The organism is Flavobacterium sp. GCM10023249 (genome assembly GCF_042653365.1).
Taxonomy (GTDB): domain Bacteria; phylum Bacteroidota; class Bacteroidia; order Flavobacteriales; family Flavobacteriaceae; genus Flavobacterium.
Genome location: NZ_JBHSHZ010000011.1, coordinates 1 through 57,671, shown reverse-complemented (window position 1 = coordinate 57,671; position 57,671 = coordinate 1). Strand labels below are relative to the sequence as shown.

Sequence of the window (57,671 nt, the reverse complement as noted above, 5' to 3'; positions counted from 1 at the left end):
AATTGCATTGGGCGCCGAAAAATGGGTAGACATTCACCGTTTTGGGAACAATCAGGATTGTATTACCAATTTAAAAGAAAGAGGATATCAAATCATAGCCACTACACCGCACGAAAACGACTGTTTGCTGGAAGACTTTGACATTTCAAAACCTTCGGCTTTGTTTTTCGGAACCGAACGTCATGGTTTGTCCGATGAGGTGCTGTCGCAAGCGGATGGTTTTATGAAAATCCCAATGGTGGGCTTCACCGAAAGTTTGAACATATCGGTTTCAGCGGCCATAATACTCCAGAATGTCTCAACCCGATTGCGTCATTCCGATATACCATGGCAACTCACCGAAGCCGAATTGCTGGAAAAACGCATCGATTGGACCCGAAAATCCATCAAAGATATTGATTTTATTACCCAGAAGTATTTGGAGTCGTTACACAGCCAAAAGTAGTTGTCTATTAGTTTTTAAAATATTCAACGCCATTTTCTCCTACAAAACCAATGGTTCCATCAGGATTCTTTACTTTAAATACGGTAAAATTCCACGCCCTAGAAATTGGTATTGAATGGTATTCTAGGATATCGGCATATTTGGCTGGGATGTATTTGTAGTAATTGTTAAAGTAAAAGATGCCTTTTTTGCCCGATTGTACAAATACAAAGTTGGATACCTTTCTATCGTAGTACAAATCATCAATAGCAAAGGTGTTGATTTTCTCAAAGCGATTGTTTAATACTGTTATTTCATTGTTTTTGATTGCTTTAAAATAGATTTTTTCAAGCAAGAATGTTTCAATGTTGTCGTATTCGACAGCTAGTACTAACGCTTCTTTTTCGATATCAAAAACGCCTACTTTGTTGTTTGAATATACCAAATAGAAATTCGAATTTCTTACACTTTCTATTTTGTCATACTGTTTGAATAGTCGTTTTTCGTCATGGGAGTTCAAACCTCTTATATCGATATCAGAAATTGTTTTCGTTAATACAACGTCATCTTCTTCGTTCGTTTGGCTTTTTGCCATTACCATTTGATCCTCGATATAGCCTTCTTTCCGATCGGCATCTTGATAATACCATTTGAACTTCAAATGGGTTTTGATTAGAGTATCGTATCGGCTATCTCGATGTAAGGTAATGTATTGAATTGGTACGATAGTCTTATTAAAGTAATTGACTACGCCGAATTTGTTGTCTTTTTTGACAATTACCCGCCCCTCAATATCCGGAAATAACTCGTCGTATTCGGGTAAGGATTTCTCTTTTTCACTAAAGCAAAACCCCATTTTGTTGTTTTTGTACAATTCAATCATCTTACTGTTATAAGGATTGATTTTGACGAAATCATAGGCTTTGGTTGGTGCTAGTACTAATTGATTCTTTTGATCAACCACAAAGAATTCATTGTTTTTTTTGGCAACAAATCTTCCCAAGTTGAATTCAAAAATAGAATAGTTCATATCGACTAACTCATCAAAATAAGGAGCAACAATTGTTTTTCCGAGGGTATCGCAAAATCCCCACTTGTTCCCATCACGGTAAGGAATTATTGGGCGGGTTTTTACTTGTGCCAATAGCAATGATGTAAATAATAAGGCAAATACGGCTATGATTTTTTTGAACATATGGGTTGTTACTATGTAAAAAAGGTTGATTTTAACTCGGATTAATTTCTTCTTTATGCCATGCATTAGAAGGGAATCGCAATGCTTTGAGATATTGTGTATTTCTTTCCGTTTTTTATAAATGTGTTACCTTCCGAAAGTATCATAATTCTCTTCAGCATATTTCTCAAAACGCTGTAATAATTTGATGTTTTGTTTTTCAATTACCGTTAATTCGTTGGCTACATCATCAGAGACCGGTACGTACCAGTCTACCGGATCAAAGAATTGACGGTAGGTTTTCTTTTTGAACGTATAACCATGACGTGCAAAAATGGTATTGCGTAAGATTTCCAGTTCTAGCTTTTTAAGGTTCTTCACATCGCTTTCTTTTAAAAGGGTAGTGGAGGAGTTTAATTTGGTTACAATATCCGACGCCGTTCTGTAGAGTTCATCTTCATAGGTTTCTTTTTCGCCATCTTCCGTTTCATATTCAACCGTGTCTATTTTCATCGAATATTGGTCCATGAATTGTGTGTAGTCTTCATCATTAGGTAACATCAGATTCGGATTGTAGGCAAATTTTTGTTTGGTCAGTTTGTAGACTCTTTTTTTAACAACTGCTTTTGGGTTATTGGGAATCCATTCTCCTGCAAGGGTATCATTTTTAATGATAAAGGTAAATACACCGTCACGTTTGCTATCTCCCGGTTCTTTTAGTTCGAAACGGAATTCATTCAGATCGGCTACTTTTACTTCTCCGGATAAAAGGCGTTTGTTTCCGGCTACTACATTTTGCCCGAGCACTTGATTGCCCACAATGTTTTTGATGACAATGTTGATTTTATTCGAGTGAACGAATTCGCCCACCGTGTCGTATTCTTCAGCAATGAAATCGCCCACCCAGTTGCCATACAGTTCTTTGAATTGTTCGGCATCTTTGACAACGGTTTCTTTTTGTGCCAATGGTTTTTCAGCTTCTTTTTTACAAGAAACCAAGACAGCAAAAAGTGCGGAAACAACAAGTAGTTTTTTCATATTTTAAATCTTTTAAAGAGATAGAATTCTATAATTAGTAGGTTCGGTATCCATCCCAACCACGCAATGATTTGGTAGACATCCATGGGTGAAGGTTGGAACAAATATACCAAAATAACTTTCCATAAACGTAGGGTAATTGCCGAACAGGTTAAAGCAAAGCTGCGGTACATGAATTTTTGATGTGCTGCGATATTTCTTTGTTGGATGGAAGTGAATGCTTTCAGCGTGAAATAAAACCACAAAACGGCTAACAACACAAACGATATTTTGGAAATGCGTCCGCCATTGGCAAAACAACCAATAAATAAACCTGAAGGTGCCGCAAACAATAGAATGGTTCCCACGTATAGTTTGCCCATCCAACGGTGAATGCGAGGTTTTGTATTGAGTAGGTTGTTGTTGAATTGTGTAAATCCTGCCAACAGGCAAAATACCGAGGTCAATACATGTGCATAGAATATCGGAAGATATAAGGGAACGCCTAAAACTTCGGTTTGTTTGATATTCAGGAAAGCCACTTGAGCACTTAGGGGTATGTATTTGAGTGTAATTTCCAGCATTAACCAGAAAAAGTAACCAAACAGTACCAGCCAGAGTAGGCTTTTATAATGACGGATTAGTTGCAAGAAACCGACTTATTTTTTCTTGAGTACTTTGTATTCTTCGTAGCATCCGCTTACGGCATCCAAAACCTGAAGGTCATTGGCGCTTTTCATGAACGCTTCAGAATAGTTACAACGTGCTAAGATTTCTTGTAATTCCTTTTCGTTGATTCCTAACATCGCGTAAATGGTTTGACGGTCATACGTTGTTTGTAGTATTGTGCGTAGATTGTCGTCTTTCTTTAATTCACGTAGTTTTTTCAATTCCTTCGGTTTTTTACCAAAGAAATTATACAAGGCATCGGCAGGATTGAATAAGGAGCCCATTACACGGGAGAAGGCATTGGGAGAGTTTTCACCACCTTCATATCTTTTGGTTAAACCGGCAATAGAATACCAGTAATTTTCTCGTTCCGGGATTAGTTTGGCATCCACTTCCAGATAACCGGTCAATGTATAAGGAGCTATGACAATCTCCTGTAGAGCATAGGCTTTTTCGATTAGTGTAATTCGCGAAGTACGGTTTTTTATCCAGTCGTTGGTAACTCTAACTTCTATAGACTGGAAGCCTAAGCAGGAAATTAATATTATGTCGTTAACATCGGCATTGATTTCGAAATTACCATCATTATCCGAAATGGCTCCTCTTACTTTATTGGTGTTAACAATGTTCGCATTACTTATGGGAACTAAGGTGTTGTCGTTTATAATGGTTCCTTTAACGGTTGTTTCTTGAGAGAATACCGGGGAGAAAAGTAGGGTCAAAAAGAAAACTACAAAATATTTCATACTGATTTTTAGAAGTTCTAAAAGTACTAGATATTTTGTAGTTTCACTATGATTTAAAAGAAAATTAACAACTTTATTTCATAAAAGGCACTGGCCTTTTATTCAATAAGAAATCGTTTAGCTTCTTCTTGGTCTTCTTTCTCTTGGAGCGCTTGGAGAATCAGAACGTCTTTGGATAGAACCCGGACGTCTTTCGTTTCTTGGAGCTCTGTCTGAAGAATCACTTCTTCTTTCTGAAGTTCTTCCTTCGCCACGTCTTTCTGTTCTTGGAGCTCTGTCAGACGAACGCGATTCGCTTCTTCCGCCAAAACCACCTTCTCTTCTTGGAGAAGAACTTCTTTCGCCTCTGAATCCGCCTTCTCTTCTTCCACCAGAATTTCTTCCGTTGTGGTCACGACGTGAAGAATTTCCTCCACCGTCATTTTTAGAAATTTCAACGTTGATTCTTCTTCCGTTAAGGTCGAATCCATTCAATACTTCCATTACTTTGGCAGTGTGCTCACCATCCGTATTAAAGAAAGAGAATCCTTCTTTAACATCAACTTTGAATACGTCATCACGACCTAATTCCAATGTTTCTTTTAAGAAGTCTTTCAATTGCATCCAATCGAAATCATCTCTTGCACCGATATTGATGAAGTAACGTACTGGATCACCAGCTCTGATTTCTCTTGGTTCTGAACTTCTTTCGCCTCTTTCTCCACCTTGACTTGATAAGTCACGTTTTGATTTGTAGTACGATAAGAAACGGTTGAATTCAACAGAAACCATTCTTTTTACCAATTCTTCTTTAGTTAAGTCTTGGAAAACTTCATAGATAGCTGGTAAATAGTTGTCGATTTCGTGATCAATTTCCGTATCGTGGATTTTGTTCGCTAAGTGCAATAACTGGATTTCACAGATTTCGATTCCGCTAGGGATTGATTTTTCTTCAAACTTTTGTTTAATGATTTTTTCAATCGCGTGAATCTTACGGATTTCACTCTTCGTTACGATAACAATAGATGTACCTAATTTACCTGCACGACCTGTACGGCCAGAACGGTGGTTGTAAGTTTCGATTTCATCTGGTAACTGATAGTTTACTACGTGAGTTACATTGTCTACGTCGATTCCACGAGCAGCAACATCGGTAGCAACCAACATTTGAATTTGACGACCACGGAATGCTTTCATTACCCCGTCACGTTGTGCCTGAGATAAATCACCATGTAAAGCCGCAGCGTTGTATCCGTCTTCGATTAATTTTTCAGCAATAGATTGTGTATCACGTTTTGTACGACAGAATACTACCGAGAAAATATCTGGATTAGCATCTGCTAAACGTTTTAATGCTTCATAACGGTCACGAGCGTTTACCATGTAGAATTCGTGAGATACTGTTGAAGAACCTGAGTTCTTAGTACCTACAGTGATTTCTTGAGGATTGTGCATGAATTGTTTTGCAATTCTTGCTACTTCCTGAGGCATAGTAGCCGAGAATAACCATGTGTTTTTTTCATCCGGAGTGTCTGATAATATCGAACAGATATCGTCATAGAATCCCATGTTTAACATTTCATCTGCTTCATCAAGCACACAAAAGTTAATGTTTTTAATGTTCACAAGCCCACGATTGATCATGTCTTGCATACGTCCTGGAGTAGCCACAATAATCTGTGCACCTCTTTTTACTTCACGCGCCTGCTCGGTAATGCTTGCACCACCATAAACCGCAACGGTGTGTAAGCCCTTAATGTATTTTGAATATTGTTTAATCTCGTTAGTGATCTGTAAACAAAGTTCACGTGTTGGCGATAAAATTAAGCCTTGAGTGCTTTTGTCATCAGCGTCGATTTTCTGGATTAACGGAAAGCCGAAAGCGGCTGTTTTACCTGTTCCAGTTTGTGCCAATGCAACAATGTCTGTGTTTTGCTCCAATAGTATTGGAATCGCTTTTTCCTGTACTTCTGACGGATTCTCAAATCCTAGATCTTTAACCGCCAGCAGTAGCGATTCATTCAATCCTAATTGTTCAAATTTATTCATTATCTATTTTTAAATTGGGTGCAAAAGTAGTGTTTATAAACGATATAAACTAGCAGAATCTTTTTATTTGTGATTTTATTAATCTTTGATAATCAATAATTTATAAAAATGGATGTTGAAAAAGATTGAAGAATTACAGATTTAAGCGTGGGTTTGTTGAGAATTTATCAAAAAAATTAAAGAGATTCTAAGTAAGAAATCAATGATTTTACCGCTTTACCACGGTGACTTATAGCCGATTTTTCTTCCAAAGTGAGTTCGGCGAAAGTTTTGGAGTATCCATCAGCAGTGAAAATAGGATCATAACCGAATCCATTGTTGCCTTTCTTTTCGGTCATTATGGTTCCATTAATAATTCCGGTGAATTGATGTTGTTCACCATTTATATTTAGTGCGATGACCGTTTTAAAGTTGGCTTTGCGGTTGGTTTCATTTTCCAGTAGGCTTAATACCTTATTCATATTATCCTCATCACTTCTTTGTGGTCCGGCATAACGAGCAGAGTAAACTCCGGGTTCACCGTTTAAAGCATCAATTTCCAATCCGCTATCATCGGCAAAGCAGGGATATCCAAAATGCTCGGTTACATAATTGGCTTTAAGTAGGGCATTGCCTTCTATAGTAGTAGCCGTTTCAGGTATATCTACAAAACATCCGATATCTTCAAGACTTACTACTTTAATATGTGAAGGAACTAATTGTTGAATTTCCTTGATCTTGTTTTTATTGTTGGAAGCGAATACGAGTTGCATTGAGTGTTATTTTTTTCAAAAGTAAGAAAAATCTAAAGTTTAACAAGAAATGCGGAAAAACCGTACACAACATTCAGATATCTGATATACTTTTGACATATAAGTTTTAATTGAACAAGCAAACTAACTAGAATCTAATCTTAAAAAGAATGAATTAAAAAAACCTAGAGAACAGAATACTACAAAAAACTATTAGATTGGGGACAAAAGTCAAATGTTTTTTAAAAGTTAATACCACATCTGTTTCACTATTTTTCAAAATTTTAACTCCATTTAGAATTTGTTCTTTAATTTTAGAAGATTAATTCGTTAGAAAAGCCACTCTTTAGAGTGGCTTTTCTTTTTTAGTCTTTTGCTTGCTGTAGTCTTTGATTGAAATGTTATTAATAATTACATCTTTCACAATTGCCTCTCCATCTTTTACAGCGACCAATGCATACACATTGTTTTGTATTGCTGATACGGCTTGGTTGTATTGTTTTTCTGCTTCGGGTGCTTTGTATTCGTTCATGTAAAAGCGATCGAAAGGAAAGTTTAAAAGTACTTGATATTGGTCTACAGTTTTATACATTCTAACGTCATTCAGTTTAATGTAATCACCACTTTTTGGTTTTTGGTTACTAATTTTACTGATTTTTGCGAACCCTTTTTCAGTGGTAAGCGTGGCATAAATAGCATTGGCTGTTGGAATTTCTTTTTTGATGAAAAGATCATCTTCTTCAAATGATAGGTTGATGTATTTACCTCTAAAGGGATCATAGGGATCAATAGGTTGTGTTTTGAATTTGTACAATTTTCCGGTTTCCAGTACGTCATTGTTGTGCGTTACCATTTGAACTGGAACAGCAAGTTGCGCAAAAACCATAACAAAAAATGCTATAAGGACTAGGGTTTTAGTTTTCATTTTGTTTGCGTTTTTTTAGTAGATAGTAATTCATCAGGAAGAAACCAAGACCGATACCGATAAATAATACGCCTCGAACAACGAAACTCATATTGGTATCGAAAAACCTGCAAATGGTTAATATGGAAATAATCAGTAACCCGAAGTTGAGTTTGTATAAACTGTTGCTTTCTGCTCCATTTCTAATTTCTGTAACACCAATAGCAAGAACAAATATATTAACGACCGTAATTATAAAAGCGTTTTCATTTCCTGCGAGACTATACAAAATCGTAATGAGAACAAATCCAAGGCTTACAGGATTGATTTTTAAAAGTTTGGTTTTCTTTAGGTGCATATACAATAGTACAATTGCAGTTATGAAAAGTGTGATCCATACCAATGAATCCAATTGATTTACCTTCTCATTTTCTCTTCCTATTTCGTTCCATGGAAATTTGAAACTAAGAATAAAGAGTAGAAATAGTGTGCCGGCTTTTCCAATGAGCCAATACGCATTTCGGTTTTGATTGTTGTTCAAAAAGAAATTTTGTTTTCCGATGAGGTAAAATATAGCCAATAACGATGCAAAACCGATAAGCATTAATGTGTTGGGTTCTTTAGAAATACTAGGTAGACAAAAAAGAAGGGAACCTGCGAAAAACCAATGGTGGAATCGGGTAAAGTTCGATGATGGATGGTTTTTAATTAAATTATAATAATGAGGAACGAGTGTTAGTAGTAATAACCAATGTATCCATCCATTTGATTTTGGATAATCGTAATGTGCTTCCGAGCAATACCAGACAATGCCTAGGATAGCGAGAAGTGATGTGAATGAAGAGCGCATGATGTATACTAATGGAAGAGAAAGTACGATCCATGTTAGTAGAAATCCTTCCATGTCTTCGGGGAGATTGTAAATTTGGGCAATTAATGAGATGGTTGCGGCGATGGCGAATACCAGAAATGTAGCGCTGCTTTCTTTCCATGTGATTGAGTTCGGTAGTTTGTTCAATGTATACCAACAAGCCACTTGGCCAAGTACCAAAGGGATAAATGCCACTACGGTTTTTGTAGTAATGGAAAAGTCATCCCAGTTATGTGCTACAATTAATATAATACCTAAGCCGCCCAAGATCGCTCCCAGTATTCCAAAAATGGTAAAGAGGCGGTTTGGATTTGTTGATGCCTTTCTTTTGTAATAGTCGGTGATTTTTGCTGCAACTTCATCGGTGATAATTCCGTTTGACAGCAATTCCGGCAGTTCTTTCAAGATGTTATTTGACATTGGAATAGTTTAAGATGTAACTAATGTAGGTTTTTTTCTTTAGATTGTTCGATAATTTGAGTATTCGGTTGTTGGATTCCTTTTTACCGAAAGAAATTTCATAAGGACAGGAGCAAGAATTCTTATTACAGTAAAGCGTTTTCTTTGGGTTGAAGGAATACATTCAAAATTCAAAGGAAGAAACCTTCTGAATGTATCGCTAATTCTTCAATAGGTTGTTTATTTCCTCTTCAACAAATTGAATGCAGGATAAGAAGCAATAACAATCCCAATTAGAACAAGTAAGCTTTTATAATCGGCAATGGCAAACCCTGTTAATAAAGCAAGCACGACACCAACTAGAAGCCAACTACTGAAAGGGAATCCTTTTTGGCGATAAGGTCTGTGTAAATCCGGTTCCGATTTTCGTAATTTAATTACCGAAGCATAGGCTAATCCGTCTACAATTAAAACGGTGAAAGTACCTAATGCAAACAATTCAGAGAAAGACCCGGAAAAAATATAAACGATTTCGAGTAGGCAAATGATACCCATAGCAATGTATGGAGATCCTTTTTTGTTGATAATAGCACCTTGAGGAATAAAATGGCCACTTCGGCTTAAACCAAATAAAATTCGCGAAGGCACCATGATAAAAGCATTGAGGATGCTGGTTAGTGATAAAATGGCAATCAAGGTAAAAATTACACCTCCGGTTTTGCCAAAAATTAGGGTAGCTGCATCGGAAGCGGCAAGAGAAGAGCCTGATAAAACAGCGGTTGGTACCACACTTAATAAAGCCGTATTGAAAAGAATATAAATGATAATGACAATAATGACACCGATGAAGAGCGATTTAGGTAATTCTTTACCCGGGTTTTTAAATTCTTCGGCAAAATAACAAGCAGCGTTCCATCCGCCATACGTTCCGATAATCAATTGGAGCGATTTAAAAATAGCAATGATTATTCCACCTTGAGCCAAAGGAGTTGTATTGGTTGTTTCATTAAAAAGCAAACTCTTTCCGAAGGCAAAATAAAAACAAGCGATAATCAGAAAAGCGAAAACACAAACTTTCAGCAAACTTGTGATTTTTTGAAAGATATCTCCGTTTTTCACACCACCAATATGATATGCAGTAAAAGCAACCACGATGCTAATGGCAATTAGAATTTCGTATCCTTTTAAAGTTGGAAACAAGAGCGCTAAATATTCGGCGATGGCAATACTAATATAAGCAGGAGCGAGCGAATTGACCAGAAAGTCAAACCAACCTGTAAGAAAACCTAGGTAGGGGCCAAATGCTCTTTCGGCGTAGTTATAAGGGCCACCGGCTTTCGGAATCATTGTTCCTAATTCGGAATAAGCACCAATAGCCATTATTAAATACAATCCGCCCAATAGCCAACACAGAAGAATGAGCCAATGATTTTGTAGCAAACCGACAATGATGCCAGGGTTGTATAAGATTCCCGAACCAATGACACCACCAATTGTAACGGCAATGCCAAAACCTACTCCTAAAATACTTTTAAGATTGTTTTTTTCTGAAGAATTTTTTTCGATCATAGCCAAGAATAGCAGAATTATAAATGAAGGAAAGTGCTTTTGTGAAACTACTTTCGTTTTGTGAAGCTAAATATATGGTTTTAAAATTTATAAGCTTTGATTTTTAAGAAATAAAGAGACGGCTGTTCGTAAAAAAGAGTGCATTATTTTGCTAAATAATTATGTTTAAAAGACAGAAATAATTACTTTTGGGGCGTTTTTAAAACACAATTTTATCATGGTGAAAGATTTATTTGAAAGAATTCAAAACAATAAAGGTCCGTTAGGGAAATGGGCTTCACAAGCAGAGGGTTACTATGTTTTCCCTAAGTTGGAAGGAGAATTAGGACCAAGAATGCAATTCCACGGAAAAGAAATATTAAACTGGTCAATTAACGATTACTTAGGATTAGCAAATCATCCAGAAGTACGTCAAGCAGATATTGAAGCGGCTCAGCAATACGGAGCGGCTTATCCGATGGGAGCGCGTATGATGTCAGGTCATACAACGTACCACGAGCAGTTGGAAAATGAATTGGCTGAATTCGTAATGAAGGAAGCAGCATATTTGTTAAACTTCGGTTACCAAGGGATGGTGTCTATTATTGATGCTTTAGTGACTAAGAATGACGTGATTGTGTATGATGTGGATGCGCATGCTTGTATTATTGACGGTGTTCGTTTACATATGGGTAAACGTTTTACGTATAAGCACAACGATATTGAAAGCATGGAGAAAAACTTACAACGTGCGACTAAATTAGCAGAAGAAACTGGAGGAGGAATTTTATTCATTACTGAGGGTGTTTTCGGAATGCGCGGTCAACAAGGTAAGTTGAAAGAAATTGTTGAAATGAAAAGTAGATACAATTTCCGTTTATTGGTTGATGATGCACATGGATTTGGTACATTAGGTAAAACAGGAGCTGGAGCAGGTGAGGAGCAAGGTTGTCAAGACGGAATTGATGTGTATTTCTCTACGTTTGCAAAATCGATGGCTAATATTGGAGCTTTCGTAGCAGCAGATAAAGATATTATTGATTATTTGAAATACAATTTACGTTCGCAAATGTTTGCTAAAGCGTTACCAATGATTCAAACAATTGGTTCATTGAAACGTTTGGAGTTATTGCGTAAATCATCAGAGTTAAAAGACAAACTTTGGTTGAACGTAAATACATTACAAAACGGATTAAAAGAAAGAGGATTCAATATTGGAGATACTAATACGTGTGTTACTCCAGTATATTTAGAAGGATCTATTCCAGAAGCAATGGTAATGGTGAACGATTTACGTGAAAACTATAATATTTTCTTGTCTATCGTTGTATATCCGGTAATCCCTAAAGGAATTATCTTATTAAGAATGATTCCTACAGCGACGCATACATTAGAAGATATTGCTGAGACATTGTCTGCCTTTGAAGCGATCCGTGAGAAATTGACAAACGGAACGTATAAAGCGATTGCTGATAAAACGACAGTTGACGTTTCTTAATTTAAGAAAATGAAACCTATAAAAAAAACCATCCAGATTAGGATGGTTTTTTATTTTATAAATCTTTTTTGTAGGTTCTTCTTCTTCTGAAAATAACGGGATCAAAGTGTTTCCAGATATTATGGATGGCAACGTTGTCTTCCAATTCCGGAGTACGCACACATTGTTCGATACCCAAGGCTTTGAAGGTGTTGTAGTATTCGTTAAAAATAACCGCTGTGACACCTTTGCTTTGGTATTCTGGATCGACACCAATAAGATAGAATAATACTTCTTTGCTTTGTTTTTTAGCTTTTAGCAAATGATAAAAACCGAAAGGGAATAGTTTACCTTTTGCTTTTTGTAGTGCTTCGCCGAAGCTTGGCATTACGATGCTGAAAGCAATAATTTTATTGTCTTTATCCACTACAAATTTGATGTATTCCGGATTGATAAAACCAATGTATTTCTTTTTGAAATATTCTTTCTGTACATCATTAATAGCAACAAAAGACGATAAGTTGGCATACGATCGATTGAAGAGGTCAAACATTTCATCCACATACGGCATGATGTCTTTTGTTTTAGTAAAGTTGACAGGTCGAAGTTCGTAGCGTTTTTTTATCAGTTCCTGTGCTTTCAAGAAGAATTCCGGTTTTACATTCGAAAAAGGGAATTTGTTTTCCAGATATTCCTTCTCTTTTACGTAGCCCAATTGTTCTAAATGGGTTTTGTAATAAGGGAAGTTGTACCAAGTAATCATGGAGCCTATTTCGTCGAAACCTTCGGTTAAAACACCTACTTTGTCTAGGTTGGAAAAACCCATTGGACCTTCTACATGCTCTAGGTTGTTTTGTCGTCCGAATTCGTACACTTTTTCAAGTAATGCTTTGGTGACTTCGATATCGTCTATGACATCCCACCATCCGAAACGCACTTTCTTTTTTCCTTGATTGTTTACTTCATCCCAATTGATAATGGCAGCGATTCGGCCTACAATTGCATTGTTTTTATAAGCCAAGTAGAAATGAGCTTCGGCATTACTAAAAGCCGGGTTTTTGGTTTTGTCAAAAGTTTCGATTTCTTCCTGAATCAAAGGAGGTACCCAATACGGACTGTCTTTGTATAGTGAAAAAGGGAATTTGACAAATTGTTTGATTGCATCTTTAGAATTGGCTTCAATTATTTTGATCATGGCTTAGGGTTCAATTTCGTCTTCTAAACGTTTTGTTTTTTGTTCTTCTTGTTCCTGTGTAGATTTTTCAGGTAAATCTTCGTCTTTATTTTTACGTTTCTTTTTCGCTGCTTTTTCTTCGGCTTTTTTCAAGTCTTCTTCGGATAAGACTCCGTTTTTAGACTTTTCTTCTTTCTTTTCTTTTACTTCTTTACCATCTTTGATTTCGATGTCTTTATGTTTTTTATCGAAACGCCATGAGAAACCGATACCGCCATAAACCAATCCAGGAGTGGTCTTGATGTTTTTACTGATAGAAGCATCGACTTGTAAATTGTCCATCAATAAGTGAGTGGCACCTAAAGTGAAAATTCCGTCAGAGTAATAATCGCCTTTTATTCCTTTGTTTTCTAGAAATGCCGACCATTTTTCATTTACACCATAGGTAACGGTAAGGATATAACCAAAGTTTTTAGCATCTGAAGTGATTTTGTCGGCAATTAAATTGGTTACAAAAACCCATTTTCCTTTGAAGTGGTTTTGGGTAATCAACATAATTTTTGGACTAACAGTTGCTTCGTTTGGGATACTGTAGTCATTGTCCATAGTATAATTAATTCCTGCGTAACCTGAGATTGCAGGAATAAGGCTTTTCCATTTGAATTTTTTATTGGCTTTCCAGCTATAAATATTAGGTTTTTCTTCACCTTTTTTATACGGATCGTAAAACAAGTATTTTGCACCTAATGTAGTATTTCGTAAGCCACTTCTGTTATCGTTCAGTATGACGCTTTTGTATTTATCCATTTGGTATTGTACGTCCAAAGTTAATTCGAACTGTTCTCTCCAGATACCGTAACGAGCAGTGAGATCTAAACCAAAACCATTGGCTTTATAATCAAGAACATCGTGGTTTTCATTGATGTAATACAACCCTGATTCCAATTGGAATACTTTTTTACCAACCGCAAAAGCTCCGGCAGATTTTCCGGGACGGTTGGAATTGATCTGGTCTGTGAATTGCGAGTAGGTTGAGGTTGAAGCGGATAGTAAACTTCCTAATACAATCAATCTGAGTAATTTCATTTTTATAGTATTTGAGAAAATCAAATGTAACATATTTTATCTTTATTTTAAGAATGTGATTGCCAATAATCCGTATTTTTGAAAAAAAAATGAATCATGCAAGAAGCATCTCCAATGGGCTTGTTAAAAGTCATTATTTATATCATCGGATTTTATTACTTAGTTAAAATTTTGACCCGCATTTTCATGCCTATGATCATGAAAAACATGATGGAAAAGGCGCAAGAAAATTTTAATCGTCATTACCAGCAAGGTAATTTTAATCAGCAAACCAATCAGGATTTTACTACTCCAAAGAAAGAAGGCAATCCCGTATCCAAAAAACAAGTAGGCGAATATATTGACTACGAGGAAATTGATTAATTTCTGAAACATTTGGTTTTCGATTATTCTTCATAACCGCCAAAAATCAAAAATATTGTACGGGGTATTTTAAATCTAAAATTTAACGTATCTTCACGCCTTGATTTGAATAACCTGAATATTTATGGACAAACTGAAGCGTTTTTATCCACACGCATTGGCCTTATTAGGCTTCGTATTGATTGCAATTATCTATTTTTATCCTGTTTTACAAGGAAGAAAAATTCTACAATCTGATATCGTTCAATACAAGGCAACTGCAAAAGAATTAATTGATTACAGACAAGAAACAGGGAAAGAAACCTATTGGATAAACAGTTCGTTTGGAGGTATGCCTACCTATCAGTTAGGTGCTCAATATCCGCATAATTACATCAAAAAAGTAGACAGTGTATTGCGTTTTCTTCCACGTCCAGCTGATTACTTATTTTTATACTTTTTAGGCTTTTATATACTGCTTTTAGTCTTAAAGATGAAACCATTAAAAGCTTTTTTTGGAGCTTTAGCTTTTGGTTTTTCGACCTATATGATAATCATTTTAGGTGTAGGACATAATGCCAAAGCGCATGCCATAGCTTATATGCCTATGGTTATAGCCGGAGCTATATTAGTTTACCAAAGACGATGGATAGTAGGTGGTTTGCTCACCATGGTTGCTGCCGCTTTGGAACTTAATGCGAATCACTTTCAAATGACGTATTATTTGTTGATATTCTTGTTGGTTTTGACCGCATTTTATACTTACAAAGCAATCAAAGAAAAAGAATTAAAAACGTTAATGTACAGTTTTGGAGTATTTGTAGTTGCAGGTTTAGTGGCTATTGGTACCAATGCTACTGGTATTTTGGCTACACAAGAGTATGCCAAAGAAAGTAATCGTGGTAAAAACGATTTGACGTTCAATCCTGATGGATCTAAAAATACTAATGAAAACGCCATTAGCTACGATTATATTACCGCTTACAGTTATGGTATTGCGGAAAGTTTCAATTTATTGTCACCGAGAATTTTTGGTGGTTCCAATAGTGAAAATGTAGGAACTAATTCGGAAATGTATGAATTTGTAATTTCCAATAATGTTCCAGAAGATCAGGCTAAAGAAATTGTAAAAGGTTTGCCAATGTATTGGGCAGATCAGCCCGGCGTTTCTGCTCCAGCTTATATTGGTGCAATCGTTTTCTTTTTAGCTGTTATCGCTTTATTTATTGATGATAGAAAATTAAAGTATGCTTTCTTAGGAGGCGCAATCGTTTCTTTGCTATTGTCTTGGGGTAAAAACTTCCCATTACTTACAGATTTCTTTATTAATTATGTGCCTTTGTATAATAAATTCAGAGCCGTTTCTTCTATTCAGGTAATTTTAGAAATATGTATGCCTGCTTTGGCTTTGATGGGATTGCAAAGTTTCTTTAAAGCAGAGGAAAAGGAGAAATGGAATGCGCTTTGGAAATCGGCTGCAGTTACCGGCGGAATCTTAGTTGTACTTCTATTGGCTAAAGGAATGTTCAGTTTTGCAGGAGGTAGTGATGGTTATTTAGGACAAACATACGGACCGGAATTTGTAGATGCCTTAAAGGCAGATCGTAAATCAATGTATACTAGTGATTTATTACGTTCTGGTTTATTTATTTTACTTGCATTTGGTGCATTGTACCTAACAATAAAAAATACGATTTCTTCTAAAGCGGGAGTTGTTGTGGTTGGAATTTTAATGGTTGCCGATTTGTTTTTAATTGACAGAAACTATGTAAACGCCGAAAGTTTTGTGAATCCGGTTGAAGTAGACGAACCTTTTGTAGAAACGTCTTTCGATGCCGAAATCAGAAAAGACAAATCGCATTATCGTGTATTTGAAGTTTCGGGTGACGCCTTAATGAACGCAAGAACGTCGTATTTCCATAAATCCATCGGTGGTTATTCTGCAGTGAAGCCAAAACGTATGGAACAGTTGTTTGACTATCAAATTACCAAAAACAACATGCAGGTTTTAAACATGCTGAATGTGAAATATTTGATTCAAACCAATGAAAAAGGAGAGCAAATAACCATTTTAAACACACAAGCAAATGGAAATGCGTGGTTTGTAAACGAGTTGAAATTTGTAAGAGGTGCTGATGCCGAAATGAAAGCTTTGGATAAATTGGACACTAAGAATGTTGCAATATTGGATTTGGGTGAATATGGTAAAGGGATTAATTTACCTTTCCCGAAAAGAGATGCGTCAGCAAAAATCGAATTGATTGCTTACGAACCTGACGAGATGAAATATGTTTCCAACAATCCTAATGAAGGTTATGCCGTGTTTTCGGAAATGTATTATAAAAATGGATGGAATGCTTACATAGACGGGAAACCGGTAAATCACGATAGAGTGAACTATGCGCTTAGAGGTTTGAGAATTCCAGCTGGAAAACACAATATTGACTTTAAATTCGAACCGCAAGTCGTTAAAACCGGAAGTACCATTGCTTTAATTAGTTTTGTAGTAATGATTCTATTAATTGGAGGTGGTGTTTATCTAAACCGAAAAAAAATAGCAAGCTAAACCGATTTTCTTGAAAACCATTGTTTACATAGCTGTCGGAGGAGCAATAGGAAGTGTTTTGCGGTATCTTATGAACAGTGTTGTCGCAAAATGGAGTACTACGGCTTTTCCAATAGGAACATTTCTGGTTAATTGTATAGGGTGTTTAATGATCGGATTGTTTTTTGGCTATTTTGAGAAATACAATGTATTGTCAAAAGAGATGAAACTATTTTTAATTACCGGTTTGTGTGGAGGTTTTACTACTTTTTCGGCTTTTTCTGTTGAAAATGTCGGATTACTTCAGAGTAATCAAACGGGAACGATGTTGCTTTATACTGCTTTGAGTGTTCTAATCGGTTTTACAATGACGTGGTGTGGAATGTTAATTGCTGCAAAATTATAATGAAGAAAGTACTTATTATAACCTATTATTGGCCACCAGCAGGCGGACCCGGTGTTCAGCGTTGGTTGAAATTTGTCAAATATCTTCCTGATTTTGATATTCAACCGATAGTTTATGTTCCGGAAAACCCAATGTATCCCATTGTTGATGAAGGTTTGGTAAGTGAGGTTTCGGATAAAGCAATTGTTCTAAAAAATAAAATTGTTGAACCCTACGGATTGGCATCTGTTTTCTCAAAAAAGAATACGAAAGGTATTAGTTCGGGGATAATTCCCAATCAGAAGAAACAAACTTTCTTACAGAAAATGATGCTTTGGGTGCGCGGAAACTTGTTTATTCCTGATGCTAGGGTTTTATGGGTAAAGCCTTCTGTAAGTTATTTAAAAAAATATATAAAGGAAAACGGAATTGATACTATCATTACTTCAGGTCCGCCACACAGTCTGCATTTGATTGGTTTGCAATTAAAGGAAGATTTACAAGTGAAATGGTTGGCCGATTTCCGTGATCCATGGACGACAATTGGATACCATTCGGCATTGAAATTATCAAAATACGCCGATAAAAAACACAAATTACAGGAAAAAGCCGTATTGAATACCGCTGACACGATTATAGTTACTAGTAAAACAACCAAAGCTGAATTTGAACGTCTAACTACAAAACCAATCGAGGTGATTACTAATGGTTATGATGTAGAAAAGGTAACGAAACAACCTTTGGATGAGCAATTTACATTGGCACATATTGGTTCGTTATTATCCGACAGAAATCCCAAGATCCTATGGGAATCTCTGAGTGAATTGATTCAGGAAAGTGAAAATTTTGCTCGTTATTTTCAATTAAAATTGATGGGGAAAGTGAGTCAGGAAGTTCTGGATACTATAGCATCTTTTGGATTGAATAACTATTTGAATAATCTTGGATATGTTTCACATCAGGAAGCAGTGGAACACCAAAGGAAATCACAGGTTTTATTGTTAATTGAAATTGATTCTGAAGAAACGAAAAGTATCATTCCAGGAAAGGTTTTTGAATACATTGTATCGGAAAGACCTATACTGGCAATTGGTCCGAAAGATTCTGACTTTGCCGAAATAATTACATCGACCAATACCGGAACTTTTTTTACATATACTGAAAAAGATCAATTGAAAGCAACTATTTTGAATCACTTTGAGAAATACCTTCAGAGGGAATTAAAGGTGTTTCCTATAGGTTTACAGCAATATTCACGTAAAAATCTTACCGGACAATTATCCAAGTTAGTATAGTTTCACTTTTTAACCGGATTTCCCTAGCCCCGGTTGCAGCGGCATCCTGCTTTGTGAGGAACGAACAAAGGCAGATACAGCGGAAGACGGGAATCAGCTCCAAAAAAGAAAACTCCGTAGTATGGCGACCACGGAGTTAACAAAACAAACCAACCTAACCAAATTTATATGAGATCTACTCGTCTCACAAAACTTATCTTTTATTTCTTTCTTCTTCTTCTTTTTTCATTGAAGAATCTTCAATTTTAGCTTTTGTACCGTCTGCTTTGTAGTAGTAGTAATCGTCATCATCGTTTTCATAACCACCACCTCTTGGATAATCATTTCTAGGATAGTCGTTTCTTGGCGATTCATAGCCTCTTGGGTAATCGTAGCCATAGCTTCTTCCTTTTACGTTTCCGTACATATCAATGATACATCTTTTACGGTCATATACAATTCGTAATCCACCTATTTGTGTTAGTGCAAAACTGTTGTATTTCATATATACAGTACCAATTCTGTTAACTCTATCGAAAGCATCATAGTTGATGAATGTATTTCCAACTCTGCGAACTCTACCGAAAGCATCATGTTCTATGCGTACTCCGTAGTTTACCGGATGTCTTTCTACAGTAACTGTGCCTCTACGACCAGCGGTTTTAAAATAGTATCCGTCGTTAGGATTCGAGTCTTGTGGACGTGTGTTGAAATCAAAATCTCCATTTGGGAATACATAAAATTCTATTCCACGTTCCATAAAGCTGATTGGTTCTGCATCGCGGTAATCAATTGCCTTGTGCTTGCCGTAAGCTTTTCCATTATTGTCAGAAAAAACAGGATTTTCTGACGCATAGGCCATACTTCCTGCCAGGAAGATGCTGGCCACTAAAAGTGTAATCTTTTTCATAATACAATAATTTAATGGTTTGCCTACTCTTGCGATTTTCGGCTTCGTCGAACAAGTTATTTTTTCTTGTTGTTTAGCTATATCCAATTTGCGTGCCAAAACTAATTGTATGCGTGCCTAATTTTTTAAAATAATTGTAAGTAACTGATTATTAATGGGTTTGCCGATGGTTGTTTTTTTTAACGGAAAGGCTTACTTTTGTTAGAAAACCAAATCAAACTAAACTAAAAAACTTAATGAAAACCAAACTACTGTCTTTTTTGACGATTTTAACCGTTAGTACTTCCACATTTGGACAAACATTTATTCAACGATATGCTGATATCGCGAATCAGGTATCCCAAACCAATATCACCAATAACCTGACTCATTTTGAATCGCTTGGGGTGAAGTATAGAAATACACAAGCATTAGAAAACACTTATCAATGGTTATTAGCACAGTATTCTTCATTCGGATATACACCAGCTCAGATTACAACCGATACTTATTCTTATTCAGGAAGTACTTGTAAAAATGTAGTGGTGACAAAAGTGGGAACAGTGTATCCCAATACTTATGTTATTGTTTGTGGACATTACGATTCTATTAATGGTACGGGAACCAATGATAATGGAAGTGGAGTAGTAAGTATTCTAGAAATTGCCCGATTGCTTCAGAATGTGGAAACGGAATATTCTATAAAATTCATCAATTTCAGTGGAGAAGAAGATGGATTGAAAGGAAGTCAGCATTTTGTTTCCTCAGTAGTGAATGGAACGACTCCTAAAATGGATATTCGTTTGGTCTTCAATTTGGACGAAGTGGGTGGTGTAGCCGGTATGACTAATAATACCATTACTTGTGAGAAAGACACCAGTGGAACACCATCAACTAATAATGCGGCTTCGGCTACTATGACCAATCAATTGATTACTTGTGTTGGATTGTACTCTCCTTTGCAGACGTACCTTTCCAATGCATATGCTTCCGATTATATGCCTTTTGAAGATAACAATGAAGTTATTACCGGTTTTTTCGAAAGAAATGAAACAAGTCATAAACATACAGCTACCGATTTATTGGTGAACATGGATCCGGTTTATAATTTTAAAGTGGCAAAAGCAGCAACAGGAGCTGTGCTGCATTTTGCAAAGGCGGCAACGACTTTAAATAATGAGGAATTTGAAATGGATTATCAAGTGCGTTTTTTTCCAAATCCGGCAAAAGATAGTCTTCAGATTACTTTGGGTAGTCTGAATGTTGATCAATATGAGATTTGTATAACCGACATGAACGGAAAAACGGCACTGCAGAAAACAATTGCAACGCCCAAGTTAATAGAATCACTTGAAATTAGTGGAATGTCCAAAGGAATGTATTTGGTAACCTTAACTTCGGGTAAAAGAAAAGTCAGTAAGAAAATTGTAATAGAATAAAAAAAAGCCTCATTCGAGGCTTTTTTTTTATAGTTTCTCCGCTAAGTAGTGAGCAGTAATTGATTTTTTGTTTTTGACTATTTCTTCCGGTGTTCCGAATGCAAGTAATTGTCCTCCATTTTCTCCACCTTCAGGTCCAAGATCAATGATATAATCAGCACATTTTATTAAATCCAGATTGTGCTCAATCACAACAATGGAATGACCTTTTTCAATTAGAGCTTCAAAAGAAGCTAATAGTTTTTTAATATCGTGAAAGTGTAAACCAGTGGTAGGTTCATCAAAAACAAATAAGGCTTTGTCTTTCGTTGCTCCTTTGACTAAGAAAGAAGCTAGCTTAATACGTTGTGCTTCTCCACCGGAAAGGGTTGAAGATGATTGTCCCAATTGAACATAACCTAAACCTACATCTTGTAATGGCTGCAGTTTCTGAACTATTTTGGTTTGGTTTTTTTCTTTGAAGAACGCTAAGGCTTCATCAATGGTCATCGTAAGTATGTCATCAATATTCTTTCCTTCGAATTGTACTTCCAATACTTCTTTTTTGAAACGTTTTCCACCACAGGTTTCGCAAGGAAGCGAAACATCAGCCATAAATACCATTTCTACATTGATAGAACCTTCTCCTTTGCAGGTTTCGCATCGACCCCCATCAACGTTGAACGAGAAATGTTTGGCTTGATACCCTCGATTTTTGGATAATTTTTCTTTGGCGTATAAATCACGAATGTCATCATAAGCCTTGATATAGGTAACCGGATTGGAACGGGAACTTCTTCCGATTGGATTCTGATCTACATATTCAATATGTTTGATGTGCGAATAGCTTCCGGTTAGTTCAGAAAATTGTCCTGCTTTTTCACCTACACCTTCAAGTTGCTTTTGTAATGCAGGGAAAAGTATTTTTTTTACCAATGTGCTTTTTCCTGAACCTGAAACTCCTGTAATTACAGTCAAAACATCTAACGGGAAAGTTACATCTACATTTTGCAGATTGTTTTCTCGAGCACCTTTTACTTCAACAAAATTTTTGAATTTTCTTCTTTTCTTCGGAACAGCAATTTCTAATTGGCCATTTAAGTATTGCGCAGTTAATGAATCCGATTGTAATATTTCCTCAAAAGTTCCCTGAGCCACTAGTTCACCACCGAAGGTTCCGGCTTCTGGACCAATGTCAATAATCATGTCGGCCGCTTTCATGATATCTTCATCATGCTCTACCACAATCACCGTATTTCCTAAATCTCGGAGCGACAACAATACTTTGATTAATCGTTCGGTATCTTTAGGGTGTAAACCAATACTCGGTTCGTCTAAAATATACATAGAACCTACCAAACTACTTCCCAACGAAGTAGCCAAATTGATACGTTGTGACTCACCACCCGAAAGTGTAGCGGAATTTCGGTTTAAAGTAAGGTAATCCAATCCAACATCCTGTAAGAAGGACAATCGGTTATTGATTTCGATTAAAAGTCGTTTCGCTACCTTTTCATCGTACTCTGAAAGTTGTAATTCTTTGAAAAAAGGAATTAATTTCTTGATTGGTAAATCTACTATTTCAGATATCGTGATACCACCAACCTTAATATTATTAGCTTCAGGACGAAGTCGTTTCCCTTTACAAGCGTTGCATTTTGTTTTTCCGCGGTAGCGAGATAGCATTACCCGGTTTTGTATCTTATAATTTTTCTCCTCTAACTCTTTGAAGAAATCATTCAGTCCTTCAAAATATTGGTTTCCTCTCCAAACCAAATCTTTTTGTGCGTCGGTTAACTGGAAATAAGGCTTGTGTATGGGAAAATCAAATTTATGACTATTGTTAACCAATTGATCTCGATACCAACTCATACTTTCACCGCGCCAAGGGAAAATAGCGTTTTCATATACCGATAAAGCGGTATTGGGAATCACCAAGTCCTCATCAATTCCAATTACATTACCGTAGCCTTCGCACTGTGGACAAGCACCATAAGGATTGTTAAAGCTAAATAAATGAATATTGGGTTCTAAGAAAGTTAGTCCGTCCAATTCAAAATTGGTACTGTATGAAAAGCGTTTCTCCGTACTTAATTCTTGTAAATAGCAAATTCCTTTTCCTTCATAAAAGGCGGTTTGAACAGCATCAGCTAAACGATTGTAGAAATCTTCTTCATGTTTGACAACGATTCTATCAATGATTAAAAGAATGTCTTTATTGTCTAAGGAATGTTGATCGATTTCGTCCAAGCGAATCATTTCGTTATCTACTAAAATACGAGCAAATCCTTGTTGTAATAATACTTTGAGTTTGTTCTCCAGTTGGCGGCCTTCTTCCAGATGGATAGGAGAGAGTAACAACCATTTGGAATCGGCTTCAAAAGTTTGAACATCATTCATCACATCCGAAACCGTATTTTTTTTCACTTCCTGCCCAGAAACAGGAGAAAAAGTTTTACCAATACGTGCAAAAAGTAATTTGAGGTAATCGTAAATCTCCGTAGAAGTTCCTACCGTTGAACGCGCGTTAGTGGTATTCACTTTTTGTTCAATGGCAACCGCCGGAGCGATACCTTTGATATAATCTACTTTTGGTTTGTCCAAACGTCCCAAAAACTGACGGGCATAACTGGATAAACTTTCAACATAACGGCGCTGACCTTCTGCATAAAGTGTGTCAAATGCCAAACTTGACTTCCCTGAGCCGGATAAACCGGTAACCACTACAAGTTTATTTCGAGGAATAGCAACATCTAAATTCTTTAAATTATGAATTTGTGCTCCTTTAATAAGAATGTTTTTTTTGGGCTCAAGGGTTGATATATCGGGATTCATATACTGAAGTCAATTTCGACAAAGTTAATCATTAATCTACTTTTTTTGACGCCCTATAACTCATTTTTGATGTAATTATTTTCCTAATAAATGTTAAAAAATGAATTTTTTGTTGCTTTTCTAAAAAAAATAACACTAAATTTGGCTTACCAAAACACTAAAACAAAAGCTTATAACACAAAAATACTTTTTATAGAGATATTCTCTGCAAGATTAAACACCCAAAATCTAAAAAGTATTGTTATGGCTATTACTCAACTCCCAGACGCTTTATTAGTTAAGAACTACATTGATGGTAATGAAGAAGCATTGGCTATTTTAATTGATAGACATCAATCCAAAATCTATGGATTTATCTATTCCAAAGTTTTTGATAGAGACTTAGCAGATGACATCTTTCAGGATACCTTCATTAAAGTAATCAAAACATTAAAAAGCAACTCTTATAACGAAGAAGGAAAGTTTTTACCATGGGTAATGCGTATTGCCCACAATCTGATTATTGATACGTTCAGAAAAGATAAAAAAATGCCTTTTTACCGCGAGACAGAAGAATTTTCTATTTTTTCGGTTATGGCCGATAATAGTCCCAACGTGGAAAGCCAAATTATTACCGAACAAGTTGAAAGCGACTTGTTACGATTAATCGAGGAATTACCATCGGATCAGAAAGAAGTTTTGGAAATGCGTATTTATCAAGACATGAGTTTTAAGGAAATTGCAGATATTACAGGTGTTAGTATCAATACAGCACTAGGAAGAATGCGTTATGCCTTATTGAATCTGAGAAGAATTATTGAAAAAAATCAAATTATTTTGACGAATTAAGCAATATATAGATAGAGGTTGCGTTATACTTATAAATCTAAATTAAAAGTATGGCGAAACTTTACACTAAAGAAAAAAATGTTGCTACCGAGATGTCTCCAAAACAAGAAACTATCGATTTTATTCTGAGCTATTCTAAAGCACTGAAAATTGTTAAGGTAGGAACCGAAGAATTTGAATTGAATTCAAACTAAAACAACTAAAACGAAAAAACGCCCATTATGAGGCGTTTTTTTTATGGTATTCGTCTAATACACTTTTTCTTCCGATGGTTTTAGTGATAATGTCTTTCTCTAAATTCCATCCTCGTGCCGGTGAATATTCTCTTCCGTACCATATAATTTGAAGATGTAAATCGTTCCAGGTTTCTTCAGGGAATAATCGCTTGGCATCGGCTTCGGTTTGCTGTACATTTTTTCCATTGGATAAATTCCAACGGTACATCAAACGATGGATGTGGGTGTCTACAGGAAATGCAGGAACACCAAATGCCTGACTCATTACTACACTAGCCGTTTTATGTCCAACAGCGGGTAAAGCTTCTAACGCTTCAAAATTTTGGGGTACTTCGCCGTTGTGCTTTTCAATCAGTATCTGTGATAAACCGTAAATACCTTTAGATTTCATTGGAGAAAGTCCGCAAGGTTTGATGATTTCTTTAATTTCTTCAACCGAAAGTTTGACCATATCATATGGATTGTCTGCTTTGGCAAATAGGAGTGGCGTAATTTGATTCACTCTTACATCTGTGCATTGTGCCGAGAGCAACACTGCAATTAATAAAGTATACGGGTCTTTATGATCCAAAGGAATAGGGATTTCTGGATATAATTGGTCCAATGTGTCAATTACAAATTGTACTTTTTCGGCTTTTGTCATCTGAAACTATCAATTACGAATTGTAAAATGCGAATGTATGATTTTAATCTAAGATTAGAAACTCAATAAACTTTGTAACTTTGGCATTCAATAAATAGAAAAGCATCAATGACTACATTACAAAAAGGAGACAAAGCTCCAGCATTTTCAGCTGTCGATCAAGACGGAAATGTGCATACATTATCAGATTATAAAGGAAAGAAATTAGTGGTTTTCTTTTATCCTGCGGCCAGTACACCAAGTTGTACGATTGAGGTGTGTAATTTGAGAGATAATTACAGTTCGTTTATTAAAGAAGGCTATGCGTTGTTAGGTGTGAGTGCCGATACGAAAAAGAAACAGGCTAATTTTAAAAGTAAAAACGAATTGCCTTTTCCACTTTTGGCAGATGAAGATAAAAAAGTTATTGAAGCCTTTGGTGTTTGGGGACCGAAAAAATTCATGGGCAGAGAGTTCGACGGTATTCACCGAACTACTTTTGTAATTGATGCCAATGGTGTTATTGAAGAAGTAATTCTAAAAGTGAAAACTAAAGAACATGCAACGCAAATTTTAAAATAAAAAAAAGCAGGTTAACTACCTGCTTTTTTGTTTTTATGCCGTCTCGGTTTCTACCGAATTGGGTTCTTTGTAACCAAATAAATGATCGCGCTTAATCAACTCAGCAATTCCTTCAGGAAGCATTACTTCCCATCCCGGTTTGTCTTTACTGATCATTTTCAATACTTCTCTTGAGAAGATTTTTAAATGCGATTTATCAAAATCGGTAATGTCAATTACTTTTCCATTGTAAGCAAAGAATTTATACAATTCTTTCATACGCGGATGAACTTTAAGATTTTGCGAGTTCAAGATTACTCCATGCTCGTCTTCCATCGGATACAAATAGACTTTTAAATCACGATAGAATAACTTACCAAAAGCTTCTAAGATTCCACCGCTTAAGTGACGATAGTATTTCTCATCAAAAATATCCACCAGATTGTTAACACCTAATGCCAATCCCATTCTTTCTTTAGAATAGTTAGAGAAGTATTCCACTACTTTGAAGTATTCCTGGAAGTTGGAAATCATTACGGTTTGACCTAACGAACACAGTAACTCGGCTCTGTCCATAAAGTCTCTTTCGTCAATTTCACCGTCCGAACGTAAGTTGGATAGCGTAATTTCAAAAACAACTAACGTATTTTCTTTCTTTACTTTATTTTCATCAATGAACATTTGTAATGATTTCTCATACATGTCCATATTTACTTTGGTTACCGGGCGGAAACTACCGCGCAATGCTAAAATGTTTTTCTTATACAATACCGCAGCTGGAAGAATGTTTTTACCGTTGGGATCAAACATTACCGCATCGGTCATTCCGTTTTTAACAAGTTGTAAACTCATTAAGCGATTGTCAACCTCTGCAAAACGAGGTCCGGAAAAGTTAATGGTGTCAATCTCTAATTGATCTTTGTCGATATGATCGTACAAATAACGCAATAAACGTTTCGGATCATTATATTTATAGAAAGCACCATATATTAAGTTGACTCCAAGTTTTCCTAAGGTTTCTTGTTGTAAACGAGCATCAGTCTCTTTAAATCGGATGTGTAATAAAATCTCGTTGTACGCTTCGTCCGGTTCGATTTGGTATTTGATTCCTACCCAACCGTGACCTTTGTATTGCTTCGCAAAATCAATTGTGGCTACTGTGTTGGCATAACTGAAAAACATTTTGGATGGATGTTTCTCTCGTTTCAAACGCTCCTCAATCAGTTCTACTTCATAATTGAGCATTTTGCGCAAACGGTTTTCGGTAACATAACGACCATCATCTTCAGCACCATAAATGGCATCACTGAAATCCTTATCATACGCTGACATTGCCTTTGCAATTGTTCCTGACGAACCTCCGGCTCTGAAAAAATGACGAACGGTTTCCTGTCCGGCACCAATTTCAGCAAATGTTCCGTAAATGTTTGCGTTTAGGTTGATTCTTAGGGCTTTGTCTCCTATCGATGGGATAGATTCAATGTCTTTGTCTCCTTTTAATTTGATTTCTCTCTCTAGATTTTTCATCTTCATTGACTAAATACCCTGCAAAGGTAATGAATGCGTTATTTTTTATCAAATATTATTTACTTTTGTAAAAAAGCAACTCGCAATTGAAAGTTTACTTCTTAGGTACCGGTACTTCACAAGGCATTCCTGTTATAGGAAGTCACCATCCAGTTTGTCTTAGTGACAACCCAAAAGACAAACGTTTTCGCGTTTCTGTTTGGGTAGAATGGGACGATTATTCGTTTATCATTGATTGTGGTCCCGATTTTCGTCAGCAAATGCTGCTGTCTAATTGCCCCAAAATTGATGCCATTTTTTTTACTCACGAACATGCAGATCATACAGCAGGTCTCGATGATATCCGTCCTTTTTTTTATAAACAAGGTGAAATCCCTATTTACGGACATCCACGTGTTCTCAAAAATCTGGAAAAAAGATTCGATTATATTTTTGCAACCGAAAATAGATATCCTGGCGCTCCAGGCGTTTTTCCTTTCGAAGTTCATAATAACGAAACTATTGAGATCGATGATAAAGTAATTATTCCTATTAACGCTATGCATGGAGATTTGCAGGTTTTTGGCTATCGATTCGATAAATTTGCCTATTTGACCGATGTGAAAACTGTGGCAAAAGAGGAATTGCACAAATTGGAAAACTTAGAGGTATTGGTTATTGATGCTTTACGTATCGATTCGCATCCAACACACTTCAATCTCGAGGAAGCACTCCGTTTTATCGAATTGGTGCAACCTAAAAAAGCATATTTAACCCATATTAGTCATGTGCTCGGGTTCCATGACGAAGTTCAAAAAAGATTACCCAAAAATGTGTATTTAGCTTACGATAATTTACAAATCAATTTATAGTTTATGAAAAAGTTACTTTTGTACGGATTTATTTTTTCGGTGTTGGTCAATATTTTTCAACTGATGTATGCCACTAAAAAAGCGGATTTCGAAGGTGGAAATCATGAAAAATACAAACAAAAAATGAAGGATTCCATCTCTAAAATTGTAGCTGAAAAAGAGGAAGGAGATTATTTCTCATTGGCGCATAATGACAATGCAATCAATTATTATGATGGGATTGATGTGAACCAATTGATGCCGCAAATCAAAGAACAATTGATGGAATACAATAATAATCCTAAAGGAAATTCTCTGATTTCTTATGAAGGTATGGTGCTCAATAAAGTTCGTTTTTTAAACCATAGGTGGATTATCGCCGATTTTACAGGTGAAGCCGGATGGGGTGAAATCATCATCAAATACTTTGTGGAAAAAGACGGTAAGGTAACTTTCGAACCTGCCGAAACATTATTATACCCACAACAGTAAAGAATTAGCAATAGTAGTAATAAAGAAACAGTCGGTTTGTGCCGGCTGTTTTTTGTTATGTCAATAGTGCTGCTTGTGGAGCCTCGATCGTCGCTTGTGGAGCTTCAGTTATCTGTTGCTGAGTCAATAGTACTGATTGTGAAGCTTCGATTGCCGCTTGTGAAGCTTCGATTGCCGCTTGTGGAGCCTCGATCGTCGCTTGTGGAGCTTCAGTTTTCTGTTGTTGAGTCAATAGTACTGCTTGTGGAGCCTCAATTGCTGCTTGTTGAGCTTCTGTTGTGTGTTGTAGAGTGGGTATTGTGTGTTGTTGAGCCGATAGCTTTTATTGTGGAGTCAATGTTATGTATTGCAAAGCCAATATCGTCAAATACCGATAGCATTTACTAATTATGTTTCACTAAATACGTTGGACTAAAATAAAAAAGACTCCATCCGGAGTCTCTTATTATTTTGTTTCATTCAACCAATTCCTGAAATCGTAAAAATTTTGAGGAGCAACACCGTGTCCCACTGGATATTCTTTGTACACATTCTGAATGCCAAGGTTGTCAAGAAGTGGTTTAGCATTGCGAGCCCATTCTACTGGAACTACTTGGTCTACATTACCATGAGATGCAAATACTTTAAACGTACTAAAGTCATTTTTGTCGTAGTTGTCTATCGCAATTTCTTCATTGAAATAACCACTCATCCCAACAATACGCTGTACTTTTTGTGGATACGATAATCCAACGGCATAGCTCAAAATACATCCCTGACTAAAACCAATTAAAGTAACATTATTTGCATCAATTGGATAATTGACAAGTAATTCGTCAATGAATTGTGCAATCAAATCTCTAGAAATTCTCGCTTGATCCAAATCGGAAAACTTTTTGGCATCAGCATCAAAATTAATCGCATACCACGCATAACTCCCATACATCATATCATAGGGTGCACGTGCAGAAATTACATAATATTCGTCGGGTAATTCTGTTGCAAATGAAAATAAATCTTCTTCATTACTGCCGTAACCATGCAATAACAGCAATAAAGGGTTTTTGTCTAATTTTTGTTTCGGTTCTCTAACCAAATGGTATAATGATAACTCCATTTAAATGTTTTTGAAAATTTTTTGAAATAAATCACCTACTAAAGGGATTGATTTGGTTTCTCCTTTTACCGCAGTAAACATACCATACATTGCCAATACCGAAATAGCGACCCACATTGACATGGTTGCCATTGGAATATTGAAGTTCGATAAAAGTAAGCCTAATGCGACAAATGTAATGGTTAGTCCCAATCCTTGTCGAATATGAAACGAGGCAAAGGTCGATTTGTCTTCTCCGCTGTTCATTGACATGGCAACTAGTGGTCCGATTAATAAGATATAACTGATGATGGCTGCGCTTTTGCCTTTTGTATTGTCTTCCATTATTGTAATTCTAATTGTTGCTGATTGTAAATTCCATATGCTTTTCCTTGCATGTTGCTTCCTAAAAAAGCAGAATTTTTTGATTTTGAGAGTAGGTTGGATGCCTCAAATGTCCAATTTCCTTCCGGATTGAATAGGGTAAGATTGGCTTCTTGTCCTTCCGAAATGGTAACCTCGGGTAAACCTAAAACGCTTCTTCCTGAAGTTAGTTTACTTACGATAACTTCTGTTGGGAGTACCGTTTGTAATGCACCAAAAGCACTTTCTAATCCAACTGTACCGTTTTTGGCCAAATCAAACTCTAATTTTTTGTGTTCAATATCAATCGGATTGTGATCAGAAGTAATACAGTCAATGGTATTGTCTAAAACGCCTTCAATTAAAGCCTTTCTGTCGGCTTCTGTTCGTAGCGGTGGACTAACTCTATAATTGGCATCAAATCCGTTTAAAACATCGTCTGTAAATACCAATTGATGGACTGCTACACTGCAAGTGACTTGTAATCCTTTGGCTTTTGCCTCGCGAACTAGTGCTACTGATTTTGCCGATGATAATGTAGGAATGTGTAGTTTTCCGCCGGTGTATTCTAAAATAAAGAGGTTTCTGGCGATAATTAATTCTTCTGCTAATGCAGGAATGCCTTTTAATCCGAGTTGGGTCGAAGTGATGCCTTCATTAACAATGCCTTTTCCTTTGATGTGGTTGTCTTGCGAAAAGGCGATGACAGTTCCTTCGAAATCTTGGGTATATTGTAATGCAATTTTTAACAAATTGGCATTGTCTAAACTTTTATTATAATCTCCAAAAGCAACAGCTCCCGCATTTTTCATGTCGAATAGTTCCGCTAGTTCAACACCATCACTGTTTTTGGTCAAAGCGCCTATTGGGTATAATGCAGTTGCAAATCCATGGGCTTTTTGTCGTACAAAATGAACTTGTGACTGATTGTCGATTACTGGTTGTGAGTTGGGCTGCAACGCAATTCCTGTAAATCCGGAACGGGCAGCAGCTTGCAAACCGTTGGCAATGGTTTCTCTTTCTTCGTAACCGGGCTCGCCTAAAGAAACACTTGTGTCAAACCATCCTGCAGAAACATGTAAATTAGGTAACTCAATTTCCTGAAAGCCGTCTTGTGATTGAATAGAATTTCCTATTTTTTCTATCGTTCCATTACTAATTTTAATATCAACGATTTGATTGTGAAAAGGATTTTTAGCTTCAATAATTCGGGCGTTTCTGATAATTAAGCTCATTTTATAAATTTTTGTATAAGTAATTCAAGTGCTAGAAACAGTAGTGCAAAAATAAGAAACCATTTCCAAATCTGATTGTCGGTGCGCTCGATTTGTAAGGTGTCAAAGAAGTTTTCTATACTGTCTATTTGGTTTGTATTGGCTAAGCTTTCGCTGCTGGGTTCGGTTAAAATACTTTCTCTTCTATCGTAGTTGAAACTAAGAAGACCTACATCATTTTTGTTTTGGATAATACTAAAATTCCCCGCACCTTTTGGACTATCACCACAGGTGATTTTGATTTTGTCGTCCATGATTTGTTGCATGGGTATAAATTCTTCTTCCTTATTTTTAATCGAGACTACTTCGTCTTTAGAAACTTTAGCAGCTACAACCACAGGTTTACTATTACCAATGGTTTCAAATTTGACTCCGTTCTTTTCATTGCTCATTCCCATCTTATAGAAGGTAGGTACAATCAATGGTGAATTCTGAAAATTGCTATTTTCTTTATTGATAGCTGCCGAAAACACATAGACTGCTCCCGAATTTTTATAGATTGTAGATAAAAATGCCGTCTGATCTTCATACAATATGGCTTGTGATGCCGCCGATTTGATAGCGAAACTTTCTTTTACCGAAGGGTATTGGAAATTACTGATTTTCTTCTCAAATACATTCGAAAACAAAGGGTTGGAGAAGTTGATCTTGGTTATTTTCTTTTCCTGTTGTTGGGATGAAAGAAATTGAACACCCCCGAAATTAGCCATAAAGGTATTCAGATTACTGATGGGAGTTTTTGTTGAAGGAATAACGACTAAATTGCCTCCTTTGCTCACAAATTGTTTTAAATTGGTAAACATAGCCATCGGAATGTTGTCCAATTCATTCAAAATGATAGCATCTTGCTTGCCTATTTCGCTATAATTAAGAGTGTTGAGTGCTACATTCTTATAGTTGAAATCCGGTTGTGTGTAAATCTTTGATAAGAAATTGCTTTTGCCGCTATCTCCAATACTCAATACATTACAGATTTCTGGTTTTGAAATATTGAAATAGAAGGTATTGTCAAAACTCAAGCTATTATCGTTAAGTGAAACGTAACCGTTGAAGTTGTCTTTAGGAATCGTAAAACGCAAGGTTTGTTTGCGTTGGTTGAGTTGTAAAATAGCTTTGGCAATTAAATTTTCTTTATTGTAGATCGAAACTGGGATCGATTTGTCTTCTTCAAAATTAGAAGAAACAGTTACACCAATTTCATAGAAATTATCCAACACCTGTGAAACAAAAACACTGTCAATAGCAATGTTTTCAAGTTTTTCCGCTTCGGGTATAATGAAATACGATTTGGTGTTTTCCGGCATTTGGTCAAGATTAGCCGTTTTTAATCCAATGGCATCGGTAATAACCAGAATATCTTTGCCACGATTGCTGTTGTGCGATTTGACTTTGATTAAAGCATTTTCCATCGAAAAGGGTAGGGCGCTATACGATAATTGCTGTAAATCCTTTTCAATCGATTTGATATTGGTGTTCCAGTAATCTTCGCTGTTGGTAACCACCGAAAGTGGTAAATCTTCTGGCGCATGTTCGAGTAAATCTTGAACAGCACGTTTGAGTAGTTCGCCTTTTTGTCCTTTGGCCTGCATACTGAACGAATTATCCAATACGACAAACAATTCATTGTTTTTACTTTCGCTGTCTTTGGCTTTGAAAAAGGGTTGGGCAAAGGCAAAAACCAATGCGGCTAAGAGCAACAATCGACAAGCAAGTAATAAGTATTTTTTGATTTTTGAACTTTTCCGGGTTTGAATGGCAAGTTCTTTCAGCAATTTTACGTTGGTGAAATATTCTTTTTTAAACTTCCGTAATTGAAACAAATGCACTAAAACAGGTATAACCAGTAAAAATAGAAAGTAGAGGATTTCCGGGTGTTTGAATTGCATTCAGTTTAGTGTTTACTTTACAAGGTCTTGCTAATCGGAGTTTAGTAATTTCGTCTGCCAAAGATAATTATGAATTGTCAATTGTCAATTATTAATTCATGATTATTTCTTCTTCTTTTGTTTGTAAAATTCTTTATCTGCAATATAAATCGTTTTCTCCACTTCACAAAAAACAGTTTCACCCGACTGGTTTGTAATTTGTGTAGTTTTGATATGCTCGGTTTCTTTATTTTCCTTAACTTTTTGTAGTATATCTTGAAGTTCTTCGTCAGAAAATTCAAAAGAGGCATACATATGTTCTCGAGCCGGTCGTTTAAATCGAATGTGCGCCGATTTATCCCAAACGATATATTCTTCCTTGAGGATATACATTAATTGTATCATCGGAATAGGATCAACAGCAGCAAATAAACTACCCCCGAAAATAGAACCAACATAGTTTCTGTTTTTATAACTCAAAGGTATTTTGATTCGTACCAATTTCAAATCATTTGAAACGTGTTCGATACGGGCAGTACTCCTACGATACATAGGAGATAAGTTGAATCCCACTTTGAAAATAGTAGACTCTTTAAGGAATTTTTTGGCTATTCGGCTTAACTGTTGGTACATATTCTAAATTTGATTTCAAAGATAGATATAAAATAAAATCCCCAATCAGTTGATTGAGGATTTCGTATAATGAATTATTTCTTTTTCTTCTTTTGTGCTCTCTGACGTTCAACTGCACGGTTACGTGGAGCTGTTTTACGTGGTGTACGTTTACCTGGTCCGCCAAGATTTACTTTTTTGTTTTTTTCTGATTTCTCGTGAAAAGCTGCATTTTCGCTTACTTTTGGCTTTTTCATCAAGAATTTTACCTTTTGTTTCTCTTTTTCAGGTCCAATCAATTGAGTGGAGATTTCAACTGTTGATGGTAGCTCAAAGATGGCAATCTCTTTTTCCATCAATAACTCAGCTTCGACTTTAATGTCTTCTTCTCGCGGTGCAATGAAACTGATGGCAATACCACTAGCATCGGCACGCCCCGTACGTCCTATACGGTGAATGTATTGTTCCGGAATTTCAGCCATTTCAAAATTTATCACATGTGAAATACCGGAAATGTCCAAACCACGAGCCATAACATCGGTAGTGATTAAACCTCGTAAAGTTCCGTTTTGGAAGTCCTGCATAGTCAACAAACGATAGTTTTGTGATTTGTTCGAATGAATAACACCAAATTGTCCAGGAAATTCAACTTCGATTTTATCCAAAAGCATATCGGCAATCTTTTTGTTGTTCACAAAAACCAATATTTTATCTAAAGTTGTATCACTATTCAATAAATGTTTTAGTAAATTGACTTTAGTATTGAAATTAGGAACATGATACGATAACTGCTCGATTTTTTCCAATGGTGTTCCTGATGGAGCCAAAGAGACTTCTTCCGGGAAATCAAAATAGTCATTTAGAATTTCATCTACTTCATCGGTCATTGTAGCCGAGAATAAAATATTTTGACGCTTTGTTTTTAGCATTGCTAAGATCGAGGTCAATTGCGGACGAAATCCTAAGTTGAGCATTTCATCAAATTCATCAATAACTAACTTTGTTACTTCTTGAAGTGATAAAACACCATCTAACGATAAATCCATTATACGACCGGGTGTTCCCACCAATATGTCGATACCTTGATAAACTTGATTTTTTTGAGTATTGATGTTAACACCTCCATAAATCCCTAGCGTTCTAACCGACATATACTGGGTTAGTTTTTCGATTTCTTCTACAACTTGAACCACTAGCTCACGAGTAGGAACCAAAATCATAATTCTGGGATTGAACGTGTTTACAAACTTATATTGTTTAAGTAAGGGTAGCAAATAGGCAAATGTTTTTCCAGTACCTGTCTGAGCAATTCCCATCATATCGCGCCCCGACATAACCACAGAAAATGATTTCTCCTGAATAGGTGTAGGAGTTGTTAATTGTAAGTCGTCAATTGCTTTTTGTAAAGATTTTGGAAGGTTGAATTGCTCGAATGATGCCATCTTGCTCTATATATTTTATGCAAAGGTATTGTTTAAAATTCATATTTGTCAATTATGGAGCGCATTCATCGAAAAAAAATAGTTTTTTACGAATTATTCTGCTATATTGTACGTATAAATTCATAAGTGAAATAAATGCTAACCTCAAACCGTTTATCGTTACATTTTTCAAATGAACAATTTGAGATTCTTCTGAATTTGTACCAATCTTCATTTACTAGTTTTAATTCGATTGATCAGGTTCAAGAGGAAATAGTGAAATCGGTAGCTTTAGGCTTAAGAATACCTAGAGTAGGAATTTGGAAATTTGAAAATGATTTGCTCAAGTGTGAAAAGCTACTTCTTGCCAATTCTAAGGAATTCATTCAGTATGAGGCACTAAAAAAAAGTGATATCCCCATTTATTATGATTTACTACAAAAAGGAGCACCGGTAATTGCCAGCAATGCCTTCAACGATTTTCAGTTTGCAGAACTAAAAGATTCGTATCTGGTTCCATTAGACATTCAAAGTATTATGGATGTACCAATTTTGGAAAATGGTGAACTGGTAGGGATTTTATGCTGCGAATCACAAGGTGAGATTAAAGAATGGAACGAAAATGATATTGCTTTCGCTCGTTCTGTCGCCGATATACTAAGCCTCATCACGCAAGCATTCAAAAGAAAACAAAGTGAAAATGAACTGATCGAAAACCAAAAGCGATTTAATTTTATTTCCGAAAATATCTCGGACGGTATTTATATCATCGAAAATGACCAAATGGTTTTTGCATCTAAACGATATTATGAAATGATCCGAATGAGTCCTGATGAAAAACAGGATGCCCATCAGAAGGATATGTTTCATTTGGTTCATCCTGATGATTATGATTATGTTAGAAGCTTTATTTATGGTTCATTAGCGAAACAATTGCCTTCTTTTAAGTATGTTTTTAGACTTAAACGTGGCGATGGTACCTATATGTGGCGTGAAGATATCATGAATGTTCATTATAATGAAGTGGGTCATCCTTTTCGCGCTGTAACTATCGCTAGGGATATTACGCAGGAAAAAGAACAAGAATTCGAAGCCGAAGCCTTGCAAGAAACATTGGTTGTTCAAAACAACCTGCTTCTTAAATTGTATAGTGCTTCAGAGAAAAAAAGTATAACTGGCAAAATTACAGAAATAATCACTGTGGCCGCCAATGGACTAAATATTGATAGATCAAGTTTCTGGGTTGTCAAGGGTGATAAATTGGTTTGTAGAAAGCTCTATGATAAAATTGAGAACAAGTACAGGAAAGAAGGTTTTTTTGAAACTCGGAATATACCCAAATATATTGCAGCGGTTAATAATCAAATGGCTTTGGTTGCCGATGATGTCTATACAAACGAACATACTGCTGAATTGATTGATAATTACTTAAAACCTTTGGGAATAACCGATATGCTGGATATTCCTATTCGGGCTAATGGAAAATTTTATGGAGTGCTTTGCTGCGAACATAGAAATGATCCACGAATTTGGAATGAGAATGATATTTCATTTGCACGAGCTTTAGCTGATTATTTGAGTCTGGCACTTGAAGAAAATAAACGCAAAAAGGCAGAACGAAAACTAAAAGAGAGTGAACAGCAACTTCGACTTATCACAGAAAATACCTCGGATGGTGTTGTTGTTATTGAAAAAGGAGTAGTAACTTATTGTTCGCCATCCTATTCTAAGTTGTTGAATTATCCTAAAAAAGAATACTTGCGATTTACAATTGAGGATCTTTTTGAACGAGTTCATCCGGATGATAGGGAATCTGTAAAAATGAAGATTTATGATTGTCTTTCGAAAAAATTAAAGGAATTCAAGTATGAGTTTCGATTTAAAAGTGCTGACGGCTATTATTATTGGAGGGAAGAGTCAGTAAATGTAATTTATGATGAAGATTCGAATAAATACATCAAGTACATTATTGTTTCAAGAGACATCTCCAAACGAAAAGAAGAAGAGAAAGAACGAAATAGACTTCATAGAATTACCGAAAAGCAAAACGAAAAACTGATAAACTTTACGCATATCGTTTCTCATGACATTAGGTCCCATACGAGTAATCTGGCAATGATTCTTGATTTGTTCGAAGAATCGGATAACCCCGAAGAGCAAAAGGAATATTTCAAAATGCTAAAACAAAGCACAAACAAGTTGTCAGACACTATTTTCTTTCTTAATGAAACGGTAGCTGTTCAAAGTGGAATTAGTAATGAAAAAGTGAAGTTAAATCTTAGGGATGAAATTCAAAAGGCAATTCTGGGTATTAGCGCCATAATCAAAACGAGTAATGCGGAACTAAACATTAATGTTCCTGAAAATCTGGAAATTGAAGCAACACAATCGTATCTAGAAAGCATTATTTTTAACCTATTAACGAATGCGATCAAATACAAATCAAAAGATAGAAGTCCTGTAATTAATATTACAGCTTCAAAAACAAATGATGAAATCAAATTGATAATTGAGGATAATGGTATCGGAATTGATTTAGAGAAGAATAAGGAAAAGATTTTTGGAATGTACAAAACATTTCATGGTAACCCGGATGCGGTAGGATTGGGGTTGTTTATGGTGAAAAACCACATTGAGTCTATGGGTGGTAGAATAGAAGTGAATAGTGAAATAAATAAAGGAACAACATTTAGTCTGTATTTTATATGAGTAAAATTAAGATGACTTACATCGTTGATGACGATACAATTTTTGTTTTTGTTTTGAAAAAACTCCTTGAAAAGAATGGGAATTTTGGAAAAATGATTGATTTTAAAAATGGTAATGATGCAATTGATGTATTATTTGGTAGTGAATCCGAATTGCCTTGTGTGATTTTACTCGACTTGAATATGCCTATATTGGATGGCTGGCAATTTTTAGACCAATTGGAAGATTCTAAATTGAAGGATCAATTGAATGTCTATATTATGTCTTCCTCTATCGATCGGAGTGATATCGATAAATCCAAGAAATATTCGATCGTGAAAGATTTTATATCCAAACCGGTTAATGCCGATAAACTGGATAAAATTCTTTCCGATTTAAGTTAAAAAAAACCATCAGATATACTGATGGTTTTTTTAAGAATTGTATTGGGTTAGTTATACGTTTAGTTATTAAGCATTACTGGCATTACTAACATAGTTACAGTTTCTCCTTCATCTAATCCGTCAATTGGTGTTAAAATACCGGCGCGGTTAGGCATCGACATTTCAAGCATAATCATATCACTTTGTAAATTAGTTAGCATTTCAGTTAGGAAACGTGAATTGAAACCGATTTGCATATCATCACCTTGGTAATCACAAGTCAAACGCTCCTCTGCTTTGTTTGAATAATCAATATCTTCTGCAGAAATATTCAATTCAGCACCAGCAATTTTTAAACGAATCTGGTGGGTAGTTTTGTTAGAGAAAATAGCCACACGACGAACAGAACTTTGAAATTGTGTTCTGTCAATCATTAATTTATTAGGATTTTCTTTTGGAATAACTGCTTCGTAATTTGGATATTTCCCATCAATTAAACGACAAGTCAATACATAATTGTCAAAAGAGAAAGTAGCATTGGCATCGTTATATTCGATAGTTACTTCAGCATCCGAAGTAGATAAAATACCTTTTAAAATATTCAAAGGCTTTCTTGGCATAATGAATTCAGCTACTTGAGATGCCTTAACATCAGTACGAGCATATTTCACTAATTTATGAGCGTCAGTAGCCACAAAAATTAAACCTTCTGTAGAAAACTGGAAGAAAACACCACTCATTACCGGACGTAAATCATCGTTACCGGCAGCGAAAATAGTTTTGCTAATAGCTGTCGATAATACTTCTGCAGGAACTAAGGTTTTTGATGGCTCTTCTAAATTTACAGATTTTGGAAATTCTTCTCCTGGTGCATAAGCTAACGCATATTTACCTGATTGAGAACTGATTTCTATAGTGTTGTTTTCTTCAACTGTAAAAGTTAAGGGTTGTTCAGGGAAAGTCTTTAAAATTTCTAATAACAACTTTGCCGGAACAGCTACACTTCCTTCACTCGTAGAGTCGATAGAAAGCGTCGCAGACATAGTGGTTTCCAAGTCAGATGCAGAAACTACCAACTGATTTTGTTTTAATTCAAACAAAAAGTTATCTAAAATAGGTAAGGTGTTACTGCTATTGATAACACTACCTAAAACTTGTAATTGTTTTAATAAATAAGAACTTGATACTATAAATTTCATTTGCATCTTTTTATATATTTCTTCTTTCGAATGAAGACTTTTTTACATTTTACAAATATATCGTAAACGAATCAGTATTGAAAACATTTTTATCAACAAGAATTGAGGTTTTCAACAATTATCGTGCGAATTTTCTTTTTCTTAAATAGGTTAGTACTAAACCGAAAAGGAATAGGATTACCAAAGGTAGCCCAACTGTCAGTATTTGAGTGTAAGTGTAATTTTCATATACTTTTTCTTTATCCAATAAAGGTAAATCCACTTCTTTGCTTCTAATGTTGATAAGTCCGTTATCATCCAATAGATAATTCACACAATTCATTAAAAATTCCTTATTGGAATACACTTGATTGGTCCATTTATCGAAACCTAATTCCAATGGTTGTCCTTTCTCGTCCAATTGATTTTTAATGATATCTCCATCGGAAACCACAATCATTTTAGATGTAGCTCCTGTGGCTTTGAAAGCCGGATCTTTGAATGCCAAAACTCGGTTTTCAAATACCGAATGGAATTTTCCTTCCAACAGAACACCCACAGGGATATGCCCGGCCATATAGTCGGCTGGATTAGGTTTCTCGTTTACCATTTTTAATGCAACTTCTACAGGTGTACCCACTTTTTTGGAGTAGGCGGAAGTTTGAAGTAAAACCGTTTTTGTAATTCCGTTTTTTAAGGTGTCAATGCTGTTGGCGAACTCTAATTTTAATCCGTCAATATTATTCACTACAGGATGTTTGCTTTCCGGGAAAATGTAGGGCGAATACAACCAAGGGTATTTTTGGTATTGTGTTTCGTTTCCTTGTTTTCCTGTAGCTAAAGCAATTGGCGCACTTTGTAAGTCTTTTATTAGGATAGGGTTGATACGAAAGCCATATTTGAAGAACATATCATTCAATCCTAAATCGGTAGGGAATGCAAAACCGACACCTGATTTATTCAATCCTTCGGTGTCAACGTTTACTGCATCAATCAACCAGATGGCTTTCCCTCCATTGATGATAAACTGATCTAGAACTTGTTTTTCCGCATCGGTGAAAGCGGATTTAGGCTTGGCAATAATAGCCAAATCAAACGTTTTTAAAGCTTTTGTAAATAAAACTGGATCTTTGCTTACCGAATCCAAAGGAAATGGTGCGATGAAATAATTATCACGTACTGTTTGAAGGAAATCAGCTTTGAAAGCATCCGGTAATTCATTTTTTCCTTTAATAACGGCTATTTTCTTCTGCTTTTCGGTGGTCACTTTATTGAAACCATCGGCAAAAGCATACTCTAGATGTTGTACAGAACTGACTACCTTTTGCTCGGTCGTGGCGCCCAATCGGTTTTTTAATAAGGCAACTTTCGTGCTTTTGTTTTTATAAGTGATAATAGCCCAAGGAAATACCACTTCTTCCGATTGTTTTCCTTTTTCATCAACAGTGATTTTTATGGGAGTTAATCCTCTTTCCAGAAACGAATTCATTATAGCATCCGCTTCGTCAGGATTTTCCAACGGATTCACAAACTGATAAACGATATTCGAATTGTATGCTTTGAATTCGTCTAGTATTTGTTTGGTTTCCGATTGTAAACGCTTGAATTCGGCAGGGAAATTACCTTCCAAAAACACATCGATATAAACAGGTTCTTTTGCATTTTTCAGAATTTCCAAAGAGGTATCTGAAAGGGTATAACGTTTGTCTGCAGTTAAATCAAAACGATGAAAAAAGAAATGGCCAACGATGTTGATTAAAAGTAATACGATTACGGTACCAACTAAAGTCTTTAACTTATTCATTATAATTTATAGGATTTTAGTTTGTTAACAGTCAGTAAAATAAAGAAAACAGTGATACTTAGGAAGTAAATCACATCTCGGGTGTCAATCACACCACGGCTCATGCTTTTGTAGTGATTGTCCATCCCAAAAGAGGCAACCAGACTACCAAAGCTTCCGAATGCTTCATAATTCGAAATACCCTGAAAACCGAAATACAAAATAAAACTCAATAATACAGCCAAAAGAAAGGCAACAATTTGATTGTCGGAAAGCGACGAAGTATATATACCTATAGATGTATAGGCGCCCATTAAAAACAATAATCCGAAATAAGAACCTAGTGTACTCCCAAAATCTAAATTGCCTTCAGGCAAGCCCAAATCATAAATTACTTTTACGTATACTAATGTTGGGATTATAGCAATCAATAACAAAACAAAGGCACCTAAGAATTTTCCATTGACAATTTCCAATAAACTCATTGGTTTTGTTAATAATAGTTCCATGGTTCCTTGTTTTTTCTCGTCTGAAAAACTTCGCATGGTAACAGCCGGAATGAGGAATAACAAAATCCATGGTGCAATGGTGAAAAACGGTGTCATGTCGGCAAATCCCGAGTTGAGTATGTTGTATTCGTTTTCAAAAACCCAAAGAAATAAACCGTTGAGTATAAGGAAAATAGCTATAACCAGATAGCCTATGGGTGATCCGAAAAAGGAACGGAATTCTTTAAATAATATGGCTCTCATTAGATCGCTTTAAATATGATAATATCCTGATGTTCGTTTAATTCTGTGTTTTCAATACCGGACCAGTTTCCCTGTATGAAATTTAAGACTTCAAAATTATGCTTTTTTATGATATCGGAAATGTATTTTTTTTCATAGGCAACATTCGCTTCTTTGACATTCTTATCCATAAGGCGGTAATAACCCATGTCGTATGGGAAATTCTTCAATCCTTTTTTAGACATACTGTTTTTGCTTTCATCGTCCAGAATAAAAAATGTTGCAAAACAGATTTTGTCTTTTTTGATAACGCGTCTCATTTCCTGTATGTAGTTTTCCACATCTGAAGGCAGCATGTGTGTAAAAACAGAAGTCAGAAAAATAAAATCAAACTGACTGTCTGCATAAGGAAATCGAAGTTCTTCCGCTTTGACAGAAGTGTTCAAATAGTAGAGGTCATTCTGTAGCGGGATTAACCTGAAATGGAAATTGGGATGTTTTTTGGTAATATTTTCGGTGCACCAATCAACTCCCATTTTTACAATGTCAAATCCTTCGTAAGTTCCCTTTTCGGATAAAAATTGTGTAAAAGGAACAGCCATCCTTCCAATACCCGATCCAATATCAAGTATGGAATCATCCGGACTTATTTTTCCATATTTCAGAAAATAGTCAAAGTATTGTTTGCCTACTTTCAGATAGTCACCGCTTCCGGTAAAAATAATTCCTTTGGGAGGTACCATAGCCTCCTTTCTTCTGAAAAGATCCGAAGGAAAATAAATGATTTTCCTTAATGTATATCTTGATGAAACAGGTAGCTTGTAATAAAGTTTCCTTAAAAAATTATTCATTATTCCAGCGTTACTAATTTATTGACACTCCAAGCTTCGGGTTTGTCGTTAAAGAGTTTTTTGGTGAATGTCCACACATCATAAAACAATTCCGAATTTCTGTAATTCTCCAAATCCTCTTCTGTTTCCCAATAACTATAGGTAAAGAAAATACATGGATTGTTTTTGTCTTGGTACAATTCCAAAAAACGATTGCCAGGAGCATTACGAATTTTGTCTTTCATGACTTCAAAATTCTCCAGAAATGCTGGAATATGCTCTTCGTGAAAACTTAATTTTACTATACGTACAAACATTGTGTCTGATTTTATTTGAAAACAATATTGACTACATCTCTGTATTTTAATCCTAATAGAGAATGTGCAGTGCCCGTTGTTTTAGGGTTACTTTTATAGATAGCGATTTCCAAAAATCCAGCTTCATTGAATAATGCCAGTTTCTCACCTTCATAATCTTTTAATGTGTAATTCTCACGAATGTTAAAATCGGAATACGACTGGTGTATTTTTTTAATGGATTTGGTACCGAATTTAATTTCAAAGGGTCGGCTTTTTCCAATATCACTAAAAAGCTTCTGAGTGATATTGGTAACACAATTGCCAAAATGATCAATGTAAACTACATAGCCTTTTATCTGTCCGAAGTCATTGGCTACGGTAGGTTGTAATTCGTTCAATGCTTTAATTGCGGTGATTTCTTTACCTACAACACTTAAAGCACCGCCTTTCGATAAATGATTCGCAACTGTTATAAATACATCCATATGGGTCGAATGGCTCGGTAAGCGATCGTGAATGTTGATTTCAACTATTTTTTGGGGTTTTATTTTTTGAGTTAAAATGCTCAAAATACCATTATCGGCACATATAAAGTAATGATCATTCCATTGCATGGCAATGTGCTGTGTTTCTCTGTTACGTTCGTTATCTACTCCAATTAGGTGTACAGTTCCTTTCGGAAAGCTACTGTAGGAAGCATTAACAACATAACTCGCCTCCGAAATATTAAATAGATCGATATCATGGGAAATGTCAACAATCTGAACTCCAGAGTTTTCAGAGAGAATTTTTCCTTTAAGCGCACCTACAAAGTGATCTTTCCAGCCAAAATCGGTAGTAAGTGTAATTATTGACATTATTTTGTTTATAACTATTCCTGAAATGTTTCGGTAAATTTAGTAGATTTGAGAGAAACATAACGAATTTATTGTTAACTAAATTTTTCAGCCTTTGAACGAAAGAATAATCGAATTAGAGAACATTGCACCAAAAGAATTTTGGGGCGCACACGATAGCCATTTGGAAACCATTAAGAAATACTATCCGAAGCTGAAAATCGTGGCACGAGGAACTACTTTAAAAGCTTTTGGCGAAGAAGAAGTACTGGATGAGTTTGAAATTCGATTTAGGCGTTTAATGACACATTTCTCCCGTTTTAATAATATCGATGATAATGTGATCATGCGCGTAATTGAAGGTGATGCTCAGCAAACCGGTGTGATGGATGCAAGTGATCAGATTTTAGTACATGGTATCGGTGGAAAGCTAATCAAAGCAATGACTCCGAATCAACAAAAATTGGTTGATTATGTTCGTAAAAATGATATGGTGTTTGCTGTTGGACCTGCAGGTACAGGAAAAACATATACTGGTGTTGCACTAGCTGTAAAGGCATTGAAGGAAAAACAAGTTAAAAGGATCATCCTAACGCGACCTGCAGTAGAAGCAGGTGAAAATCTTGGCTTCCTTCCAGGTGATATGAAGGAAAAACTAGATCCATATATGCAACCTTTATATGATGCACTTCGGGATATGATTCCACCACAAACTTTGGAAGATTATTTGCTAAAAGGAATTATCCAAATTGCTCCTTTGGCATTCATGAGAGGTAGAACTCTGGATAATGCTTTCGTGATATTGGATGAGGCTCAGAATACAACGCATTCCCAAATGAAAATGTTTCTGACCCGTATGGGTAAAAACGCAAAATTCATTATTACCGGAGATCCCGGCCAGGTGGATTTGCCAAGAAGAACTATTTCTGGGTTGAAAGAGGCGTTATTGGTGCTGAAAGATGTGGATGGCATTGGAATTATTTATTTGGATGATAAAGACATAGTACGTCACCGTCTAGTGAAGAAAATCATTGATGCTTATAAAAGTATCGAAAATCAGGATTAAGAAATGAAAGAATTTTTCAAGTACAGTAACGGATACATTAATTGCAATGACGAAAATCTCTACTTGACAAATTCAGGAAATTGGTCGGAAACAAAGGAGTTACTTGAGAAATCTACTAAATCGGTAAGAAAGAATGCATTTAAAAAGGGAAAGTATTATGTTTTCTTTATCGTTATTGGTGCTATTTTCCTGTTTTCTATCACGGTGGATAATGGTGTCAAAAGAATTGTTCCTATCGGGCTCATTGTAGTACTCATTCTAGCGTACCGATATTTTAGTAATGAAATGGGAAATACCTATAAAATTCCACTGGAGAAAATAAAAAATATTGAAATTAATAAAAAGGACGTCAGATTGGTTTTTCTGAATCTAAATGGAGTAGAAGATTTTGAAATTGTTCCAGGAGTTGAAAAAAAGGGATTGGTTTTTTTTTCAGAACTTCAAAAAAGAATAATTTCATCTTAATTGTTGAAAGTCAATATTTTAAAAAAGCACTGTGAAAAACAGTGCTTTTTTTATTTTTATGTGATTTTCTACAACGTAGTTTATCGATTAAATTGAAAACTTTTCAACACGAAAACGTTTTCGTTTATGGTCTAACTAATTCTAAATGTTTATCTTATATAAAAATGCATAATTTTAGTTTCAAACAAAAAACAAAAAACAAAAAACAAAAAACTGAAATTATGAAACAAACAACCACAAAATTGTTGTGTTTGTCTTTGTTGTTAACAGCCTTTGGATGTGATAAAGACGATACTACAGATGGCAATTCTTTAGAAGCTGCCCAAAAAATTAAAATTATCAACGTTACCAATCATGACGGTAAACCTTTCAGTACAGGAAATACCTATAATTCTACTACAGGAAAATATGTAGCAAATCCGGGTGGAGGAGTTATGATGCAAGCCTTTTACTGGGATGTACCTGCTGGCGGAACTTGGTGGAATACTGTGAAATCTAAAGTGACTGCTTGGGGTAATGCCGGAATCGGATCTATTTGGTTGCCACCTGCATCCAAAGCGCAAAACGGACCGTTTTCTATGGGATATGATCCAACCGATTATTATGATTTCGGAGACTTCAATCAAAACGGCACCATTGAAACGCGTTTTGGTTCTAAAACCGAATTGGTGAGCTTAATCACGCAAGCTCATACCGAAAATATGCAGGTTTATGCCGATATCGTTATCAATCATAATAGTGGTGGCCAATTGGAAAACAATCCATATACAGGTACGCAAACTTGGACAAACTTTTCTGGGGTGGCTTCGGGAAAATTCCAAAGAAGTTACCATGATTTCTATAAAAATGCCTATGGGAATAATGACGAAGGGTCATTTGGTGGTTATCCTGATTTATGTCATGCGAATCCGTATGTACAGGATTGGCTTTGGGGTAGAACAGATGCTGTAGGGAAATATTACAAGAACACGATGAAATTCGATGGATGGCGCTTTGATTATGTAAAAGGTTTTGGTCCGTGGGTGGTCAACAATTGGAATGCCAATGTCGGAGGATTTTCTGTGGGTGAATATTGGGATGCTAATGTCAATACATTAGAATGGTGGGCAAATAATGCCAATTCTTCGGTGTTTGATTTTGCCTGTTACTATAAAATGAACGATGCGTTCGATGGTAATAATCTGGCATTGCTTAACGATGATATGATGTGGAAAAGAAATCCATACAAAGCAGTGACTTTTGTATCAAATCATGATACCGATGAAATATGGAAAAAAAACCTTGCGTATGCTTACATTTTAACACACGAAGGATATCCTACCCTCTTTTATCGTGATTACGAAGAGTGGTTGGATAAAAACAAATTGAACAACTTGATTTGGATTCACAACAATAAAGCAACCGGGACGACTTCGATACTTTATGCCGATAATGATGAATACATCGCTAGAAGAAACGGCTATAACGGAAATGTTGGATTGGTGGTTTATCTGAACAATTCTTCATCTTGGCAGGAACGATGGATTCAAACCAATTGGTCGAATGCTCAAATTAAAGATTTTACGGGCCATTCTTCTTGGTATCCAACAACTCAGGGTGATAAATGGGTTAAAATTCAATGTCCTCCGAATAGCTATTCGGTTTGGTCTATTAATATGTAATTGGGTTTATTTTAGTAGTTATAAAGTCGTTTCTTTTGAGACGACTTTTTTATTTTATATTCCTTTGAAATAAATTACTTTTGCGAAACAAAAACATACAACAACACAACTCTAATGAATACAATCACTTCAACCCAATTTAATTTTCCGGGTCAAAAATCAATTTACAAAGGCAAAGTAAGAGAAGTTTACAATATTAATGACGAACTATTGGTCATGATTGCCACTGATAGATTATCTGCTTTTGACGTTGTAATGCCTAAAGGGATTCCTTTTAAAGGACAAATCTTAAATCAGATAGCTACTAAATTCATGCAACTAACCGAGGATATTGTTCCCAATTGGTTAATTGCGACTCCAGATCCTAACGTGGCAGTTGGTCATTTGTGCGAACCTTTTAAAGTGGAAATGGTAATCAGAGGCTATCTTTCCGGTCATGCTGCTCGTGAATATGCTGCCGGTAAAAGAATGCTTTGTGGCGTTTCTTTGCCAGAAGGATTGAAAGAAAATGACAAATTTCCAACACCAATTATTACGCCAACGACAAAAGCAGATTTAGGGGTTCACGACGAAGATATCTCCCGTGAAGACATTTTGGCAAACGGTATTGTCTCTGAAGAAGACTATTTAGTTTTGGAAAAATATACTAGAGCTTTATTTCAAAGAGGTACTGAAATTGCAGCCTCTCGTGGATTGATTTTAGTGGATACAAAGTACGAATTCGGTAAAACCAAAGACGGAAAAATCGTTTTGATTGATGAAATTCATACCCCAGACTCTTCTCGTTATTTTTATGCCGAAGGCTATCAGGAAAGACAAGACAAAGGTGAGGCACAAAAGCAATTGTCCAAAGAATTTGTACGCCAATGGCTTATTGCTAATGGTTTTCAAGGTAAAGAAGGACAACAAATTCCTGAAATGACTGACGAATATATTGGCACTGTTTCTGAAAGATATATTGAATTGTACGAGAATATCATAGGAGAAAAATTCGAAAAGGCAGATGTAACTTCAATTCAACAGCGTATAGAAAAGAATGTTACCGAGTATTTGAATCGGTAATAAAATTTCAATAACGATCATAAACCACGCTTGCGTGGTTTTTTTTATGCAATACTGTAAGAAAATAAATATAGTTCAATGGGTAAGTGTTAAAATTTTGTTATAGTAAGGTCAGTCTTGTAACGGATGGCAACATTTGTTCGTCTACTACATAAATCATTAATCAAAAAAATCAATCATCATGAAATCAAAAATTCAAGAAAATTCAAAAAGTAATTTTAAAAAATCAATCGTTATTTTAGGTGTAGCACTTGGTGCCCTTGGAACGCAATCTTTTGCAGCAACTGTTTCAACTCCAGTAAAAAGTGTAGTTCTTGCTACAAATTCACCGCTATGTGCAGCCATTGCTAAAGGTGATTTAGAAGCCGTTAAAACCTTTTTAGAGTATGGTGCAGATGCGAATGAAGCTTCAAATGGTATTACTCCTTTGATGTATGCAGTTCGTTACAATAGAGTAGAAATTATTAAATTGTTGCTTGCAAAAGGCGCTAAAAAAGAAGTTAAAGATGAAAAAGGATTTACTGCTTATAAATATGCGGAATCTTCTAAATCAAAGGAAGCGATGGAGCTTTTAAAACCATAATCGATTCATGTCAAAGTAAAAAGCCCCAATTTACGGGGCTTTTTTTACAACTATTTTTTTTGCTCTAAAAGAACTTTTAATTGTTCTAATCCAGCCTGTAGATCTTTACCCATCATTTCGTCCAAATTCATGAAAGGTTTGATAACATTCATCGGATAAGGCATGGTTCCCGTAAATCCCCATTTTACTTTGGTTTGTGAAGGAGAGGAAGCTTCTGTAATGAAGTAGGCATAATCGGTCGATTCAAACGGACGCTTAAAACGCAATTCCATATCAATTCGTTCACCAATAGTTATTTTTTTAATTTCCTGATCCCCAGCACCTACATCATCCATTGTACTATCCCAAGTGTAAACAAAGCCTACTTCACCATCTGTACCCTTGAAAGTCCTTTTGGAATTAGGGTCTTTTTGATTCCAGACGCTAAAATGATCTTGATTTTTTAAATATTTGATATAATTGAATACACTGTCTTTAGGAACATCGATGGTAATTTCCCGTTCCATAGCGTAATTTTTATTCATAAATAATCCAGCAATTAAAAAAATACCAATTAATGCAAGAAGTGCGAATACAATTTTTTTTAAGATTTTCATAGTTGTATAGTTTTTAGTTAGTACTACTTATTTGGATTTTTTAAAAACTGTTTCGTACGTATTGATCCATTCTTCAACGGTTATCTTTTGCATCAGTTCACCAATCAATTCAAACGGAATGTCTTCTGGTTTTTTGAAACGAATACAACTTTTTCCCATATCCAATTTTTTCTTAGAATACTTTGGAAATTCGGAAGTGAACCAACTTAGTAATTCGGCATCGGCATAAATCCCCATGTGATAAAAAGCGATGAAGTTTTTTTGTGATGCTAAACCCACAAAAGGTAGTGGAACTTTCGGATCGCAGTGATAGCCATTTGGATAAATACTATGTGGCACAGAATAACCCATCATACCATAACTCATACATTCTTCAAATCCTTTTGGTAGATTTTGTAGTATTATATCTCGTAACCGGTTAAACCCAATCTTTCTTTCTTCTGGAATTTCGTCTAAATAGTCGCTAACTGTAGTGGCTTTCGATTGCATATTGTATTTGCTTGAATCGTAAATTTAATAAAAAACCACTTATGATTAAATCTAAGTGGTTAGTTTTAGTAGGAAAAAGATAAGGGAAAACAAAAAATTAATTTGTTATGAAAAGATCAAAGTAAAATTGCCCTTGCCAACAGTTGCTTGTCGAACTGGCAAATAAATCAGCTCTGGCAATATTAACGGTTATTGAATTCTGTGCACTTGCAGCATAATTTAAAACAAATGTATCAGGATAACCACTATCGTTATAAGCATTAAAAATGATTCCTAATGGATTAAATGGGAGTTGGGGAGTGAAGGTATAACTTACTTGTATTCGCTCTGCCGTTATTGGCGCTAAAGCAACCGTTCTTGTGGTTCCTCCATTATCAGTCACTGTTGCTGAACCACTTTTAGTTTGTTTGTTCAATACCTCCCAAGCAACATTAGTGGAAACCCCTTTTACATTTACAGTGAATGATCCAGTGCTTCCTACTGATATTGAATTACAAATTGGAATCGTCATACCTTGAATTGAGGCAATATTAGGAATATCTCCGATATTACTATTGGTGAGTTGTTGCCAAGTAGCGTTACCATTGGTGTCTGACATTAAAACTTTACCTGTTCCTTGGTTTCCATCAACAATTCTCATAGCAGCCGGAGCAGCAGCGCTTATTGAAATAGCATCGATATAAGCAGCATCTTCTCCTGAAGCAGTGCCACTATCTTTGCTATATTCCCAAGTTAAAGTTCGAGTCCCGGCTGTTAAAACATAAGTTTGTTGTGTCCAATTCACTGTTCCGGACCACTGTGTTTGTTGTACACCGTCAATATAGAATTTCAGATAATCATAGCCAGATTCACTACTTACACGGAGATAAAAACTTAAAGTTGCTCCTCCGGTAGGAACTGTAACTGTAGTAGACATATTAGTATTTTGATTATTTCCTATGGCGCCTGATTTAGCAGCATATGTACCAGCGTATTTTTGGGTTGTTTGAGTTGTCCAATTGGCATTTCCGCTTGTTGTTAAAGGGACAATAGTGTTGGTTTCAAAACCTTGATTCAATAAAGAAATTGGGGTGCCGATGTTTTCAATATGAAACTTGTTCGTTGGATTCGTTGTTCCTACACCGACATTTCCTGAATTATTGTTGTAAATGTCATTGCCTACTTTGGTCCAATAATTAGGAGTTCCAGCTAATGACATCCATTTTAGACCATCCCAATAATAGTAACCAACACCAGTTGTTGAATTTGTGTTGTATACTAATAAGCTTACTGCAGGAGTTGTTACAGGCGCTGAAGCATTTAGATTTGGTATTGAAATTCGTGGTATAAGTAATCCTTTGTCATTGGAAGTAATATCTAACATCGAACTTGCGTCTGGTGTAGTGGTATTAATTCCAACCTGTGAATAGGAAACTAAAGGGAATAGAATAATAAATAAAATCTTTTTCATAATATGCTTAAGTCGTTTGTCGGAGCAAATATGAATAAGTGGATTTTTAAATTAAAAAAAGTGGGATAAAATAAACGGATTTAGGGATAATTAACTTTTTATTTATAATAATCGATAAACCGAATCTTTAAATGTTCTAGAAATGGGTAATTGTTTATCGTTAACAAGTATAGAATTGGAATTATATCCATTTATTTTGTGTTTGTTTACCATAAAACCCTTGTGAATCTGAATAAACTGCTTTGGTAATTTGGGCTTGAAATCTGTTAAGGTCGAACGGTATTTATATACTTCAGATTCAGTGTATAATAAAAGATAGTTCTTTTGTGATTCTATGTAACTGATTTCCTCCAGGTTTATTTTAACATGAAACTCTTTATGTTTTAAAAAAATAATATCCTGTTTTATAGGCAATTCTTTTTTCGAGTTGTAGTTTGCCATTGCAGTTTCTATTGCAACAAACAAATCTGTTTTTGTAAAAGGTTTTACCAAATAGGCAGAGGGCATTGTACTAATTGCATTTTTTACGGTACTTTCATCGGAGTAGGCCGTTAAGTAAATATGGGGAATAGGATAATGGTTATGAATTAAATTGCCAATTTCAATACCGCTTTTTTCTCCTTTAATAGTGATGTCTAACAAAACCAAATCAATTTCAGTTGTGTTTAGTAAATGCAAGGTTTCGTCATAATTCATCGTTGCACCAACCACGTTATATCCTGATTCTTCTAAATATAAAGTAATCGTTTTTTGAGTAATGTATTCATCTTCGACAATTAAAACTTTAACTGAATTGGTTTTCATGATAGTACTGTATCTTATTTTTGATGGTTGTTTTTCGTTTCTTGAAATGTAATTAACACCTGTGCGCCATTATTGTTGCTAAAACGTACCGATCCATCAATTTGTTTGGTTAATCCTTTGATTAAATCAATTCCAACAGAATTTGATTTGTTGTCTAAAACATTCGTTGAAAATCCGCTTCCGTTGTCTTTTATAAAGAGTTCAAAGACATTATCTTTTTTTAAGAAGCGAATAAAAATAACTTTTTTGGCTTTCTCAATAGTTGCATGTTTAATACTGTTGGTTATAATTTCATTGATTATAAGGCTTAATGATATTGAGGTGTTCAAGTTCAATTCAATATCGTCTATCTCCTTTTGAAATAATAAAGAGTCATGTTTTGATTGATAGGAAACCCGAATAGCTTCTAGTAATTCATTCAAAAATGTTTTAAAATTGATTTTGTCAAAATTATTGGATTGGTATAAAATCTGATGCACTAGAGCAATAGATTTTATTCTGGCTTGGCCGTCTTCAAGAATGACTTTTACAGAATCATCAGCTATGTTTAATTTTTGCAGTTCAATGATACCGGAAACTATTTGTAAATTATTCTTGACTCTATGATGAATCTCTTTCAGAAGGTATTCTTTTTCAAGTAATGACTCCTTAATAGACAAATTCATGGCTTGTATTTGTAATCGTTTCTTTCGGTTAATTAAAATCGAATAACTACCAATAGAAAGTATAATAAGTAGAGTTACAATAACGATTAAGAATATTTTTTTTTCAAACGCTCTTATTTTTCGGGTATTTTCAGTTTCGTCTTTTTCTTTTTCCGAATATAAATAATTCAATTCGCTACTTTCTCTAATTTTTTTATTTAGATTTTCTAAATATTCGTTATTAAGCGATATAATCGAATCCTGTACTCTTGATGCAATTGCATACTGGCCGGTTAGCTTATGGTAATTTAATTTTACATTCAAATAACCAAGCAGATACTTTGATGATTTGCTTTGAATTAAACGGTCCAATTCCTTTATTCTTTCGGAGGCTTCTTTCAGTTGTTTATTTCCTAATAACGCTCTTGTGTAGTTAAGTTTCGCTTCTAAAAGAGTTTCCTTGTCTATAGTCTCTTTTAAAGGGAATACTTTTTCTTCTATGATTGATTTTGCAGTTTTATATTTTTCTAATGAAATATAAAGTTTAGCAATGTTTATATGTACAACCGAAGAGAGTAGTGTTTGTGTTTTTGGGTTGTTTTTTAAACTAATGGATGCAATTTGAAGAGCTTTGTTGTAGTTGATTAACGCTTTACTATAGTTCTTGTCATAATAATAAAAAAGCCCCAAATCATTATATGCAGATGGAATGATTAATGAGTCTCTTTTTTTGGTGCTTTGCAAGAAATGAATCTCTTTTTCTAATTGTACAATTGCTTTTTTGTATTCTCGCAGTTGATAAAAAAGTCTACTTTTGATATTATAACTCCATAACGGAAAATCATAGCCTTTTTTAATTAAAGATTCGATAATATTATTGATCTCAAAAACTTTAGAATAAAGGTTGAGTTGTAAATAAGACTCTTGCAGACCAACGTAGATATCTGTTAAATCCCGTGGTTTTAATTCGGTCTTGTGGTGTTTAAGCAATAAATTAAAAGTCTCAATTGCTTTGATGTGTTTGTTTTGTATTTGATAAATCGACGCTAAACAAAAAGTAAAATCCTTATTGTGCTTAGTAACACTGTTTCGGTTGATTTCATTTGTGAAGTAACTTTCGAAGAACAAATTGTGTTGCAATTTATCTTCATTTCTTAAACTCCTATAAAAGAAAGCCTTTTTATTGTAATCTACTTTTTTAAATTGGTCAACTACTGTAATACTATAGGAATTGAAATAAATAAAAAGTGATACCAATAAAAAGGCTATATGTTTCATTATTTAAAATACGAAAACGATTCGTTCTTTTCGATTTTTAATAAGGTTTCATAAATCAATTTAATCACGTTTTCTACATCTTCTTTGTGTACCATTTCTACAGTGGTATGCATATAACGTAGCGGTAAAGAGATTAAAGCTGAAGCAACACCACCATTGCTGTAAGCGAAAGCATCAGTATCGGTACCGGTTACTCTCGAAGTAGCATGACGTTGAAAAGGAATTTTCTTCTCATCAGCTGTATCGGTTATCAATTCACGAAGTTTATTTTGTACCGCAGGCGCATACGCAATTACTGGTCCACGTCCTATTTTAAGATCTCCTTCAATTTTCTTGTCAATCATAGGTGTTGTCGTATCATGACAAACATCCGTAACAATTGCAACATTAGGTTTGATGGTTTGTGTAATCATTTCAGCACCACGAAGTCCAATTTCTTCCTGAACAGCATTCACTACATACAAACCGAATGGTAATTGCTTTTTATTTTCTTTTAGTAAACGGGCAACTTCAGCAATCATGAATCCACCCATACGGTTATCGATAGCACGACAAACAAATTTATTTTCGTTTAAAATCATAAATTCATCCGGGTAAGTAATTACACAACCCACATGAATGCCTAATTTTTCAACTTCTTCTTTGGTAGTACATCCGCAATCAATGAAAATATTGTGCTGGGTAGCGGCTTCTTCTTTCCCACGACCACGGGTATGAATCGCAGGCCATCCGAAAACGCCTTTAACTATTCCATTCTTCGTATGAATGTTTACTCGTTTTGATGGTGCAATCTGATGGTCTGAACCACCATTTCGAATAACATAGATCAATCCATCATCGGTAATGTAGTTTACATACCACGAAATTTCATCACTGTGTCCTTCAATTACCACTTTGTAAGGTGCATCCGGATTAATGATTCCTACTGCAGTACCATACGTGTCAGTAATAAAAGTATCTACATAAGGTTTCAAATAGTCCATCCAGATTTTCTGACCTTCACTCTCGTAACCCGTCGGGGATGCGTTATTTAAATATCTTTCCAAAAAAGCCATAGAGGCTTTGTTTAATATAGATTTTGATGCCATAAAAATATTTTTCGGCTAATTTAAGCATTTGGCATTAGACTTGCTGATTAATTTATATTTTTGAACAAACAAATTTTACGAATGAAACCAATCAAATTCTTACTTCTTTTTTTATTATTTGCAACCTATGGGAATGCGCAAGTAATCAAAGATTCTACAGAAGTTGAAGAAATCGAAAATGATACCTTAGCCGAATTGAATATTCAGTTGGAAGAAATCTATGTATCGAATAAACCTATTTTAAAAACGGAAGAAGAACGCAAACGCTATTTGATCTTACAACGCCGTGTTCTTAAAACCTATCCCTATGCAAAAACAGCAGCGGATAAGTTGGAAATGTTGAATGAAGGTATGCGAGGTTTAAAATCTGAACGTGATAAAAAGAAGTATTTCAAATTAGTGGAAAATTATCTCACCAATGAATTTGAAGATAAATTGAAAAAAATGAGTCGTAAAGACGGTCAAATATTGGTGAAATTAATTCACAGACAAACCGGAACTACTACTTTTGATTTGATTAAGGATTTAAAAAGTGGCTGGAAAGCCTTCTGGTCCAATAGCACCGCCCGAATGTTTGATATCAATCTGAAATCGAAATACGATCCAAGCAATGTATCCGAAGACTTTTTGATTGAAGGGATTTTGGAAAGGGCTTTTGCGGAAGGAAAGCTACCGAAACAACAATCTCGTGTCTCGGTGAATTATTCCGAATTGCGAAAATTGTGGAAAGAAAAACTAAAAGCGAATCAAACAACAAGTCAATAAATAAAAAGCACCTATATATAGGTGCTTTTTATTTTCTATTCCTCATCCTTTTCATCGCTGTTATTCATCAATTCAACTGTCTAACAATCTAAATATTCTAATAATCTAGTATTCCAATAATCCAACTCATGGCGTGCCCCTTCGTTCCTTCGGGTCGCGTGTTCCGTTGTATCTTTTATCTATTGCCATAGGTTGTATTTGGATAAGTTCAAACGCTACTCTGGGCAATAGATAAAAGGATGCCACTACACTCGCTCACGCAAGCATTGGGTTCATAGAAAGTACACCTATATATATAGGAGTAAATATATAGGTGTGTAGAATTCGAAACGACTAAGTAGCTAACCCTGTCAGCGGTTTCCAACCCTGACAGCGGTTGCTTCCAAAAGTAGAACTTAGTAAAGCCGTTGATTTCAATAGCCTGCCACAAGAATTACAATGATGATAATCCCTAAATAGGGTATAAGGTTTGTATCGAATTGTTCAAAGTAGTATTAAAGTAGTATCAAAGTAATATCAAAGTAGTATCAAAGTAGTATCAAAGTAGTATCAAAGTAGTATCAAAGTAGTATCAAAGTAGTATCAAAGTAGTATCAAAGTAGTATCAAAGTAGTATCAAAGTAGTATCAAAGTAGTATCAAAGTAGTATCAAAGTAATATAAAGGTAGTGTAAGGCTACTAGTAAAGGATATAAAATCATGCCATCGCTCCTGCTAAAAGCCTACTTTATGTATTGTATAGTGCAATGGTGATAGGGTAGTGTAGCGGATGTGCTACAAAGCTGTAAAAAACTTTAACGTCTAACTTACTGAGGTTCAGATGAAGTAAAAAAAAGATGTAAAAAAGGTTATGAAAAGGTTAGGAAATGTAAAAAGAAGTGGTACTTTTGCACCCGCATTGAACAACAAGTGACATGCGAAACAGCAAAGTTCTTTATAATAATGTTCTAAAAAAGTCTAAGTGATTGAGTTTGAATCGAGAGATAAAAACTTAAAAAAAATCGCAAAAAGATTTGGAAAGAAGAAAATAAAGATGTTATCTTTGCACCCCGCAACGGAGAGGTTCTTAAGTAATATTGACACTAAAAACGGAAAGAAAATTTTCTCAAAAAAAAGTTTCAAAAAGTTTTGGTAATGTAAAAAGAGTTTATACCTTTGCACCCGCAAACAACGAAAGATGTTTAGCGAAAAAATAAGAAGAAACGTTCATAGACATATTGAATTGACAGCCGCTTTAAACAGAGATGTTTGAAGCAAATAAAAAGAGAGTAAGAGGAATTGTAAGATTCGAATAACCTAGCACTTTGTCTACAAAATTAAGCGCAAGCTTTAAAAATTATACGATGAAGAG

Annotated in this window: 54 protein-coding genes (1 of these 54 running past the window's edge); 20 read left to right on the top strand and 34 right to left on the bottom strand. The window is 35.4% G+C overall.

What is annotated here, in order from left to right:
- Nucleotides 1–445 carry the 3' portion of a TrmH family RNA methyltransferase gene (locus tag ACFO7M_RS10680; RefSeq protein ID WP_379735580.1) on the top strand. The gene continues 236 nt to the left of window position 1, outside the view, so only the last 445 of its 681 coding nucleotides appear in the window; its start codon lies off the left edge, out of view; the stop codon is at nt 443–445.
- A gap of 7 nt (nt 446–452) precedes the next feature.
- On the opposite strand, the gene ACFO7M_RS10675 is transcribed toward ACFO7M_RS10680, so the two are convergent.
- The 9 genes from ACFO7M_RS10675 to ACFO7M_RS10635 form a co-directional block, all read right to left on the bottom strand.
- Nucleotides 453–1,619 carry a WG repeat-containing protein gene (locus tag ACFO7M_RS10675; RefSeq protein ID WP_379735578.1) on the bottom strand — a complete coding sequence of 389 codons (1,167 nt, stop codon included), beginning with the start codon at nt 1,617–1,619 and terminating at the stop codon, nt 453–455.
- Nucleotides 1,620–1,745: 126 nt separating this feature from the next.
- Complete coding sequence (locus ACFO7M_RS10670; protein ID WP_379735577.1) at nt 1,746–2,636, bottom strand: YARHG domain-containing protein; 891 nt, start codon at nt 2,634–2,636, stop codon at nt 1,746–1,748.
- Nucleotides 2,633–3,199 carry a DUF2306 domain-containing protein gene (locus ACFO7M_RS10665; protein WP_379735575.1) on the bottom strand — a complete coding sequence of 189 codons (567 nt, stop codon included), beginning with the start codon at nt 3,197–3,199 and terminating at the stop codon, nt 2,633–2,635. The genes ACFO7M_RS10670 and ACFO7M_RS10665 overlap by 4 nt, the downstream gene beginning before the upstream one ends.
- Nucleotides 3,200–3,274: 75 nt before the next feature.
- Nucleotides 3,275–4,030, bottom strand: coding sequence for a carboxypeptidase-like regulatory domain-containing protein (locus tag ACFO7M_RS10660; protein ID WP_379735574.1), 756 nt, complete (start codon nt 4,028–4,030; stop codon nt 3,275–3,277).
- Nucleotides 4,031–4,147: 117 nt separating this feature from the next.
- On the bottom strand, nt 4,148–6,058 hold the full coding sequence (locus tag ACFO7M_RS10655) for a DEAD/DEAH box helicase (protein ID WP_379735572.1): 1,911 nt from the start codon (nt 6,056–6,058) through the stop codon (nt 4,148–4,150).
- A 176-nt stretch (nt 6,059–6,234) separates the two neighbouring features.
- On the bottom strand, nt 6,235–6,810 hold the full coding sequence (locus tag ACFO7M_RS10650; RefSeq protein WP_379719197.1) for a non-canonical purine NTP diphosphatase: 576 nt from the start codon (nt 6,808–6,810) through the stop codon (nt 6,235–6,237).
- A 325-nt stretch (nt 6,811–7,135) separates the two neighbouring features.
- On the bottom strand, nt 7,136–7,714 hold the full coding sequence (locus tag ACFO7M_RS10645) for a GDYXXLXY domain-containing protein (protein ID WP_379735570.1): 579 nt from the start codon (nt 7,712–7,714) through the stop codon (nt 7,136–7,138).
- The gene (locus ACFO7M_RS10640; RefSeq protein ID WP_379735568.1) at nt 7,704–8,984 is read right to left on the bottom strand and encodes a DUF2157 domain-containing protein; all 1,281 of its coding nucleotides are present in this window, start codon (nt 8,982–8,984) and stop codon (nt 7,704–7,706) included. Before ACFO7M_RS10640 ends, ACFO7M_RS10645 begins: the two co-directional genes overlap by 11 nt.
- A 219-nt stretch (nt 8,985–9,203) precedes the next feature.
- The gene (locus ACFO7M_RS10635; protein ID WP_379735567.1) at nt 9,204–10,532 is read right to left on the bottom strand and encodes an APC family permease; all 1,329 of its coding nucleotides are present in this window, start codon (nt 10,530–10,532) and stop codon (nt 9,204–9,206) included.
- Nucleotides 10,533–10,749: 217 nt separating this feature from the next.
- Here ACFO7M_RS10635 and ACFO7M_RS10630 point away from each other — a divergent pair, with 217 nt between their 5' ends.
- Nucleotides 10,750–12,009 (top strand): aminotransferase class I/II-fold pyridoxal phosphate-dependent enzyme, encoded by a 1,260-nt coding sequence (locus tag ACFO7M_RS10630; RefSeq protein WP_379719185.1) that lies wholly within the window; start codon nt 10,750–10,752, stop codon nt 12,007–12,009.
- A gap of 55 nt (nt 12,010–12,064) precedes the next feature.
- Here ACFO7M_RS10630 and ACFO7M_RS10625 read toward each other — a convergent pair whose 3' ends face one another.
- Together ACFO7M_RS10625 and ACFO7M_RS10620 are read right to left on the bottom strand one after the other, a co-directional pair.
- A complete protein-coding gene (locus ACFO7M_RS10625; RefSeq protein ID WP_379719182.1) occupies nt 12,065–13,183 on the bottom strand; it encodes a GTP cyclohydrolase in 1,119 nt (372 codons plus the stop codon).
- Nucleotides 13,184–13,186: 3 nt separating this feature from the next.
- Complete coding sequence (locus tag ACFO7M_RS10620) at nt 13,187–14,248, bottom strand: transporter (RefSeq protein WP_379735565.1); 1,062 nt, start codon at nt 14,246–14,248, stop codon at nt 13,187–13,189.
- A gap of 96 nt (nt 14,249–14,344) precedes the next feature.
- Here ACFO7M_RS10620 and ACFO7M_RS10615 point away from each other — a divergent pair, with 96 nt between their 5' ends.
- The 4 genes from ACFO7M_RS10615 to ACFO7M_RS10600 all read left to right on the top strand — a co-directional run bounded on the left by ACFO7M_RS10615 (nt 14,345) and on the right by ACFO7M_RS10600 (nt 18,815).
- The gene (locus ACFO7M_RS10615; RefSeq protein WP_379719176.1) at nt 14,345–14,611 is read left to right on the top strand and encodes a DUF4834 family protein; all 267 of its coding nucleotides are present in this window, start codon (nt 14,345–14,347) and stop codon (nt 14,609–14,611) included.
- A gap of 124 nt (nt 14,612–14,735) precedes the next feature.
- Nucleotides 14,736–17,156: a YfhO family protein gene (locus ACFO7M_RS10610; protein ID WP_379735563.1), complete on the top strand. Its 2,421-nt coding sequence runs from the start codon at nt 14,736–14,738 to the stop codon at nt 17,154–17,156.
- Nucleotides 17,157–17,166: 10 nt separating this feature from the next.
- Nucleotides 17,167–17,541, top strand: coding sequence for a fluoride efflux transporter CrcB (crcB, locus tag ACFO7M_RS10605; protein WP_379719170.1), 375 nt, complete (start codon nt 17,167–17,169; stop codon nt 17,539–17,541).
- Nucleotides 17,541–18,815, top strand: coding sequence for a glycosyltransferase family 4 protein (locus ACFO7M_RS10600; protein ID WP_379735561.1), 1,275 nt, complete (start codon nt 17,541–17,543; stop codon nt 18,813–18,815). The genes crcB and ACFO7M_RS10600 overlap by 1 nt, the downstream gene beginning before the upstream one ends.
- Nucleotides 18,816–19,008: 193 nt before the next feature.
- On the opposite strand, the gene ACFO7M_RS10595 is transcribed toward ACFO7M_RS10600, so the two are convergent.
- On the bottom strand, nt 19,009–19,704 hold the full coding sequence (locus tag ACFO7M_RS10595) for a hypothetical protein (protein ID WP_379735559.1): 696 nt from the start codon (nt 19,702–19,704) through the stop codon (nt 19,009–19,011).
- 236 nt (nt 19,705–19,940) lie between these two features.
- On the opposite strand from ACFO7M_RS10595, the gene ACFO7M_RS10590 reads away from it, so the two are divergent.
- Nucleotides 19,941–21,122 (top strand): M28 family peptidase, encoded by a 1,182-nt coding sequence (locus tag ACFO7M_RS10590; protein ID WP_379735557.1) that lies wholly within the window; start codon nt 19,941–19,943, stop codon nt 21,120–21,122.
- 27 nt (nt 21,123–21,149) lie between these two features.
- Here ACFO7M_RS10590 and uvrA read toward each other — a convergent pair whose 3' ends face one another.
- Entirely contained in the window at nt 21,150–23,936 is a 2,787-nt protein-coding gene (gene uvrA / locus ACFO7M_RS10585) for an excinuclease ABC subunit UvrA (protein WP_379719158.1), read from the bottom strand.
- Nucleotides 23,937–24,179: 243 nt separating this feature from the next.
- Between uvrA and ACFO7M_RS10580 the strand changes: the two genes are divergently transcribed.
- Both ACFO7M_RS10580 and ACFO7M_RS10575 read left to right on the top strand, forming a co-directional pair.
- Nucleotides 24,180–24,764: an RNA polymerase sigma factor gene (locus ACFO7M_RS10580; protein WP_379719155.1), complete on the top strand. Its 585-nt coding sequence runs from the start codon at nt 24,180–24,182 to the stop codon at nt 24,762–24,764.
- 50 nt (nt 24,765–24,814) lie between these two features.
- Nucleotides 24,815–24,958 (top strand): hypothetical protein, encoded by a 144-nt coding sequence (locus ACFO7M_RS10575; protein WP_379719152.1) that lies wholly within the window; start codon nt 24,815–24,817, stop codon nt 24,956–24,958.
- A 25-nt stretch (nt 24,959–24,983) separates the two neighbouring features.
- Here ACFO7M_RS10575 and ACFO7M_RS10570 read toward each other — a convergent pair whose 3' ends face one another.
- Nucleotides 24,984–25,643, bottom strand: a complete 660-nt coding sequence (locus ACFO7M_RS10570; protein WP_379735555.1) for an endonuclease III domain-containing protein — start codon at nt 25,641–25,643, stop codon at nt 24,984–24,986.
- 108 nt (nt 25,644–25,751) lie between these two features.
- Here ACFO7M_RS10570 and bcp point away from each other — a divergent pair, with 108 nt between their 5' ends.
- Nucleotides 25,752–26,204 carry a thioredoxin-dependent thiol peroxidase gene (bcp, locus tag ACFO7M_RS10565; RefSeq protein WP_379719146.1) on the top strand — a complete coding sequence of 151 codons (453 nt, stop codon included), beginning with the start codon at nt 25,752–25,754 and terminating at the stop codon, nt 26,202–26,204.
- A gap of 33 nt (nt 26,205–26,237) precedes the next feature.
- Here the strand turns inward: bcp and ACFO7M_RS10560 are convergent, their stop codons facing one another.
- A complete protein-coding gene (locus tag ACFO7M_RS10560; RefSeq protein ID WP_379719143.1) occupies nt 26,238–27,710 on the bottom strand; it encodes a TonB-dependent receptor in 1,473 nt (490 codons plus the stop codon).
- Nucleotides 27,711–27,796: 86 nt separating this feature from the next.
- On the opposite strand from ACFO7M_RS10560, the gene ACFO7M_RS10555 reads away from it, so the two are divergent.
- On the top strand, nt 27,797–28,561 hold the full coding sequence (locus ACFO7M_RS10555; RefSeq protein ID WP_379719140.1) for an MBL fold metallo-hydrolase: 765 nt from the start codon (nt 27,797–27,799) through the stop codon (nt 28,559–28,561).
- A gap of 3 nt (nt 28,562–28,564) precedes the next feature.
- Nucleotides 28,565–29,032, top strand: a complete 468-nt coding sequence (locus ACFO7M_RS10550; RefSeq protein ID WP_379719137.1) for a hypothetical protein — start codon at nt 28,565–28,567, stop codon at nt 29,030–29,032.
- A gap of 55 nt (nt 29,033–29,087) precedes the next feature.
- On the opposite strand, the gene ACFO7M_RS10545 is transcribed toward ACFO7M_RS10550, so the two are convergent.
- The 7 genes from ACFO7M_RS10545 to ACFO7M_RS10515 form a co-directional block, all read right to left on the bottom strand.
- Nucleotides 29,088–29,264: a hypothetical protein gene (locus ACFO7M_RS10545; protein ID WP_379719134.1), complete on the bottom strand. Its 177-nt coding sequence runs from the start codon at nt 29,262–29,264 to the stop codon at nt 29,088–29,090.
- A gap of 213 nt (nt 29,265–29,477) precedes the next feature.
- Nucleotides 29,478–30,128, bottom strand: a complete 651-nt coding sequence (locus tag ACFO7M_RS10540) for an alpha/beta hydrolase (protein ID WP_379735553.1) — start codon at nt 30,126–30,128, stop codon at nt 29,478–29,480.
- Nucleotides 30,129–30,452 carry a DUF4870 domain-containing protein gene (locus ACFO7M_RS10535; protein ID WP_379719128.1) on the bottom strand — a complete coding sequence of 108 codons (324 nt, stop codon included), beginning with the start codon at nt 30,450–30,452 and terminating at the stop codon, nt 30,129–30,131.
- Nucleotides 30,452–31,705: a dihydroorotase gene (locus ACFO7M_RS10530; RefSeq protein WP_379735552.1), complete on the bottom strand. Its 1,254-nt coding sequence runs from the start codon at nt 31,703–31,705 to the stop codon at nt 30,452–30,454. Before ACFO7M_RS10530 ends, ACFO7M_RS10535 begins: the two co-directional genes overlap by 1 nt.
- Complete coding sequence (locus ACFO7M_RS10525) at nt 31,702–33,630, bottom strand: vWA domain-containing protein (RefSeq protein WP_379735550.1); 1,929 nt, start codon at nt 33,628–33,630, stop codon at nt 31,702–31,704. The genes ACFO7M_RS10530 and ACFO7M_RS10525 overlap by 4 nt, the downstream gene beginning before the upstream one ends.
- A gap of 102 nt (nt 33,631–33,732) precedes the next feature.
- Complete coding sequence (locus ACFO7M_RS10520; RefSeq protein ID WP_379735548.1) at nt 33,733–34,242, bottom strand: DUF4442 domain-containing protein; 510 nt, start codon at nt 34,240–34,242, stop codon at nt 33,733–33,735.
- Nucleotides 34,243–34,316: 74 nt separating this feature from the next.
- Nucleotides 34,317–35,663 (bottom strand): DEAD/DEAH box helicase, encoded by a 1,347-nt coding sequence (locus ACFO7M_RS10515; RefSeq protein ID WP_379735546.1) that lies wholly within the window; start codon nt 35,661–35,663, stop codon nt 34,317–34,319.
- 135 nt (nt 35,664–35,798) lie between these two features.
- Here ACFO7M_RS10515 and ACFO7M_RS10510 point away from each other — a divergent pair, with 135 nt between their 5' ends.
- Nucleotides 35,799–38,351: a PAS domain-containing protein gene (locus ACFO7M_RS10510; protein WP_379735545.1), complete on the top strand. Its 2,553-nt coding sequence runs from the start codon at nt 35,799–35,801 to the stop codon at nt 38,349–38,351.
- Complete coding sequence (locus ACFO7M_RS10505) at nt 38,348–38,734, top strand: response regulator (RefSeq protein ID WP_379719110.1); 387 nt, start codon at nt 38,348–38,350, stop codon at nt 38,732–38,734. The genes ACFO7M_RS10510 and ACFO7M_RS10505 overlap by 4 nt, the downstream gene beginning before the upstream one ends.
- A gap of 59 nt (nt 38,735–38,793) precedes the next feature.
- Here ACFO7M_RS10505 and dnaN read toward each other — a convergent pair whose 3' ends face one another.
- The 6 genes from dnaN to ACFO7M_RS10475 form a co-directional block, all read right to left on the bottom strand.
- Complete coding sequence (gene dnaN / locus ACFO7M_RS10500; protein ID WP_250600958.1) at nt 38,794–39,912, bottom strand: DNA polymerase III subunit beta; 1,119 nt, start codon at nt 39,910–39,912, stop codon at nt 38,794–38,796.
- A gap of 118 nt (nt 39,913–40,030) precedes the next feature.
- Nucleotides 40,031–41,695: a gliding motility-associated ABC transporter substrate-binding protein GldG gene (gldG, locus tag ACFO7M_RS10495; RefSeq protein ID WP_379735543.1), complete on the bottom strand. Its 1,665-nt coding sequence runs from the start codon at nt 41,693–41,695 to the stop codon at nt 40,031–40,033.
- A complete protein-coding gene (gene gldF / locus ACFO7M_RS10490) occupies nt 41,695–42,426 on the bottom strand; it encodes a gliding motility-associated ABC transporter permease subunit GldF (protein WP_379735542.1) in 732 nt (243 codons plus the stop codon). The genes gldG and gldF overlap by 1 nt, the downstream gene beginning before the upstream one ends.
- Nucleotides 42,426–43,256, bottom strand: coding sequence for a class I SAM-dependent methyltransferase (locus ACFO7M_RS10485; protein WP_379735541.1), 831 nt, complete (start codon nt 43,254–43,256; stop codon nt 42,426–42,428). Before ACFO7M_RS10485 ends, gldF begins: the two co-directional genes overlap by 1 nt.
- Nucleotides 43,256–43,552, bottom strand: coding sequence for a putative quinol monooxygenase (locus tag ACFO7M_RS10480; protein ID WP_379719097.1), 297 nt, complete (start codon nt 43,550–43,552; stop codon nt 43,256–43,258). The genes ACFO7M_RS10485 and ACFO7M_RS10480 overlap by 1 nt, the downstream gene beginning before the upstream one ends.
- A gap of 11 nt (nt 43,553–43,563) precedes the next feature.
- Entirely contained in the window at nt 43,564–44,391 is an 828-nt protein-coding gene (locus ACFO7M_RS10475; RefSeq protein ID WP_379719094.1) for an SAM hydrolase/SAM-dependent halogenase family protein, read from the bottom strand.
- 94 nt (nt 44,392–44,485) lie between these two features.
- Here ACFO7M_RS10475 and ACFO7M_RS10470 point away from each other — a divergent pair, with 94 nt between their 5' ends.
- From ACFO7M_RS10470 to ACFO7M_RS10450, 5 genes are all read left to right on the top strand, one after another.
- On the top strand, nt 44,486–45,436 hold the full coding sequence (locus ACFO7M_RS10470; RefSeq protein ID WP_250600970.1) for a PhoH family protein: 951 nt from the start codon (nt 44,486–44,488) through the stop codon (nt 45,434–45,436).
- Nucleotides 45,437–45,439: 3 nt separating this feature from the next.
- On the top strand, nt 45,440–45,901 hold the full coding sequence (locus tag ACFO7M_RS10465) for a hypothetical protein (protein WP_379735539.1): 462 nt from the start codon (nt 45,440–45,442) through the stop codon (nt 45,899–45,901).
- A 221-nt stretch (nt 45,902–46,122) separates the two neighbouring features.
- Complete coding sequence (locus ACFO7M_RS10460) at nt 46,123–47,562, top strand: alpha-amylase (RefSeq protein ID WP_379719088.1); 1,440 nt, start codon at nt 46,123–46,125, stop codon at nt 47,560–47,562.
- 114 nt (nt 47,563–47,676) lie between these two features.
- A complete protein-coding gene (locus ACFO7M_RS10455) occupies nt 47,677–48,624 on the top strand; it encodes a phosphoribosylaminoimidazolesuccinocarboxamide synthase (RefSeq protein ID WP_379735537.1) in 948 nt (315 codons plus the stop codon).
- Nucleotides 48,625–48,805: 181 nt separating this feature from the next.
- Complete coding sequence (locus ACFO7M_RS10450) at nt 48,806–49,207, top strand: ankyrin repeat domain-containing protein (RefSeq protein WP_379719082.1); 402 nt, start codon at nt 48,806–48,808, stop codon at nt 49,205–49,207.
- 50 nt (nt 49,208–49,257) lie between these two features.
- On the opposite strand, the gene ACFO7M_RS10445 is transcribed toward ACFO7M_RS10450, so the two are convergent.
- The 6 genes from ACFO7M_RS10445 to ACFO7M_RS10420 all read right to left on the bottom strand — a co-directional run bounded on the left by ACFO7M_RS10445 (nt 49,258) and on the right by ACFO7M_RS10420 (nt 55,556).
- A complete protein-coding gene (locus ACFO7M_RS10445; RefSeq protein WP_379735536.1) occupies nt 49,258–49,803 on the bottom strand; it encodes an SRPBCC family protein in 546 nt (181 codons plus the stop codon).
- A gap of 27 nt (nt 49,804–49,830) precedes the next feature.
- Entirely contained in the window at nt 49,831–50,292 is a 462-nt protein-coding gene (locus ACFO7M_RS10440; protein WP_379735534.1) for a DUF1801 domain-containing protein, read from the bottom strand.
- A 97-nt stretch (nt 50,293–50,389) separates the two neighbouring features.
- A complete protein-coding gene (locus ACFO7M_RS10435; protein ID WP_379735533.1) occupies nt 50,390–51,742 on the bottom strand; it encodes a hypothetical protein in 1,353 nt (450 codons plus the stop codon).
- Between the two features lie 102 nt (nt 51,743–51,844).
- Nucleotides 51,845–52,546, bottom strand: coding sequence for a LytR/AlgR family response regulator transcription factor (locus ACFO7M_RS10430; protein WP_379735531.1), 702 nt, complete (start codon nt 52,544–52,546; stop codon nt 51,845–51,847).
- Nucleotides 52,547–52,560: 14 nt separating this feature from the next.
- Nucleotides 52,561–54,468 carry a tetratricopeptide repeat-containing sensor histidine kinase gene (locus ACFO7M_RS10425; RefSeq protein ID WP_379735530.1) on the bottom strand — a complete coding sequence of 636 codons (1,908 nt, stop codon included), beginning with the start codon at nt 54,466–54,468 and terminating at the stop codon, nt 52,561–52,563.
- Nucleotides 54,468–55,556 (bottom strand): M42 family metallopeptidase, encoded by a 1,089-nt coding sequence (locus ACFO7M_RS10420; protein WP_379719067.1) that lies wholly within the window; start codon nt 55,554–55,556, stop codon nt 54,468–54,470. The genes ACFO7M_RS10425 and ACFO7M_RS10420 overlap by 1 nt, the downstream gene beginning before the upstream one ends.
- An 81-nt stretch (nt 55,557–55,637) precedes the next feature.
- Between ACFO7M_RS10420 and ACFO7M_RS10415 the strand changes: the two genes are divergently transcribed.
- Complete coding sequence (locus tag ACFO7M_RS10415; RefSeq protein WP_379719064.1) at nt 55,638–56,321, top strand: DUF4294 domain-containing protein; 684 nt, start codon at nt 55,638–55,640, stop codon at nt 56,319–56,321.
- The last annotated feature ends 1,350 nt before the right edge of the window (nt 56,322–57,671 follow it).

What these genes read in the sequence shown, in the direction of transcription:
- ACFO7M_RS10675 (WP_379735578.1), bottom strand. Translation starts at nt 1,619, where the DNA reads ATGTTCAAAAAAATCATAGCCGTATTTGCCTTATTATTTACATCATTG.
- ACFO7M_RS10670 (WP_379735577.1), bottom strand. Translation starts at nt 2,636, where the DNA reads ATGAAAAAACTACTTGTTGTTTCCGCACTTTTTGCTGTCTTGGTTTCT.
- ACFO7M_RS10665 (WP_379735575.1), bottom strand. Translation starts at nt 3,199, where the DNA reads ATGCTGGAAATTACACTCAAATACATACCCCTAAGTGCTCAAGTGGCT.
- ACFO7M_RS10660 (WP_379735574.1), bottom strand. Translation starts at nt 4,030, where the DNA reads ATGAAATATTTTGTAGTTTTCTTTTTGACCCTACTTTTCTCCCCGGTA.
- ACFO7M_RS10655 (WP_379735572.1), bottom strand. Translation starts at nt 6,058, where the DNA reads ATGAATAAATTTGAACAATTAGGATTGAATGAATCGCTACTGCTGGCG.
- ACFO7M_RS10650 (WP_379719197.1), bottom strand. Translation starts at nt 6,810, where the DNA reads ATGCAACTCGTATTCGCTTCCAACAATAAAAACAAGATCAAGGAAATT.
- ACFO7M_RS10645 (WP_379735570.1), bottom strand. Translation starts at nt 7,714, where the DNA reads ATGAAAACTAAAACCCTAGTCCTTATAGCATTTTTTGTTATGGTTTTT.
- ACFO7M_RS10640 (WP_379735568.1), bottom strand. Translation starts at nt 8,984, where the DNA reads ATGTCAAATAACATCTTGAAAGAACTGCCGGAATTGCTGTCAAACGGA.
- ACFO7M_RS10635 (WP_379735567.1), bottom strand. Translation starts at nt 10,532, where the DNA reads ATGATCGAAAAAAATTCTTCAGAAAAAAACAATCTTAAAAGTATTTTA.
- ACFO7M_RS10630 (WP_379719185.1), top strand. Translation starts at nt 10,750, where the DNA reads ATGGTGAAAGATTTATTTGAAAGAATTCAAAACAATAAAGGTCCGTTA.
- ACFO7M_RS10625 (WP_379719182.1), bottom strand. Translation starts at nt 13,183, where the DNA reads ATGATCAAAATAATTGAAGCCAATTCTAAAGATGCAATCAAACAATTT.
- ACFO7M_RS10620 (WP_379735565.1), bottom strand. Translation starts at nt 14,248, where the DNA reads ATGAAATTACTCAGATTGATTGTATTAGGAAGTTTACTATCCGCTTCA.
- ACFO7M_RS10615 (WP_379719176.1), top strand. Translation starts at nt 14,345, where the DNA reads ATGCAAGAAGCATCTCCAATGGGCTTGTTAAAAGTCATTATTTATATC.
- ACFO7M_RS10610 (WP_379735563.1), top strand. Translation starts at nt 14,736, where the DNA reads ATGGACAAACTGAAGCGTTTTTATCCACACGCATTGGCCTTATTAGGC.
- ACFO7M_RS10600 (WP_379735561.1), top strand. Translation starts at nt 17,541, where the DNA reads ATGAAGAAAGTACTTATTATAACCTATTATTGGCCACCAGCAGGCGGA.
- ACFO7M_RS10595 (WP_379735559.1), bottom strand. Translation starts at nt 19,704, where the DNA reads ATGAAAAAGATTACACTTTTAGTGGCCAGCATCTTCCTGGCAGGAAGT.
- ACFO7M_RS10590 (WP_379735557.1), top strand. Translation starts at nt 19,941, where the DNA reads ATGAAAACCAAACTACTGTCTTTTTTGACGATTTTAACCGTTAGTACT.
- uvrA (WP_379719158.1), bottom strand. Translation starts at nt 23,936, where the DNA reads ATGAATCCCGATATATCAACCCTTGAGCCCAAAAAAAACATTCTTATT.
- ACFO7M_RS10580 (WP_379719155.1), top strand. Translation starts at nt 24,180, where the DNA reads ATGGCTATTACTCAACTCCCAGACGCTTTATTAGTTAAGAACTACATT.
- ACFO7M_RS10575 (WP_379719152.1), top strand. Translation starts at nt 24,815, where the DNA reads ATGGCGAAACTTTACACTAAAGAAAAAAATGTTGCTACCGAGATGTCT.
- ACFO7M_RS10570 (WP_379735555.1), bottom strand. Translation starts at nt 25,643, where the DNA reads ATGACAAAAGCCGAAAAAGTACAATTTGTAATTGACACATTGGACCAA.
- bcp (WP_379719146.1), top strand. Translation starts at nt 25,752, where the DNA reads ATGACTACATTACAAAAAGGAGACAAAGCTCCAGCATTTTCAGCTGTC.
- ACFO7M_RS10560 (WP_379719143.1), bottom strand. Translation starts at nt 27,710, where the DNA reads ATGAAAAATCTAGAGAGAGAAATCAAATTAAAAGGAGACAAAGACATT.
- ACFO7M_RS10550 (WP_379719137.1), top strand. Translation starts at nt 28,565, where the DNA reads ATGAAAAAGTTACTTTTGTACGGATTTATTTTTTCGGTGTTGGTCAAT.
- ACFO7M_RS10540 (WP_379735553.1), bottom strand. Translation starts at nt 30,128, where the DNA reads ATGGAGTTATCATTATACCATTTGGTTAGAGAACCGAAACAAAAATTA.
- ACFO7M_RS10535 (WP_379719128.1), bottom strand. Translation starts at nt 30,452, where the DNA reads ATGGAAGACAATACAAAAGGCAAAAGCGCAGCCATCATCAGTTATATC.
- ACFO7M_RS10530 (WP_379735552.1), bottom strand. Translation starts at nt 31,705, where the DNA reads ATGAGCTTAATTATCAGAAACGCCCGAATTATTGAAGCTAAAAATCCT.
- ACFO7M_RS10525 (WP_379735550.1), bottom strand. Translation starts at nt 33,630, where the DNA reads ATGCAATTCAAACACCCGGAAATCCTCTACTTTCTATTTTTACTGGTT.
- ACFO7M_RS10520 (WP_379735548.1), bottom strand. Translation starts at nt 34,242, where the DNA reads ATGTACCAACAGTTAAGCCGAATAGCCAAAAAATTCCTTAAAGAGTCT.
- ACFO7M_RS10515 (WP_379735546.1), bottom strand. Translation starts at nt 35,663, where the DNA reads ATGGCATCATTCGAGCAATTCAACCTTCCAAAATCTTTACAAAAAGCA.
- ACFO7M_RS10510 (WP_379735545.1), top strand. Translation starts at nt 35,799, where the DNA reads ATGCTAACCTCAAACCGTTTATCGTTACATTTTTCAAATGAACAATTT.
- ACFO7M_RS10505 (WP_379719110.1), top strand. Translation starts at nt 38,348, where the DNA reads ATGAGTAAAATTAAGATGACTTACATCGTTGATGACGATACAATTTTT.
- dnaN (WP_250600958.1), bottom strand. Translation starts at nt 39,912, where the DNA reads ATGAAATTTATAGTATCAAGTTCTTATTTATTAAAACAATTACAAGTT.
- gldG (WP_379735543.1), bottom strand. Translation starts at nt 41,695, where the DNA reads ATGAATAAGTTAAAGACTTTAGTTGGTACCGTAATCGTATTACTTTTA.
- gldF (WP_379735542.1), bottom strand. Translation starts at nt 42,426, where the DNA reads ATGAGAGCCATATTATTTAAAGAATTCCGTTCCTTTTTCGGATCACCC.
- ACFO7M_RS10485 (WP_379735541.1), bottom strand. Translation starts at nt 43,256, where the DNA reads ATGAATAATTTTTTAAGGAAACTTTATTACAAGCTACCTGTTTCATCA.
- ACFO7M_RS10480 (WP_379719097.1), bottom strand. Translation starts at nt 43,552, where the DNA reads ATGTTTGTACGTATAGTAAAATTAAGTTTTCACGAAGAGCATATTCCA.
- ACFO7M_RS10475 (WP_379719094.1), bottom strand. Translation starts at nt 44,391, where the DNA reads ATGTCAATAATTACACTTACTACCGATTTTGGCTGGAAAGATCACTTT.
- ACFO7M_RS10465 (WP_379735539.1), top strand. Translation starts at nt 45,440, where the DNA reads ATGAAAGAATTTTTCAAGTACAGTAACGGATACATTAATTGCAATGAC.
- ACFO7M_RS10460 (WP_379719088.1), top strand. Translation starts at nt 46,123, where the DNA reads ATGAAACAAACAACCACAAAATTGTTGTGTTTGTCTTTGTTGTTAACA.
- ACFO7M_RS10455 (WP_379735537.1), top strand. Translation starts at nt 47,677, where the DNA reads ATGAATACAATCACTTCAACCCAATTTAATTTTCCGGGTCAAAAATCA.
- ACFO7M_RS10450 (WP_379719082.1), top strand. Translation starts at nt 48,806, where the DNA reads ATGAAATCAAAAATTCAAGAAAATTCAAAAAGTAATTTTAAAAAATCA.
- ACFO7M_RS10445 (WP_379735536.1), bottom strand. Translation starts at nt 49,803, where the DNA reads ATGAAAATCTTAAAAAAAATTGTATTCGCACTTCTTGCATTAATTGGT.
- ACFO7M_RS10440 (WP_379735534.1), bottom strand. Translation starts at nt 50,292, where the DNA reads ATGCAATCGAAAGCCACTACAGTTAGCGACTATTTAGACGAAATTCCA.
- ACFO7M_RS10435 (WP_379735533.1), bottom strand. Translation starts at nt 51,742, where the DNA reads ATGAAAAAGATTTTATTTATTATTCTATTCCCTTTAGTTTCCTATTCA.
- ACFO7M_RS10430 (WP_379735531.1), bottom strand. Translation starts at nt 52,546, where the DNA reads ATGAAAACCAATTCAGTTAAAGTTTTAATTGTCGAAGATGAATACATT.
- ACFO7M_RS10425 (WP_379735530.1), bottom strand. Translation starts at nt 54,468, where the DNA reads ATGAAACATATAGCCTTTTTATTGGTATCACTTTTTATTTATTTCAAT.
- ACFO7M_RS10420 (WP_379719067.1), bottom strand. Translation starts at nt 55,556, where the DNA reads ATGGCATCAAAATCTATATTAAACAAAGCCTCTATGGCTTTTTTGGAA.
- ACFO7M_RS10415 (WP_379719064.1), top strand. Translation starts at nt 55,638, where the DNA reads ATGAAACCAATCAAATTCTTACTTCTTTTTTTATTATTTGCAACCTAT.